This is a genomic window from Streptomyces silvae (assembly GCF_016745505.1).
Classification (GTDB): Bacteria; Actinomycetota; Actinomycetes; order Streptomycetales; family Streptomycetaceae; genus Streptomyces; species Streptomyces silvae.
The window spans coordinates 1-43,422 of the sequence record NZ_JAERUC010000146.1 but is presented as its reverse complement, the minus strand read 5'-3'; the positions used below and the strand labels follow the sequence as shown (position 1 = coordinate 43,422).

36 protein-coding genes and 3 pseudogenes are annotated in these 43,422 nt (G+C 71.5%); 17 read left to right on the top strand and 22 right to left on the bottom strand.

The window, feature by feature from the left end:
• The first annotated feature begins 133 nt into the window (after nt 1-133).
• Both JKV81_RS22740 and JKV81_RS22735 read left to right on the top strand, forming a co-directional pair.
• Entirely contained in the window at nt 134-2,056 is a 1,923-nt protein-coding gene (locus JKV81_RS22740) for an AMP-dependent synthetase/ligase (RefSeq protein ID WP_202077509.1), read from the top strand.
• Between the two features lie 229 nt (nt 2,057-2,285).
• On the top strand, nt 2,286-3,854 hold the full coding sequence (locus JKV81_RS22735; protein WP_129264104.1) for an APC family permease: 1,569 nt from the start codon (nt 2,286-2,288) through the stop codon (nt 3,852-3,854).
• A gap of 10 nt (nt 3,855-3,864) precedes the next feature.
• Here JKV81_RS22735 and JKV81_RS22730 read toward each other — a convergent pair whose 3' ends face one another.
• Entirely contained in the window at nt 3,865-4,623 is a 759-nt protein-coding gene (locus JKV81_RS22730; protein WP_202077507.1) for a siderophore-interacting protein, read from the bottom strand.
• Nucleotides 4,624-4,801: 178 nt separating this feature from the next.
• Between JKV81_RS22730 and JKV81_RS22725 the strand changes: the two genes are divergently transcribed.
• Together JKV81_RS22725 and JKV81_RS22720 are read left to right on the top strand one after the other, a co-directional pair.
• The gene (locus tag JKV81_RS22725; protein ID WP_129264100.1) at nt 4,802-5,647 is read left to right on the top strand and encodes an LLM class F420-dependent oxidoreductase; all 846 of its coding nucleotides are present in this window, start codon (nt 4,802-4,804) and stop codon (nt 5,645-5,647) included.
• Nucleotides 5,648-5,783: 136 nt separating this feature from the next.
• Complete coding sequence (locus JKV81_RS22720) at nt 5,784-7,268, top strand: peptidoglycan D,D-transpeptidase FtsI family protein (protein ID WP_202077505.1); 1,485 nt, start codon at nt 5,784-5,786, stop codon at nt 7,266-7,268.
• Between the two features lie 64 nt (nt 7,269-7,332).
• Here the strand turns inward: JKV81_RS22720 and JKV81_RS22715 are convergent, their stop codons facing one another.
• Together JKV81_RS22715 and JKV81_RS22710 are read right to left on the bottom strand one after the other, a co-directional pair.
• Nucleotides 7,333-8,499 (bottom strand): hypothetical protein, encoded by a 1,167-nt coding sequence (locus JKV81_RS22715; RefSeq protein ID WP_202077503.1) that lies wholly within the window; start codon nt 8,497-8,499, stop codon nt 7,333-7,335.
• Between the two features lie 164 nt (nt 8,500-8,663).
• Entirely contained in the window at nt 8,664-9,323 is a 660-nt protein-coding gene (locus JKV81_RS22710; protein WP_202077501.1) for a TetR/AcrR family transcriptional regulator, read from the bottom strand.
• Nucleotides 9,324-9,459: 136 nt separating this feature from the next.
• Between JKV81_RS22710 and JKV81_RS22705 the strand changes: the two genes are divergently transcribed.
• Nucleotides 9,460-10,578: a serine hydrolase domain-containing protein gene (locus JKV81_RS22705; RefSeq protein ID WP_307820591.1), complete on the top strand. Its 1,119-nt coding sequence runs from the start codon at nt 9,460-9,462 to the stop codon at nt 10,576-10,578.
• Nucleotides 10,579-10,595: 17 nt separating this feature from the next.
• On the opposite strand, the gene JKV81_RS22700 is transcribed toward JKV81_RS22705, so the two are convergent.
• Entirely contained in the window at nt 10,596-12,056 is a 1,461-nt protein-coding gene (locus JKV81_RS22700) for an FAD-dependent monooxygenase (protein ID WP_202077497.1), read from the bottom strand.
• 91 nt (nt 12,057-12,147) lie between these two features.
• On the opposite strand from JKV81_RS22700, the gene JKV81_RS22695 reads away from it, so the two are divergent.
• A complete protein-coding gene (locus JKV81_RS22695) occupies nt 12,148-12,777 on the top strand; it encodes a TetR/AcrR family transcriptional regulator C-terminal domain-containing protein (RefSeq protein WP_129264090.1) in 630 nt (209 codons plus the stop codon).
• 134 nt (nt 12,778-12,911) lie between these two features.
• On the opposite strand, the gene JKV81_RS22690 is transcribed toward JKV81_RS22695, so the two are convergent.
• Genes JKV81_RS22690 through JKV81_RS22665 form a run of 6 tightly spaced genes read right to left on the bottom strand, consistent with a single transcriptional unit; the run spans nt 12,912 to nt 18,969 of the window.
• Complete coding sequence (locus JKV81_RS22690; RefSeq protein ID WP_202077495.1) at nt 12,912-13,781, bottom strand: phosphogluconate dehydrogenase C-terminal domain-containing protein; 870 nt, start codon at nt 13,779-13,781, stop codon at nt 12,912-12,914.
• Nucleotides 13,781-14,575, bottom strand: coding sequence for a sugar phosphate isomerase/epimerase family protein (locus JKV81_RS22685; RefSeq protein ID WP_129264086.1), 795 nt, complete (start codon nt 14,573-14,575; stop codon nt 13,781-13,783). The genes JKV81_RS22690 and JKV81_RS22685 overlap by 1 nt, the downstream gene beginning before the upstream one ends.
• Nucleotides 14,563-15,357, bottom strand: a complete 795-nt coding sequence (locus JKV81_RS22680) for a triose-phosphate isomerase family protein (RefSeq protein ID WP_202077493.1) — start codon at nt 15,355-15,357, stop codon at nt 14,563-14,565. The genes JKV81_RS22685 and JKV81_RS22680 overlap by 13 nt, the downstream gene beginning before the upstream one ends.
• A complete protein-coding gene (locus JKV81_RS22675; protein WP_202077491.1) occupies nt 15,357-15,872 on the bottom strand; it encodes a ribose-5-phosphate isomerase in 516 nt (171 codons plus the stop codon). Before JKV81_RS22675 ends, JKV81_RS22680 begins: the two co-directional genes overlap by 1 nt.
• Nucleotides 15,872-17,608: a dihydroxyacetone kinase family protein gene (locus JKV81_RS22670; protein ID WP_202077489.1), complete on the bottom strand. Its 1,737-nt coding sequence runs from the start codon at nt 17,606-17,608 to the stop codon at nt 15,872-15,874. The genes JKV81_RS22675 and JKV81_RS22670 overlap by 1 nt, the downstream gene beginning before the upstream one ends.
• A complete protein-coding gene (locus JKV81_RS22665; RefSeq protein WP_202077487.1) occupies nt 17,608-18,969 on the bottom strand; it encodes an MFS transporter in 1,362 nt (453 codons plus the stop codon). Before JKV81_RS22665 ends, JKV81_RS22670 begins: the two co-directional genes overlap by 1 nt.
• Before the next feature lie 244 nt (nt 18,970-19,213).
• Here JKV81_RS22665 and JKV81_RS22660 point away from each other — a divergent pair, with 244 nt between their 5' ends.
• Nucleotides 19,214-19,969, top strand: coding sequence for a FadR/GntR family transcriptional regulator (locus JKV81_RS22660; RefSeq protein WP_187281927.1), 756 nt, complete (start codon nt 19,214-19,216; stop codon nt 19,967-19,969).
• Between the two features lie 280 nt (nt 19,970-20,249).
• Here the strand turns inward: JKV81_RS22660 and JKV81_RS22655 are convergent.
• Nucleotides 20,250-20,894: pseudogene (locus JKV81_RS22655) on the bottom strand (HAD family hydrolase); the annotation flags it as partial.
• Nucleotides 20,895-21,014: 120 nt separating this feature from the next.
• On the opposite strand from JKV81_RS22655, the gene JKV81_RS22650 reads away from it, so the two are divergent.
• Both JKV81_RS22650 and JKV81_RS22645 read left to right on the top strand, forming a co-directional pair.
• Nucleotides 21,015-23,591 (top strand): bifunctional FO biosynthesis protein CofGH, encoded by a 2,577-nt coding sequence (locus tag JKV81_RS22650; protein WP_129264076.1) that lies wholly within the window; start codon nt 21,015-21,017, stop codon nt 23,589-23,591.
• Between the two features lie 54 nt (nt 23,592-23,645).
• Nucleotides 23,646-24,218: pseudogene (locus tag JKV81_RS22645) on the top strand (hypothetical protein); the annotation flags it as partial.
• Between the two features lie 32 nt (nt 24,219-24,250).
• Here the strand turns inward: JKV81_RS22645 and JKV81_RS22640 are convergent.
• Both JKV81_RS22640 and JKV81_RS22635 read right to left on the bottom strand, forming a co-directional pair.
• Nucleotides 24,251-25,177 (bottom strand): SDR family oxidoreductase, encoded by a 927-nt coding sequence (locus JKV81_RS22640; RefSeq protein ID WP_129264072.1) that lies wholly within the window; start codon nt 25,175-25,177, stop codon nt 24,251-24,253.
• A 179-nt stretch (nt 25,178-25,356) separates the two neighbouring features.
• Entirely contained in the window at nt 25,357-25,731 is a 375-nt protein-coding gene (locus JKV81_RS22635) for a MerR family transcriptional regulator (protein WP_124277490.1), read from the bottom strand.
• 59 nt (nt 25,732-25,790) lie between these two features.
• Between JKV81_RS22635 and JKV81_RS22630 the strand changes: the two genes are divergently transcribed.
• The gene (locus JKV81_RS22630; protein WP_202077485.1) at nt 25,791-26,897 is read left to right on the top strand and encodes an alkene reductase; all 1,107 of its coding nucleotides are present in this window, start codon (nt 25,791-25,793) and stop codon (nt 26,895-26,897) included.
• Here the strand turns inward: JKV81_RS22630 and JKV81_RS22625 are convergent.
• The gene (locus tag JKV81_RS22625; protein WP_129264068.1) at nt 26,870-27,088 is read right to left on the bottom strand and encodes a DUF397 domain-containing protein; all 219 of its coding nucleotides are present in this window, start codon (nt 27,086-27,088) and stop codon (nt 26,870-26,872) included. The genes JKV81_RS22630 and JKV81_RS22625 overlap by 28 nt on opposite strands.
• Nucleotides 27,085-27,912: a helix-turn-helix domain-containing protein gene (locus tag JKV81_RS22620; protein WP_202077483.1), complete on the bottom strand. Its 828-nt coding sequence runs from the start codon at nt 27,910-27,912 to the stop codon at nt 27,085-27,087. The genes JKV81_RS22625 and JKV81_RS22620 overlap by 4 nt, the downstream gene beginning before the upstream one ends.
• 130 nt (nt 27,913-28,042) lie before the next feature.
• On the opposite strand from JKV81_RS22620, the gene JKV81_RS22615 reads away from it, so the two are divergent.
• The 3 genes from JKV81_RS22615 (at nt 28,043) to JKV81_RS22605 (ending at nt 30,323) form a co-directional block, all read left to right on the top strand.
• Nucleotides 28,043-28,372, top strand: a complete 330-nt coding sequence (locus JKV81_RS22615; protein ID WP_202077481.1) for a hypothetical protein — start codon at nt 28,043-28,045, stop codon at nt 28,370-28,372.
• A gap of 145 nt (nt 28,373-28,517) precedes the next feature.
• Nucleotides 28,518-28,991 (top strand): carboxymuconolactone decarboxylase family protein, encoded by a 474-nt coding sequence (locus JKV81_RS22610; RefSeq protein WP_124277485.1) that lies wholly within the window; start codon nt 28,518-28,520, stop codon nt 28,989-28,991.
• Between the two features lie 216 nt (nt 28,992-29,207).
• Complete coding sequence (locus tag JKV81_RS22605; protein WP_124277484.1) at nt 29,208-30,323, top strand: ADP-ribosylglycohydrolase family protein; 1,116 nt, start codon at nt 29,208-29,210, stop codon at nt 30,321-30,323.
• Between the two features lie 100 nt (nt 30,324-30,423).
• Here JKV81_RS22605 and JKV81_RS22600 read toward each other — a convergent pair whose 3' ends face one another.
• From JKV81_RS22600 to JKV81_RS22585, 4 genes are all read right to left on the bottom strand, one after another.
• Nucleotides 30,424-32,007 carry a sodium:solute symporter family protein gene (locus JKV81_RS22600; RefSeq protein ID WP_202077479.1) on the bottom strand — a complete coding sequence of 528 codons (1,584 nt, stop codon included), beginning with the start codon at nt 32,005-32,007 and terminating at the stop codon, nt 30,424-30,426.
• Nucleotides 32,008-32,562: 555 nt separating this feature from the next.
• Nucleotides 32,563-32,769: a DUF397 domain-containing protein gene (locus JKV81_RS22595; RefSeq protein ID WP_014155679.1), complete on the bottom strand. Its 207-nt coding sequence runs from the start codon at nt 32,767-32,769 to the stop codon at nt 32,563-32,565.
• Between the two features lie 187 nt (nt 32,770-32,956).
• A complete protein-coding gene (locus tag JKV81_RS22590; RefSeq protein ID WP_099177735.1) occupies nt 32,957-33,814 on the bottom strand; it encodes a helix-turn-helix domain-containing protein in 858 nt (285 codons plus the stop codon).
• A 240-nt stretch (nt 33,815-34,054) separates the two neighbouring features.
• The gene (locus JKV81_RS22585; protein ID WP_099177736.1) at nt 34,055-34,774 is read right to left on the bottom strand and encodes a GOLPH3/VPS74 family protein; all 720 of its coding nucleotides are present in this window, start codon (nt 34,772-34,774) and stop codon (nt 34,055-34,057) included.
• A gap of 195 nt (nt 34,775-34,969) precedes the next feature.
• Here JKV81_RS22585 and JKV81_RS22580 point away from each other — a divergent pair, with 195 nt between their 5' ends.
• The 3 genes from JKV81_RS22580 (at nt 34,970) to JKV81_RS22570 (ending at nt 40,758) form a co-directional block, all read left to right on the top strand.
• Nucleotides 34,970-37,768 (top strand): D-alanyl-D-alanine carboxypeptidase family protein, encoded by a 2,799-nt coding sequence (locus JKV81_RS22580; RefSeq protein ID WP_202077477.1) that lies wholly within the window; start codon nt 34,970-34,972, stop codon nt 37,766-37,768.
• A 194-nt stretch (nt 37,769-37,962) separates the two neighbouring features.
• The gene (locus JKV81_RS22575) at nt 37,963-39,777 is read left to right on the top strand and encodes a DUF8823 domain-containing protein (protein ID WP_202077475.1); all 1,815 of its coding nucleotides are present in this window, start codon (nt 37,963-37,965) and stop codon (nt 39,775-39,777) included.
• Between the two features lie 96 nt (nt 39,778-39,873).
• Nucleotides 39,874-40,758 (top strand): adhesin, encoded by an 885-nt coding sequence (locus JKV81_RS22570; protein WP_202077511.1) that lies wholly within the window; start codon nt 39,874-39,876, stop codon nt 40,756-40,758.
• Nucleotides 40,759-40,788: 30 nt separating this feature from the next.
• On the opposite strand, the gene JKV81_RS22565 is transcribed toward JKV81_RS22570, so the two are convergent.
• Entirely contained in the window at nt 40,789-41,538 is a 750-nt protein-coding gene (locus tag JKV81_RS22565) for an ATP-grasp domain-containing protein (RefSeq protein ID WP_202077473.1), read from the bottom strand.
• Between the two features lie 76 nt (nt 41,539-41,614).
• Between JKV81_RS22565 and JKV81_RS22560 the strand changes: the two genes are divergently transcribed.
• Nucleotides 41,615-42,496, top strand: a complete 882-nt coding sequence (locus JKV81_RS22560; RefSeq protein ID WP_202077471.1) for an aminoglycoside phosphotransferase family protein — start codon at nt 41,615-41,617, stop codon at nt 42,494-42,496.
• A 114-nt stretch (nt 42,497-42,610) separates the two neighbouring features.
• Here JKV81_RS22560 and JKV81_RS22555 read toward each other — a convergent pair whose 3' ends face one another.
• Both JKV81_RS22555 and JKV81_RS22550 read right to left on the bottom strand, forming a co-directional pair.
• Nucleotides 42,611-43,075: an ArsI/CadI family heavy metal resistance metalloenzyme gene (locus JKV81_RS22555; protein ID WP_129264052.1), complete on the bottom strand. Its 465-nt coding sequence runs from the start codon at nt 43,073-43,075 to the stop codon at nt 42,611-42,613.
• A 60-nt stretch (nt 43,076-43,135) separates the two neighbouring features.
• Nucleotides 43,136-43,422 (bottom strand): annotated as a pseudogene (locus tag JKV81_RS22550) (flavoprotein); the annotation flags it as partial.

Here is a 43,422-nt window from a genome sequence, read left to right as displayed (position 1 = left end):
CGACCCGCGCCCGCCGCACCGCTGTACGTGAACGACCCGCAGTACGTGAACGACCCGCGCACCCAGCAGCCGCCTCGGCGCCGGAGCCCCAGGGACGGGGCCCGGCGCCGGACCCCATGTCGAGGAGCCGCTCGTGACCACGCCCGCCACCGCCGCCGCATCCGCCGCGCCCACCGTTCCCGTCCTGGTCGAGCCGACCAAGGTCAGGGCGGCCGACGGTTCCGTACGGGAGGTCTCCGTGCCGCCGTTCGCCCCGGCCGTCCGGCGGGGCTCGCTCGCCGAGATCCCCTTCGACAACGCCCGGGAAGCCCCGTCCGAGCCGGTCCTCAGCCGTAAGCAGGACGACGGCAGCTGGCAGGACGTGGCCGCCTCAGCGTTCGCCGCCGAGGTCCAGGCCGTCGCGAAGGGGCTGATCGCGGAGGGCCTCCGGGCCGGTGACCGGATCGCGATCATGGCCCGTACGACCTACGAGTGGACGCTCCTCGACTTCGCGTCCTGGGCGGCCGGGCTGGTCACCGTGCCCGTCTACCCCACCTCGTCGGCGTTCCAGACGCGCTGGATCCTCCAGGACTCCGGAGCCGCCGCCTGCGCGGTCGAGACCAAGGAGCAGGGCCGGCTGGTCAGCCAGGAGCGGCAGCAGCTCGGGGATCTCACGCATCTGTGGCAGTTCGACACCGGGGCGATAGGCCGGCTGAAGGCGGCCGGCAAGGACATACCCGACGCGGCGGTCGCCGAGCGGCGCGGCGCCCTGGAACCCGACAGCCCCGCCACCCTCATCTACACCTCCGGCACCACGGGCCGCCCCAAGGGCTGCGTCCTGACCCACGGGAACTTCTTCGCCGAGGTCGACAACGCCATCGAGCTGCTCCACCCGGTCTTCAAGTCGGTCTCGAAGGACCCCGCCTCCACGCTCCTCTTCCTCCCGCTCTCCCATGTCTTCGGCCGGATGGTGGCCATCGGCTGCATGCGCGCCCGGGTGCGGCTGGGACACGCGCCGTCCATCCGGACCGAGGACCTGCTCGCGGACCTGGCGGGCTTCAGGCCGACGTTCCTGCTGGCCATCCCGTACGTCCTGGAGAAGGTCTTCAACACCGGCCGGGCCACCGCCGAGAAGATGGGCCGCGCCTCCTCCTTCGACCGCGCCGCCCGTATCGCTCGGCGTTACGGCGAGGCCGTCGAGGCCTCCGAGCACGGCACGGGCCCCGGCCCCGGCCTGGGACTCCGCGCCGCCCGTGCCCTCTACGACCCGCTGGTCTACCGCCGCATCCGGGCGGCCCTGGGCGGCCGCGTCCGGTACGCGATCTGCGGCGGCTCCCCGCTCGGGCGCAGGCTCGCGGCCTTCTACGCGGGGGCCGGCATCCAGATCTTCGAGGGCTACGGCCTGACCGAGACCACGGCCGCCGCCACGGTCACCCCGCCCCTCAAGCCCCGCCTCGGCACGGTGGGCTGGCCGCTGCCGGGCACCGCCGTGCGGATCGCGGACGACGGCGAGGTGCTGCTCGGCGGGGGCCAGGTCTTCGGGGGCTACTGGGACACCGAGCGCGGCGCCGCCGTCCCGTATCTGGAGGACGGCTGGTTCCCGACGGGTGACCTGGGCGCCCTGGACGAGGACGGCTACCTCACGATCACCGGCCGCAAGAAGGACATCATCATCACGTCCGGCGGCAAGAACGTCACCCCGGCCCCGCTGGAGGACTGGCTGCGCGCCCACCCGCTGGTCAGCCAGTGCATGGTCGTGGGGGACAACCGGTCGTTCATCAGCGCCCTGATCACCCTGGAGCCGGACGGCCTCGCGCACTGGCGCCGGATGCGGAAGAAGGAGGACGTCCCCCTGCGCGACCTCGTCCACGACGAGGAGCTGCGCACCGCTCTCCAGCGCGCGGTCGACGAGGCCAACCGGCTGGTCTCGCGCGCCGAGTCGATCCGGAAGTTCACCGTCCTGCCCAAGGACTTCACCGAGGAGAGCGGTCACCTCACCCCGTCGCTGAAGCTCAAGCGGGACGCGATCACACGGGACTTCGACGCGGAGATCGAGGAGCTCTACCGCAAGCCGTGATCAGGGTCCGCCCAGGGGCGGCGGGAAATTTTTGAACCCGCACAAAGTGGACAGGGGTGCGATTCCCGTACGCTTCCCGGCCACATTCCGGTGCATTGATTGCAAGGCTGTGTTCACTTCATGCCTTCGATGCATTGACCCAACTGCCGTACGACCGTGGTGATTCAAGGGTGAGACATCGGAGTCTCACCCTCCGGATATGGAAACCGCAGCGCATAGCGTCCTCCCCATGACTCAGCTGGACGCACGGCCACGGGCCGGAGAGACGGCACGGGGAAGCGCCCCGGCCGACGGCGGCGTACGCGAGAAGGGGCTCGGCGGGAACTCCGTCGGCCTGATGGGCAGCGCCGTCCTCGGCATCTCCACCGTCGCCCCGGTGTACTGCCTGACCTCGACCCTCGGCTCCACCGCCGGTGAGGTCGGCGTGCAGATGCCCGCCGTGTTCCTGGCCGGGTTCCTCCCGATGCTGCTGGTCGCCTTCGCGTACCGGGAGCTCAACAAGGCCGTGCCGGACTGCGGCACCTCGTTCACCTGGACGGTGAAGGCCTTCGGGCCGCGGCTGGGCTGGATGTGCGGCTGGGGTCTGGTGATCGCCACGATCATCGTCCTGTCGAACCTCGCGGGCGTCGCCACCTCCTACTTCTGGCTGCTGGCCGGCGAGCTCTCCGGCAGCGACGCGGTCGCCTCCCTGGACGACAGCAAGCCGGTCCACATCCTCACGTGCCTCCTCCTGATCGCCGTCGCGACGGCGATCAGCTACCGGGGGATGACGGCCACCAAGGGGCTCCAGTACACCCTCGTGGCCCTCCAGCTCGTGGTCCTCGCGGTGTTCGTGGCGATGGCGGTGCAGAAGGCGGGCAGCGGCGACTTCGCCGCGACCTCGACGGACTTCTCCTGGTCCTGGCTGAACCCGTTCGCCGTCCGGTCCTTCGCCGCCTTCACGGCCGGGCTGTCCCTCTCGATCTTCATGTTCTGGGGCTGGGACACCTGTCTCACCGCCAACGAGGAGACCACCGGCGCCGAGAAGACGCCCGGCCGCGCCGCCCTCATCGCGATGGTGGTGCTGGTCGGCTCCTACCTCGCCACCGGCATCGCCGCCCAGATGGCCGTCGGCACCGGCGGCTCGGGGCTCGGCCTCGCCAACCCGGACACCTCCGACAACGTCTTCGCCGCACTGGCGGGACCGGTCATGGGCCCCGGCCTCGGCATCCTGCTCTTCGTGGCGGTGCTGGCCTCCGCGGCCGCGAGCCTCCAGACCACCTTCATCCCGGTGGCGCGCACGGTCCTGGCGATGGCCGCGTACGAGGCGCTGCCCGCCTCCTACGCCAAGGTCCACCCGAAGTTCCGTACGCCCGGAAGGGCCACGGCCGTCGCGGGCGTCGCGACCGGCGTGTTCTACACGGTGATGACCCTGGTCAGCGAACACGTCCTGGTGGACACCATCTACGCGCTCGGGCTGATGATCTGCTTCTACTACGCGCTGACGGCCTTCGCCTGCGCCTGGTACTTCCGCGCGGAACTCACCCGGTCCGTCCGCGACCTCGTCTTCAAGGGCCTGTTCCCCGTGGTGGGCGGCATCCTGCTCACGGCGGTCTTCGGCAAGACCCTGTACGACATGTGGGACCCGGCGTACGGCTCCGGGTCGTCCGTCCTCGGCGTCGGCTCCGTCTTCGTCATCGGTGTCGGGCTGCTGCTGCTCGGCGTGGTGCTGATGGAGGCCATGCGCCGCCGCGGCCCGGCGTTCTTCCGCGGTGAGGTGCTGACGAAGGAGACCCCGGCGTTCGTGGTGGACGACTGAGGACCGCCGGTCAGCCGGCGCGCCAGTAACCCAGCGCGTTCACCCGCTCCTTGGGGACGGCCAGCTCCTTGCGGGCGTACGAGGCGAGGGTCCGGGTCGTCGCCGTGTCGCAGGCGATCCAGACGTACGCGTCCGAGGCGTCCTCGCCGAGCAGGCCGGGCAGGGCGGCCTTCACCTCGGAGACCAGGTGCGCGCCCGCGTCCCGGCGCGGGACGGTGTGCAGGGTGTGGTGGTCCGCGTCCAGCCGGAACGGCGGCTTCCCGTCCGGGGCGTGCGACGGGCCTGAGGCCGGCGCGGCGTCCGCGGTCTCGTACCAGATCGTCGCCGGGGTGCCGGGGAGTGCGTCCAGCAGCGAGTTGACCGCGGGCAGCGACGCCGCGTCCCCCACCAGGAAGAGCCGTGCGGGCCGTGGTTCGGGCAGGGTGAAGCGGGTGCCCTGGAGCGTCGCGTCGATCGTGTCGCCCGGCCGCGCGGTGCGGGCCCAGTCGCTCGCGGTCCCGTCGTGGAGGGCGAATTCCAGGGCGAAGGTCCCGGTGTCCGGGTCGGGGTCGACCAGGGTGTAGCCCCGCTGGTGCGGCTTGCCGTCCCGCTCGAACCAGAGCCTGACCCACATGGTCGGATGCGCGCCGCCCGTGGCCGCGAGCAGGCCGTCGTCGGTGACCGTCACCCGCCGGAAGTCCTCGGTGACCTGTTCCGCTCCGGTGACGGTGAACGTGAAGTCCCGCCCCCGGAAGAGCTTGAGGACGACGCCCTCCCAGCCGTGACCCATGAAGGCCTCCCGTGTGCTCCGGAGTGGAATGAAACTTAGGCTAACCTAACTTTTGCCTTCCGGGTGGTGCAGCAAGGGAGTTACGGCGGAAACGTGCGACGGTCGCCGGTGAGTGGGCCCGGTGGCGCGGTCCACCGCATACCGTGGGCCCTCACGGACGACGACGGAGGTGCCTCGCATGCGGATCGCCACAACGATCTTCCTCACCGACCGGACGATCACACCGGTCAGGCTCGCGCGGGAGCTGGAGCAGCGGGGGTTCGCCGGGCTGTATCTGCCCGAGCACACCCACATCCCCGTGAGCCGGGAGTCCCCGTACCCGGCGGGCGGTGAGCTGCCGGACGAGTACGGCCGCACCCTCGACCCGTTCGTCGCCCTGGGGCAGGCCGCCGCCGTCACCGAGCGGCTGGCCCTCGGCACCGGCATCACGCTGATCGCCCAGCACGACCCCATCGACCTGGCGAAGCAGGCCGCCACGCTCGACCACCTCTCCGGCGGCCGGTTCACGCTCGGCATCGGCTACGGCTGGAATGTGGAGGAGGCCGCCGACCACGGGGTGGAGTGGTCGACCCGGCGCGCGCTGGGCAGTGAGCGGCTGGCGCTGATGCGCGCCCTGTGGGCCGACGAACCGACAGCGTACGACGGTGAGTTCGCCTCCGTCCGGGCGAGCCACGCCTACCCGAAGCCGGTGCAGCGGCCGCGCGGCCCGGTGATCGGCCCGCGCACCCTGATCGGCGGGGCGGCGGGGCCGAAGCTGTTCGCGCGGATCGCGCGTGAGGCGGACGGCTGGCTCCCGATCGGCGGGCGGGGCCTCTCGGAGTCCGTGCCGAAGCTGCGTGCCGCCTGGGAGGAGGCGGGCCGCGACCCGGAGCAGCTCCATGTGGTGCCGTACGCCGTCCAGCCCTCCCCGGGGAAGCTGGCGCACTTCGCGGAGCTGGGCATCGAGGAAGTCGTCGCGCAACTGCCCCCGGCCGGTGAGGCGGAGGTGCTGCGCGCGCTGGACGCGTACGCCGCGTTTTTGTGAGGGAACCGTGTCCGGTCACCCGCCGGAGGTGATCCTTCGATGCAACCATCAACGCTAAAATCGCATCTATCACCTCCGGACATCGATGGTGCGGCCCGTGTGCGTGTGTGCTCGGCTGCCTGGGAGCGGGAGCACGATGAACAGGCCGTTGCGGCACATAGCCGTCTTCTGTGGGCTGCTGATGCTGGCCCTGCTGATCCGGACCAACTGGCTCCAGTACGCCAAGAGCCAGGAGCTGGCCACCCATGAGCACAACCGGCGGGTGAAGATAACCCAGTTCGCCACCCCGCGCGGTGACATCATCGTGGGCGGCAAGGCGATCACGGGGTCGAAGGAGGTCGAGGGGACCGACTTCAAGTACCAGCGCACCTTCAAGCAGGGCCCGATGTACGCGCCCGTCACCGGGTACGCCTCCCAGGCGCAGGGCATGTCCCTCCTGGAGAAGACGTACGACAGCGTCCTCAGCGGTCAGGACGAGCGCTTCGCCTTCCAGAACGCCAAGGGCATCCTCACCGGTGAGGAGCGGCGCGGCGGCGATGTGATCACCACGATCGACCCGAAGGCGCAGGAGGCGGGGTACAAGGGCCTGACCGACCTCGACGCGCGGGGTGCGGTCGTCGCCCTCGAACCGACGACGGGCAAGGTCCTCGCCCTGGTCTCGACGCCCTCGTACGACCCCTCGGTCTTCGCCGGCAACTCCTTCAAGGAGGGCGACAAGTTCCAGGCGCTGGTCGACGAGAAGGGCAAGCCGCTGGCCAACCGCCCGCTGCGCGAGACCTTCCCGCCCGGTTCCACCTTCAAGATCCTCACGGCCGCCGCGGCGCTGGAGCACGGTGTCGTCACGGACGTCGACGCCCACACCGACGCGATCTCCCCCTACCAGCTGCCGCAGTCGTCCAGCACGATCAGCAGCGAGGCCGGCGACGCGACGTGCAGCAAGGCGTCGATGAAGACGGCCATGCAGTACTCCTGCAACAACGTCTTCCTGGACGCCGCCCTGAAGGTGGGCGACAAGGGGATGCGGGAGACGGCCGAGAAGTTCGGCTTCAACGAGGACGTCTACTCGGAGGCGTTCGGCGACATGCTCGCCACCAAGAGCCTCTACCCCCAGGAGCTCGACAAGCCCGGCACCGCCCTCACCGGCATGGGCCAGGGCAGCCTCACGAGCACCCCGATGCAGATGGCGATGGTCACCGCAGCCCTCGCCAACGACGGCAAGCTGATGCAGCCGTACATCGTCGACGAGCTGAGGGGCCCGGACCTGTCGACCCTGGAGAAGCACGAGCCGCAGCTCAAGAGCCAGGCCGTCTCGGAGGAGACGGCGAAGAAGGTCCAGGAGATGATGGAGTTCACCGCCAGGGAGGGCAGCGCGAAGCGCGCCCTGATCGACGGTGTGACGGTGGGCGGCAAGACGGGTACGGCTCAGCGCGGCAACGACGTGAGCAAGGAAGTCCCGTACGGCTGGTTCGTCTCGTACGGCAAGAAGGCCGACGGCCGGTCGGTGGCGGTCGCGGTGTTCATCGACCCGACGGCCATGGACATCTCCCGCTCGGACATCTCGGGTGGTGGCCTGGGCGGCCCGATCGCCAGGGAAGTCATGAAGGCGGTGCTCGGCAAGTAGGCCGGGCTCCGGACGCAGCACGGCCCCCGCCCGGGGCGAATCGCCGGGCGGGGGCCGTGGTGCGTCACGCCGGGGCGGTGATCTCCGCCGGCGCGGGCCCGGTGCTCTCCGCGCGGCCTCCGGCCAGGCGCAGGGTCACGACGGTGGTGAGGCCCGCCAGCAGGCCCCAGGTCAGGGCCGCCGGGACGTGGCCGCCCAGGGCACCGGTGAGGTACTGCCAGCCCCACCGCAGGCCCGCGTCGGCTCCGGTCACCGCGAACTGGAACAGCTGGGAGGCCAGGAGTCCGACGACGGTCGCGCAGACCCCGCCGACCGCCATCGCCGGCACGGTGGCCCGGGTCAGCAGGACGGGCAGCAGCCGCAGGGCCCACCACACGACGGCGAGCAGCAGCGCGTCGGCGAGGCGGTACAGGAGCCAGTGGCCGAGGAAGCCGTCCGTCGGCGCGTTCCAGCCGCCGAGCAGCAGCCATGCGCGCAGCAGGTCGCCCGGCTCGGAGAGCAGCCGGCCGGACAGGGAGACCGTCTGGATGGACGCGGCCACGGACTGGTAGGAGAGGACCACCAGGGACACCGCGACCACGGCGGTCCCGGCGGTCGCCGCCAGGCGGGCGGCCCGTACGGGAACGGCCCCCAGCGGCAGCGGGCCCGCACCCTTGGCGGTGATCCGGGCGGCGAGCACGGTGACCACCGCCGCGACGAGCGCGGCCACCGCGACGATCTGCTGCCCGGAGGACGCCATGCCGGCCAGCTGCGGCAGGAACCGGTGACTGCCCTGCCCGGTCGAGGCGATCAGCCACGGCGCGGAGACGGCCGACGCCAGCATGCCGGCCACCATGCCCCAGGCCCACACCGCCGCCAGCGCCACCGGCATCCGGCGGTTCACCGGAGGCAGTCTGCGGACCAGGAGCAGCGCGCCCGGCACGAAGAAGGCGAAGACCGCGGCGAACCGGATCTGCATGCCCGTCCGGTGCAGCGAGAGATAGCGGCCGGGGTCGGCCGAGGCCGGGTCCCCGATGTCCCCCAGCGCCCCGGTGCCGAACCGCACGGAGTCCGGGGGATCGTACGACCACGGCGAGAGCCAGCTCTGGAGGTCGGCGACCAGCCGGCCCCCGAGCGTGTTCGCCGCGCCCTGGAGGTGCAGCGCGTCCACGCTCGCCCCCGCCCACCACAGCAGCGCCGTGAGCAGCAGTCCTCCGGCCAGTGCCGGTATCGCCGCGCGTCTGTATGTCATGTGCCGCCCCGCCCCCATGTGATCGCACCCCGCGATTCCCCTGATCGGAGGGAGATTACGGGCTGTCGATCACATGGAGATCACGGTGGCGGTCACGGCCGCCCGGAAGTCGCGGTCCGTACGCGGGCGTTGTGCCTCTTCGGCTCCCGCCGCCCGCGCGGGATTCACGCCCGGGGGAGCGCGGCCTCGATCCGGTCCAGGTGTGCGGCCAGGAGCTCTTCGAACGCGGCAGGGCGGTCCGCGCCGAGAGGGTGGATGTCGCGGCCGAAACGGGCCAGCGCCGGGAAGCGGTCGGGGTCGGCGCCCAGCACCGCCACCCGGAAGAGCTCCATGCCCTGTTCGTACTCCTCGGGGGTGACGGTGCTGATCCCGGCCTCGGAGGCGATCAGGGCCGCGATGAGGACCGCGATCCGGTGGTAGCGCGTCGGGATCTCGTCGTCGGGGAGCCCCGACGAGCGCAGGGCCTGCAGGACCTCTTCCATGAGCAGCCGGGAGCCGGTGCCGCTCGACGCGTAGCGCCCCCAGGTCGCTGCGAGCTGGGGGTGCCGGCCGAACGCCTCTCTCAGGTTCAGCGCCAGGGCCGTGATGCGCTGCTTCCAGTCGCCCTCGGGACGGTAGCCGTCCATGGCCTCCAGGAGGATCCGGTCGGCGACCGCGCGCAGCAGCTCCGTCTTGCTGCGGAAGTGCCGGTAGAGGCTGGAGGAATCGGTGCCGAGCACCGCCGCGAGCTTGCGCACGCTGAACGAATCGGCGTCGCTCGTGCGCAGCAACTCCGCGGCCGCGTCCAGGATCTCCTCGGTCGACCAGCGCCTTCTGCCTGCCATGTTCACCCCTCGCGTCGGCATCAGCCTAACGTATGCACTTGGTGTTGCACGCACCGCGTGCATAATGGGTGCAAGAGCGCCGGGCGGCCTGGCAGTGGGCCGTCGGTGGGCCGTGCAACACGAGAGGACGCATGTCGTGAGGAACGCGCTGGACACCGCAGAGCTCAACGCCGCCATCGAGAACGTCATCCACGCCGGGATGCCGGGCCTCTTCGCCGAGGTGCGCCACGGTGACCAGGTCTGGCGGGGCGCCGCCGGGGTCGCCGACGTCGCCACGGGCCGTCCCGTCACCGCCGGCCTGAGGCACCGCGTCGGCAGCGTCACCAAGACCTTCACCGCGGCAGCGGTCCTGCGGCAGGCCGAGAGCGGCCGGGTCGACCTCGACGCGCCGGTCGGCCGCTACCTCCCCGAGCTGGTTCCCGGGGAGAGAGGGGAGGCGATCACGGTGCGGATGCTGCTCGACCACACCAGCGGCCTCGCCGAGTACCTCCCGTACGCCTACCCCTCCCTCAAGGGGTTCCCCGTCGTCGCGGACACCCGGCCCCAGAGCCTGGACGACCACCGGTTCACCCGGTTCCACTCCGCCGACCTGATCGGGATGGGGGTCACCGCACCCGCCGTCGGCACCCCGGGCGGCACTCCCGGGGTGTACTCCAACACCAACTACCTGCTCCTCGGTGAACTGCTGGAGCGGGTGAGCGGCACCACGGCCGAGCAGTGCATCACCCGGGACGTCATCGAGCGCGCCGGGCTCCGGGACACCGGCTTCCCCACCGGCACCCAGGTCGACGGGCCCCACGCGAAGATCTACGAGGCGTGGTTCGGCATGATCGACCCGCCCCGCGACTACAGCGTCTACGACATGTCGTTCGTGGGGCCGACGGCCTCGCTCATATCGACCGTCGCGGACCTCAACCGCTTCTACCGCCTGTTGCTCGCCGGGCAGATCGTCGGCCCGTCGTCGCTGGAGCAGATGCGGCGCACCGGCCCGGTCGTCTCCCAGGAGGGGCGGATCATCGAGTACGGCCTCGGCCTGCACCCGATGGAGGGCCCCGGCCAGGGCGCCTTCTGGGGGCATGGCGGGACGGTCTGGGGCGGTGGAACGCTGGCCATGACCTCCGAGGGCGGCGAGCGGCAGATGGCCGTCGCGGTGAACTTGCAGAGGTGGAACAGGCTCGATTCCTCGGGCCGTCCGCAGCCCCATCCCCTCGACGGCGCGCTCGCGGACCTCTACCGCGTGGCGCTGTACGGCTGACCGGACCGAGCCGTGGGTCAGCGGTGGGTGGCGGACACCGCCGCGTGCGCCTCGGCCCGCAGGGCCTCGGCCTCGCGCTGCTCGCTCGCCCAGGCGACATGCCCGTCGGGGCGGACGAGCGCGGCACGCACGGTCGACCAGGCGGGGCGCGGGTCGGGCTCGGACACGGCGTGCGTGACGAGGTGCGGGGCGGGAGACGGTGCCTGGGTACCGGTGAAGTGCAGGAGGACATGGCGGCCGGAGCGGAGCAGGGTGAAGAGGGTGCTTCCGTCCGTGAGCCGGAGGTCGGGAGCGCGGTCGCCGGTCAGGGGGTGGAGGGGAGCCGGGGGCGCGTAGGTGACGGCCAGCCCGGAGAGGCGTTCGGCCAGGCTGCGGGAGAACTCGGGCACGGTGGCGATGAGTTGGCCGAGCAGGGTGCGCAGGTCCTGGCCCTCCGCCGCGTGGGCGTTCATCAGCGCCGTCTGGGCCCGGGTGCTGAGCAGCAGGTCGGCGCCGACCGGGTGGCGTTCGTCGTGATAGCTGTCCAGGAGTCCCCCGGGGGCCGTACCCGCCACCGCCCGGGCCAGCTTCCAGCCGAGGTTGGTGGCGTCCTGGAAGCTGACGTTGAGGCCGACGCCACCGGCGGGGTAGTGCATGTGCGCGGCGTCACCCGCGAGCAGGACACGGCCCTTGCGGTACGCGGCGGCCTGCCGGGTGGCGTTGCCGAAGCGGGAGAGCCAGCTCGGGTCGCGCATGCCGAAGTCGGTGCTGGCGATCCGGGTCACCTTGGCGCGCAGCGCGTCGAGGGTCAGCTCGCCGGGGTGGTCGGCGCCGTTGCTGTCGGGGTCGCCGCCGACGATCCGGTGCACGCCGCCCGGCATCGGGACGACCATGACACCGCCCGCCGGGCCCGACGCGGCGTACACCGCGCCCTCGGGCGGGGCGTCCAGGACGACATCGCCGAGCCAGCCCCAGGTCGTGGCGTCGGTGCCGGGGAACGCGATGCCGGCGGCCTCGCGCACGGTGCTCCGGGTGCCGTCGCAGCCGACGAGGTACGCGGCGCGCAGGGTGTACGGGCCCTCGGGGCCGGCCGCTTCCACGGTCACCCCGTCCTCGTCCTGGACGAGACCGGTGACCCGGTGCCCGCGCCGCAGGTCGGCGCCCGACGCCACCGCGTGCGCCTCCAGCAGCTCCTCGGTACGGACCTGGGGCAGGGCGAGCGTGAAGGGGTACGGGGTGTCGAGGGCACCGAAGTCCATCCGCTCGTCCAGCCCGCCGAAGTGACCGCTGGGGATGCGCCTCCCCTCGGCGAGGAAGGGCTCCGCCATGCCCCGGAAGGCCAGGATCTCCAGCGTGCGGGGGTGCAGGGTGAGGGCCTTCGAGTGGGGGTCGCGCTCCTCGCGCACCTCCAGGACGGTGACGGGGGTCCCGGCCAGACGCAGCTCGGCGGCCAGCCACAGGCCGGTCGGCCCGCCTCCCGCGATGACGACGTGTTCCATGAACGCTGCTCCTCTGACTCTTGGCCGACATCTCTTGGCCGACATCTCTTGGTCGGTGACCAAGAGCGGTGGGGTTCAGTAGACTAGGTCGGTGACCAAGAAGCAAGTGCGGGCGGAGGCGTCCGCGCCGGGACAGACGCGGCTCGGCCCCGACGCCGTGGTGCGCGCGGGGCTGGAGCTGCTGGACGAGAAGGGCGCGGACGGGCTCTCGATCCGGGGCATCGCCGACCGTCTCGGCGTACGGATGAACACCGTGCTCTGGCACGCCAAGACCAAGGCGCGCCTGCTGGAGCTGATGGCCGACGCGATCCTGGCCGAGGTCCCGGTGGACGGGCTGCCCGAGCCGTGGGAGCCACGCGTCCGCGAGCTGTTCCACCGCTACCGCCGCGCCCTGCTCGCCCACCGCGACGGGGCCAGGATCGTGGCCGGCACGTACGCCGCCGAGCCCGCCACCCTCCGCTTCGCCGAGCTGCTGGTCGAGGCGCTGCTGGCCGGCGGGCTGCCGGAGCGCGAGGCGGTCTGGACGTGCTGGGCCCTGGTCTACTTCACCCTCGGGCTGGCCCAGGAGGAGCAGGCGCTGCCGGACGCGCGGGGCCCGGCGTTCGCCCGGCGGCTGGGGGCGGGGGACTACCCGTCACTCTCCCGGGCCGCCGAGCACTTCGAGGACACCTCCTTCGACGAGCGCTTCGACTACGGGATCTCCCGCATCCTCGGCCCGTGAGGGACGGCCGGGCATGCAAAGGGCCGGGCATGCGAAAGGCCGGGCATGCGAAGGGCCGGGCTCTCCACCCCTGATGGAGAACCCGGCCCGTCCCGCGGGAGACCCGAGCGGCTGTGCCGGTGGTCAGGACCGGGTCAGCGCCTGATCTCCTTGATCTTGAGCATCCGCGTGATGACCTTGTCGAGCTCGTCGTCCTCGAAGACGTTCTTCCAGTCGTCGCGGACGATCGACTCGCGGCCGTAGTCCATCGCGATCAGGCACGCGTCGGAGAACGGGTTCGACCCCTTGAGGGTGTTGGCCAGCGCGACCTGGGTGTGGCCGAGCAGCATGGCGCGGGCCGCCTTCTCCGGGACACCCACCGTGTGGACGGTCTCGTGGAGGGCCTCGGTCAGCAGGGCGCCGACCATGCAGGCGATCGTCTCGACGAGCGTCGGCTCCAGGACCGCGAGCTGCTTGACGGTCACCCAGTGCACCTCGACGACCGGGGCGTACATGGTGGAGATGACGGCCTCGGCCAGCTCCTGGGCGGCCGGGTCGGGGGAATCGGAACCGGGCTCGAAGGAGGCGACGACCTCCTGCGGAGCCGCGATACCGCCGAAGGTGTCCGCCCACTCCTCCTTCGTGGTGCGCTCCAGGAACACCGACGGGTGGCAGGGGTGCGCGACCGCGTTGTGCACGTCCGCGCGGCGGGTCAGCAGACCGGCGTACGCGGCTGCCGGATCCAGGGTCAGCAGGATCGCGCCGGGCTTCATGACCGGGACGAGCTGCTCGGAGACCGTGCCCAGGACGACGTCCGGGACGGCGAGGATCACGACGTCGGCCTGTGCGGCGGCCGCGGCGCTGTCGGTCAGTTCGCGGCCGAGTTCGCGGATCAGCTCCTGGCCCTTGGGCGAGTTCTCGGAGAAGAGCGTGGTGAAGTCGCTCCTGACCAGGTTGTTCGAGACGCGCTGCCCCATCTTGCCCGCGGCCCCGATGACGGCGACTGTCTTGTTCCCGGTGGCCATTACGTGCTCCTCAGAAGGGTGTTGATGCTGTGCCGGGTCCACCGGTCCTCCAGGAGGGCGGTCTCCTCGAAACCGCCCTGCCAGGGGAGCCAGTGCTCCACGATCTGGTTGATGCCACGCTCGCCGGGACCGACCTTGCGGATCATGTCGTCGTAGTCGAGCAGGCCCTCGCCGAGAAGGCAGCCGGCGAAGGTGAAGCCGACCCAGCCGTCACGGCGGGAGAACGAGAAGTCCTTGACGTGGATGTTCACCACGTAGGGGGCGGTGGCGTCGACGACGTCCACCGGGCGCTCCAGCCGGGCGACGCTGTTGCCCGGGTCCAGGACCACGCCGAGGTGCGGGCTGTCCACACCGCGTACGACGGCCAGTAGGTCGTCGGTGGAGACCTGTTCGTAGGTCTCCAGGCCGAGCGTGACACCCGCCGCCGCGTACGCGGGGACGGTGTCGCGCAGGAGCGCCGTGGCCTCCGCGACGGACGGCCGGTGGTCCGCCGTGTTCAGCATCGAGCGGACCAGCGTCACGCCCAGACGCCGCGCGATGCGCAGGTAGGCGGCCAGGTGCTCCGTGCGTACGCCCCGGGTGCCCAGCTCCAGCGTGATGCCGTGTCCGGCCGCCGTGGCGCGCAGGGCGTCGAGCCGGCCGTCGTCGTACGTCTCGATGAGCGGGTAGTCGCAGATCTGGAAGACCTCGCCGCCCATCTCCCGGGTCCGCGCCAGCATCTCGTCGAGCGTGAGGGGGCGCGGGGCCCGGTCGGAGATGCGCCAGAAGAAGGCGTAGGTGCTCAGGCCGTACACGCGGCGGCCCCTTCCCGCGCCTCGTCGAGGACGCGTTCCACCGCTGCCGGGTCGTGGGCGAAGCGGCCGAGGAACAGTCCGTCGACGCTCGCGCCCAGCTCGGTCAGCAGGCCGGGGCCCGCGCTGCCGCCGTAGATCACGCGGCTGCCGGAGAGGGCCGGCCGGGTGGCGAGCCAGCCCGTCAGGGCCTCGCAGACCGCCCGGATGTGGGCGGGCGAGGCGGGGCGCGGGGCGCCGATGGCCCACTGCGGTTCGTAGGCGAGGACGACCGGGCCGAGGGGGCCTTCGTGGGCCGCCGTGGCCAGGACGCGTTCCGCCTCGGCGACCGTACGGGCGGCGGCCTCGGCAGGCGCCACCCGGTCGAGCTCGCCGACACAGAGCACGGGGGTCAGCCCGTTGCGCAGGGCGGCGGCCGTCTTGGCGGCGACGACCGTGTCGCCCTCGCCGAAGAGCCGGCGGCGCTCGGCGTGGCCGACCTCGGCGTAACGGGCACCGATCTCGTGCAGGTGCGCGCCGCTGACCTCGCCGGTGTACGGACCGGAGTCCTCGGTCGCCAGGTCCTGCGCCCCGGTCCGCACCTCCGTACCGGCGAGGATGCCGGTCACCGGGACGAGCGCGGGGAACGCGGGCAGCACGAACAGCTCGGCGGTGCCGCCGGTGACGGCCGGGTGCCGGGCGGCCAGATCCGCGATGCCGCGGGCCCAGTTGAGGGTCTCGTGGTGGCCGAAGTACATCTTCAGGCTCACCCCGACGGTGACCCGGGGGCGGTTCTGCGCGGGCATCAGGCTGCGGCTTCCTGCTGGTTCGCGTCGTTCTGGTTCTCGTAGTCGTCCATCAGCGCGACCTTGGCCGCGGACGCCGACGCCTCGTCGAAGCGGTACGTCAGCCACTCGGCGGCCAGCCGGCGGGCCAGCTCCAGGCCGACGACGCGCTGGCCGAAGGTGAGGACCTGGGCGTTGTTGGAGAGGACCGCGCGCTCGACGGAGAAGGAGTCATGGGCGGTGACGGCCCGGATCCCCTTGACCTTGTTCGCGGCGATGGCCATCCCGAGGCCCGTGCCGCAGACCAGCAGGGCGCGGTCGGCCTCGCCGCGGGCGACCATCTCGGCGGCGGCGATGGCGACCTTCGGGTAGGCCGTGTGCCCGTCCGCGTCGACCCCCACATCGGTGACGGCGGCGACGAGGCCGCTGGCCTCCAGGTCCTGCTTGAGGGCTTCCTTGTACGCGTGGCCGGCGTCGTCGGAGCCGACGACGACGCGGAGCTTCTGGGACGGCTTCTCGGACCGCTTCTCGGACATCAGTGGTTCTCCAGGGTGGGTACGAACACGCCGTGCACCGCACGGACGATCAGGGCGAGCGAGTGGGCTCCGGCGTCCGGGGTGCCGAGGCTCTTCTCCGCGTGCGGGCGGGCGCGGCCCATCCGGGGGAGCAGGTCCGCGGTGGCCTCGGCGGCGGCGGACGCGGAGTGCGCCGCCGTGTCCCAGGCGGTGGCCAGGGGCTGGCCCGCCTCGGTGGCGGACATGAGGGCGTACGAGAACGGGACGAGGACGTCGACCATCGTCTTGTCGCCGACCTCCGCCTTCCCCAGCTCCCTCACGTCCGCCGCGGCCTGGGCGACCCCTGCGGCGACCGCCGGGGCGGTGGGCCGCTCCGTGTCGCCGAGGGCGGTGCCGACCGCGCGGAGCATGACGCCCCACAGGGCGCCCGACGTGCCGCCGGCCCGGTCGGCCCAGGCGTCGGCGGCCCGGTGCAGAAGCGTTTCTGCACCGGCGCCGAGCGTCTCGGCGCGGACCGCGGCCTCGTACGCCCCGGTGGAGCCCCGCTGCATGCCGATGCCGTGGTCGCCGTCCCCGGCGACCGCGTCGATCCGGCCCAGCTCCTCGGCGTGGACATCGACGGTGTCCTTGAGGACGCGCAGGGCGGCGAGGACCGTGCGGGCCGCCGCACGGGATTCGTCGGTGGCGGGCGGGGCGGTCTCCTCGGCGGCCTCCGCCGACGGGTCCGGCACGAACAGGTCGGCCGCCTCCACCGTGCCCTTGCGGTACGCGGGGGCGTCGGCGGGGGCCGTCCACAGCGGCTCCAGCTCGTCGGTGAGCCAGCACAGGGTGAGCGAGACGCCCGCCATGTCGAAACTGGTGACCAGCTCGCCGACCTCGGGGTCGACGGCCTCCACCCCGGCCTCGGCGAGCAGTTGGGCGACCCGGCGGTAGACGACGAACAGCTCCTCGTACTTCACCGAGCCGAGGCCGTTGAGGATCACCGCGGCCCGCTGTCCGCGCGGGGAGACCACCCCTTCGGGAAGCTCGCCGAGGACGGTGGCGACCAGGAGTTCGGCCGCCTCGTCGGCGGTCGGTACGGGCCGTTCGCCCATGCCGGGCTCACCGTGGATGCCCAGACCGACGGCCATCCGGCCCTCGGGGACGCTGAACAGGGGGTGGTCGGCGCCCGGCAGGGTGCAGCCGGAGAACGCGACGCCGAAGGAGCGCGTACGGACGTTCGCCAGCTCGGCGATCCTGGTCACCTCGTCCAGCGGCTGCCCGGTCTCGGCCGCCGCCGCGGCCGTCTTGAAGACGACCAGGTCACCGGCGACACCACGGCGCTTGTGGGCCTCGTCGGGTGAGGCGCTGGACATGTCGTCCGTGACACCGAGCGTGCGGGTGGGTATGCCCTCGGCGGCCAGCAGGGAGGCCGCCTGCCCGAAGTGCAGGACGTCGCCGGCGTAGTTCCCGTACGCGAGGAGGACACCGCCACCGGTCTCGGCGGCCCGCGCCACCTGGCGCACCTGGTGGGCGGAGGGCGAGGCGAAGACGTTGCCGACCGCCGCGCCGTGGGCGAGGCCCTGGCCGACCAGCCCGGAGAAGGCCGGGTAGTGGCCGGAGCCCCCGCCGACGACCACGGCGACCTGGCCGGGGGTGGTGCGGGTGGCCCGGACCACACCGCCGGGGACCTGGCGGACCCTGCGGGGGTGGGCGGCGGCGAAGCCTTCGAGCGCTTCGTCGGCGAAGGCGGCGGGGTCGTTGGACAGGCGGGTCATCAGCGGACCTCTGCGAGGGGCCGGCCGTGGTCCGCGCCCCGGCTGTTCGACCGGTCGGCGAGCCACAGCATCAGCGCGGCGGACATGAGCATGAAGGCCCCGACGAGGAACAGCGGCAGGTAGTAGGCACCGCTGAAGTCCTTCAGCCAGCCGGTGACGTAACCGGCGGCGAAGCCGGCCACGTTGCCCGCCGTGTTGATCAGGGCGATACCGGCGGCGGCTGTCGCGCCGGTCAGGAACTGCGAGGGGACGGACCAGAAGACCGGCAGTGCGGCGAAGATCGCACAGGCGGTGACGGTGATGACGGCGACCGTGGCGGCCGGCGACCCCATGTAGAGGGCGACCGGGATGGAGATCCCGCCGACGACGGCCGGCCCCGCGATGTGCCAGGTGCGGACGCCGTGCCGGGTGGCGTGGCGGGACCAGAAGAAGAGGACGATCGCGGCCGGCAGATACGGGATGGCCGTGATCAGGGCCTTGTCCATCACGCTGAACGTCGTGCCGAACTGCTCCTGGAAGCCGTTGATGATCGTCGGCAGGAAGAACGCCAGGGCGTACAGGCCGTAGATGAAGCCGAAGTAGATGAGGGCGAGCGTCCAGACACGGCTGTTGGTGAAGGCGGCCTTCAGCGCGGCCTTGCCGTGGCCGGTCTTCTCGTCGGCGCCGGCCTTCCCCGCGTTCTCGGCGGCCAGCTCCTCGGTCAGCCAGTCCCGCTCCTCGGGGGTCAGCCACTTCGCGTCGGCCGGCTTGTCGATCAGGTAGAACCAGGCGACGACGCCCAGCAGGATCGCCGGGATGGACACCCCGAGGAACATCACGCGCCAGCCCTCGAGGCCGAAGAGCCCGTGCTGGTTGATGAACCAGCCGGCCAGCGGGGCGCCGATCACGGTGGTCAGCGGCTGCGCCAGGTAGAAGAGGCCGAGGACCTTCGTACGGTGCCGGGAGGGCACCCACTGGCTGAGGAAGAGGATCGCGCCGGGGAAGAAGCCCGCCTCGGCGACACCGAGCAGGAAGCGGAGCGTGTACAGCTGCTCGCTGTTCTGCACCCAGGTGAAGAGGAGCGCGACGACGCCCCAGCTCACCATGATCCTGGCCAGCCAGCGCCGGGCGCCGAACTTGTGCAGCGCCATGTTGCTGGGCACTTCGAGAATGATGTAGCCGATGAAGAAGACGCCCGAGGCGAAGCCGAACTGCGCCGCCGTGAGGGCGAGGTCCTGCCCCATGCCGTTGGGCTCCGCGAAGGAGACGGCCGTGCGGTCCAGATAGTTCACGAAGAACATCAGGGCCACGAAGGGGACGAGCCGGACCGAGACCTTCCTGATCGCTGATCTCTCGATCACTGAATGCGCGGTGGCGCCCATGGAGACTCCTCGCTCGCGGACCGCTCTGTCCGGGTTCCGTGTCTGCTCCGGCAGGCGAAGGCGAACCGTGGAAGGTCGTGTTTCCGGCCGGTGAACAACTCCAAGCTAGCCCTGGATCCTAAATTGGTCACCAATTTACCAAAGTGACGTAGGTCGCTCCCCTGAGCTCTTCTCCTGGACCGATGAGCGCGTTATCGTCCGCCCGCTCCGGGGATCCGCCGCCCCGTCTGATGTACTGGTCAGCGTGTCCACGCAGCCCGAAGCGCCCGATTTCACGTCACTTCTGCGCCCCGTCGTACGGGAGTCCTCGGTCAGTGAGGTGGCCAAGCGGCTCCTTGATCACCTGTCCGAGGGCAACCTGAAGCCGGGCACGCGCCTGCCCGCCGAGCGCCAGCTCGCCGACGCCCTCGGCGTCGCGCGCTCCAGCGTGCGCGGGGCGCTGTCCGCGCTGGACGTCCTGGGCATCATCGAGATCAGGCCGGGCTCGGGCTCGTACGTCCGGGAGGGGACCTCGGAGTTCCTGCCGCGCGCCATCAACTGGGGCCTGATGCTCGGTCAGCGGCGTACGCAGGACCTGGTCGAGGTCCGCACCTTCATGGAGGGCATGTCGGCGCGGCTCGCCGCGGACCGGGCCTCGCGGGAGGACGTCGAGCGGCTGGAGCAGCACCTGGAGCGGATGCGGGAGGCGGGGACGGACGTCAAGGCGTTCATCGAGGCCGATATCGCCTTCCACCTGGAGACGGCGCACATCGCCCGCAACACGGTGCTCAGCGACATCCTCCACTCCATCCGGGCGCTGCTCCAGGTGTGGATGGAGCGGGCGGGAGACATCGAGGGCACGGTCAGCGGGACGCTGCACGAGCACGGGGCCGTGCTCGACGCGATCCGGGCGGGCGACCCGGAGGGGGCGGACGCGGCGATGGCCGAACACATGCGACTGGCGAGCGACCGGCTCCGGCTCTCGCTGAGCGGGACCGACGAACAGGGCGCGGGGGAGTAGGGACTCAGGCCCGCGCCTGCTCGGACGGGGCGGTGTCGTCCTGGGGCGGTGTCTCCTCCTGGGGCGGTGCGGACTGCTCCTGCGGGGCCGTGTCCCGCTGGGACGGTGCGGCCGCTTCCCGCGATGGTGCGGCCGCTTCCTGCGGTGCGGCGGTCTCCTCCCGCGACGCTGCGGTCTCCTCCCGCGACGCTGCGGCCTCCTCCCGCGACGGTGCCGCCGGGCCCGTCTGCTCGGGTACGTCCGCCCGCTCCGGCGGCGCCGCGAGTGCCATCCGCCGCTTCGTCTTCGTTCCGCCCAGCAGCGCCGGCAGCTCGGTCAGGGCGCTGACGCGCCAGTCCGCCGTCTCCAGGACGTCGGGGTGGTCGGCCCACCAATGCCCGTACGGGCCACGGCGGATGTGGGCCGCCCGTAGCCCGCAGGACTTCGCCGGGAACAGGTCGTCGGCGGGGTGGTCCCCCACGTACAGGGTGGAATCCGGCGACGCGCCCGACACCTCCAGGACGCGGGCGAAGAACTCCCGGCCCGGTTTGGCGACGCCCCACTCCTCCGAGGTGACGACCAGGTCGGCCGGCAGGTCCAGCGCCCGCAGCAGCTCTCCCGCCCGCGCCGTCCGGTCACCCGCGACGACGACCCGAAGGCCCAGTGCCCGCAGTTCGGCCAGGGCGGGGCGCACGTCGGGGTAGAGGTCCGTCTCGTCCAGGTGCTCCCCGCGCCCGGCTGCCGCCCGTGCCTGGTACGCCTCGCCGACGTCCATGCCGGGCCGCAGGACGCGCAGCGCGTCGGTGGCGTCGCGGCCCTGCGCGACGGCGGCGCCGACCAGCGCGCTGACCGTGTGCGGCGGGACCCCGAGCCAGTCGGCCCACGAGGCCCAGAGGCGGTCGTCGCGGACGAGGGTTTCTCCGATGTCGAAGACGATCGTTTTCATCACCCCTCCGAGCCTACGGGGCAAGCGGGACATAACGGCCAAGGCGCCAGTGCCGGACCGGCGGTTACGCGCGGAAGAGGCCCTGGTCCGGAAGGAGGGACGCGCTCGTATGCTCGGATCATGACCGTTCCTCAGCGCCCCACGACCAACGCCATGCGGCGCGCCCTCCGGCGGGCCCGCGACGGTGTCGCCCTCGACGTGGCCGAGGCCGCCGTCCTGCTCCAGGCGCGGGGGGATGACCTGACCGACCTCGCCGCGTCCGCCGCCCGGGTCCGGGACGCGGGCCTCGACGCCGCGGGCCGGCCGGGAGTGATCACGTACTCCCGCAAGGTCTTCATCCCGCTGACCCGGCTCTGCCGCGACACCTGCCACTACTGCACCTTCGTCACCGTGCCCGGGAAGCTCAGGCGCGAGGGCCACGGCATGTTCCTGTCGCCGGACGAGGTCCTCGACATCGCCCGCAAGGGCGCCGAAATGGGCTGCAAGGAAGCCCTGTTCACGCTCGGCGACCGGCCCGAGGACCGATGGCCCGAGGCGCGGGAGTGGCTGGAGGCCGAAGGCTACGACGACACCCTGGCGTACGTACGGGCCATGGCGGTGCGGGTGCTGGAGGAGACGGGACTGCTGCCCCACCTGAACCCCGGTGTGATGACCTGGACGGACCTGCAGCGGCTGAAGCCCGTCGCCCCGTCCATGGGCATGATGCTGGAGACGACCGCGACCCGCCTCTGGTCCGAGAAGGGCGGCCCGCACTACGGCTCCCCCGACAAGGAGCCCGCGGTCAGGCTGCGCGTGCTGGAGGACGCCGGCCGGTCCAACGTGCCGTTCACCACGGGCATCCTGATCGGGATCGGCGAGTCGTACGAGGAGCGCGCCGACTCCCTCTTCGAGCTGCGCAAGACGGCCCGTGCCTACCACGGCATCCAGGAAGTCATCGTCCAGAACTTCCGCGCCAAGCCGGACACCGCGATGCGCGGGATGCCGGACGCGGAGCTGGAGGAGCTGGCGGCTGCCATCGCGGTCGCCCGCCACATCCTGGGCCCCTCGGCCCGCATCCAGGCCCCGCCGAACCTCGTCGACGCGGAGTACGCCCTGCTGATCGGCGCGGGCATCGACGACTGGGGCGGCGTCTCACCCCTCACCCCGGACCATGTGAACCCCGAGCGCCCCTGGCCGCACATCGAGGAACTGGCCGCCCGCACCGCCGAGTCCGGCTTCCAGCTGCGCGAACGGCTCACCATCTACCCGGAGTTCATCCAGCGCGGCGAGCCCTGGCTCGACCCGCGCCTCCTGCCGCACGTGCGGGCGCTCGCCGACCCGGAGACCGGCCTCGCCAAGGAGGGCGCGATCCCCGCCGGGCTGCCCTGGCAGGAACCCGACGAGGGCTTCAACGCCTCCGGCCGCACCGACCTGCACCGCACCATCGACACCGAGGGCCGCACCGGCGACCGGCGGAACGACTTCGACGAGGTGTACGGCGACTGGGAGGCCCTGCGCGAGGCCGCGGCCCCCGGCATGGTCCCGTCCCGTATCGACGCCGACGTACGCCAGGCGCTGAGCCAGGCCGCCGACGACCCGACGAAGCTCACCGACGACCAGGCCCTCGCCCTGCTCCACGCCGACGGGCCGGCGCTGGACGAGCTGTGCCGCATCGCGGACACCCTGCGCCGGGACGTGGTCGGTGACGAGGTCACCTACATCGTCACCAGGAACATCAACTTCACCAACGTCTGCTACACCGGCTGCCGCTTCTGCGCCTTCGCCCAGCGGCGTACGGACGCCGACGCCTACACCCTCTCCCTGGACCAGGTCGCCGACCGTGCGGCGCAGGCCTGGGACGTCGGCGCGGTCGAGGTCTGCATGCAGGGCGGCATCCACCCGGACCTGCCCGGCACCGCGTACTTCGACATCGCGCGGGCCGTGAAGGAACGCGTCCCCGGCATGCACGTCCACGCCTTCTCGCCGATGGAGGTCGTCAACGGCGCGTCCCGCACCGGCATGTCCGTCCGCGACTGGCTGACCGCCGCCAAGGACGCCGGACTCGACTCGATCCCGGGCACGGCGGCGGAGATCCTCGACGACGAGGTCCGCTGGATCCTCACCAAGGGCAAGCTCCCGACGGCCGACTGGCTGAACGTCATCAGGACGGCACACGAGACGGGCCTGCGCTCCTCGTCCACGATGATGTACGGCCATGTCGACCAGCCCCGCCACTGGCTCGGCCACTTCCGGACGCTGTCCCGGCTCCAGCAGGAGACCGGCGGCTTCACCGAGTTCGTCACGCTCCCCTTCATCCACACCAACGCCCCGGTCTACCTGGCGGGCATCGCCCGCCCCGGCCCCACCGACCGCGACAACCGGGCGGTCACCGCGATGGCCCGCCTCCTGCTGCACCCGCACATCACCAACATCCAGACCAGCTGGGTGAAGCTCGGCGCGGAAGGCGCCGCCGAGATGCTGCGCTCGGGCGCCAACGACCTGGGCGGGACGCTGATGGAGGAGACCATCTCCCGTATGGCGGGCTCCAGTTACGGCTCGTACCGCTCGATCCAGGACCTGGTCGCCATCGCCGACCTGGCGGGCCGCCCGGCGAAGCCGCGTACGACGCTGTACGGCGAGGTGCCCGAGGAGCGCATCACGGCCGCCACGGCCTCGGACGGCCACCTGCCGGAGCTGCTGCCGGTGCTGGAGGCCTGAGCGGGGTACGGACCGCTTCCGGAGCCGCGCGTCCGGGCTCCGGAAGCAGCCGCTCGCAACCGTGCAACTGCGGAGTGGGCCTCCCGTCGGGTCCGGATCGGCCCCCGCCAGTGGCCCGCGCTCACCCTGCACCCGCTCGTCGCGGGCCCGCACATCATGCCGGTGATCACCGATGTCGCCGAGGCCCGCAAGGACCTGGCGCTCACCACACTGGCGGCGATCACACATGCCGCCGATCCGGACATCGGTGCCATACTGAAAACGCTGTCCACCGCTCTACGGGACGTACCGGAAAGCATCGCCGATCCCCTTGTCGAACTCACCGCACAAGGCCTGGGCAACCGCCCGGCCGCACAACAGTGGAGGAACCTGGTGGCCGTGGACCTCTCTTTCCACAAGTCCTTCATGGCAGAGGAAATCCGGGACGAGGGCCGGACGGAAGGCATTGCGCAGGGCATCCTGCTCTTCCTCGCGCAGGCGGGTGTCGACGTGTCGGACGAGGCGCGTGAACGGATCACCACCTGTGGCGACCTCGACACCCTGAACCGCTGGCTTCTGCGGGCCCCCACCGCCCGGTCGGCCGAGGACGTCTTCGCCGAGGAGCAGGCGGCTCCTCAGCCGAAGTGACCTTCTCCCCCGGGCACGGCGCCCGGGGGTTCTCACCGGTACCCCGTCGCGTCGGCCGGCTTGCCTGCGCCCTCGACCTCGTCCAGGTAGCGCCAGCAGTCGGGGCGGGAGCCGTCGAGGTCGGTGAAGCCGTACTCCTGGGCGAGCTGTCCGCTGGACAGCGACCCGCCGTTCCGGAGCGAGACGCCGGGGTCGCCGGCCAGGGCGGCGACCGCTCGGCCCACGTACGCCGGGCTCTCCGAGATGCAGAAGTGCGGCACCTCGGTGAGCGCGTCGCGCCAGTTCTCCTCGGTCACCCCGAAGGCGTCGAGCATCATCTCCGAACGCATCCAGCCCGGGGTGAGCGCCACAGCCGTCCCGCCGTGCGGCTCCAGTTCGTGGGCGAGGACGAACGCCATGCGCAGCACGCTGTTCTTGACCAGGTCGTAGAAGTAGGAGTTGCGGTAGTTCGCCGTGTTGTACGCAGCCGTCCCGTCGGTCATCTCGACCACGAGCCCGCCCGGCCGCCGGACCAGCAGGGGCAGCAGGAAGTGGCTGGTGATCGCGTGGGTCTCCACGCCCAGCCGGAGCAGCCGCAGCCCGTCGTCGAGGTCGTGCTCCCACACCGGCTTGTCGAACGCGAACAGCCGCTCGCCGCCCCAGACATCGTTGACGAGTACGTCGAGCCGCCCCTGCTCGGCATCGATGCGCCCGGCCAGCGCACGGACCTGCTCGGGCACCAGGTGATCGGTGGGCACCGCGATGCCCGTCCCGCCCGCGGCGGTGACCAGCTCCGCGGTCTCCTCGATCGTCTCGGGCCTGTCGTACTCCGAACGCCGCTCCCGCGTGGTGCGGCCGGTGACGTAGACGGTCGCCCCCGCCGCCCCCAGCTGCACCGCGATGCCGCGCCCGGCACCCCGGGTGGCGCCCGCGACCAGGGCGATCCTTCCGTCGAGTGCCGGTGTCGATGTGTCGGGCATGAATCTCCTCGAGTCCTGTCCGGCTGTGTGACCCGGTCCATGAATGTCATCGCCGGCGACCGGTGAAACCATGCTCGACGCAATACCCGACAGCTTGTGTCGTGTTTCTTCACCGACCTCGACTGCGGCACGGCCCCGACCGCCTCGCCGCACGTGAGGCCGCTGCCCCGACGTCTGGTTCAGCTGCCGTCCGTGCCCTCGCCCGCCGCCGTCGCGATCACGTCGTCCAGCACCTCGCGGGAGCGGCGCAGCTCGTCGATCTTCCGGTCGATGCGGTCACGCTCGACCGACAGGTCGTCGACCAGGCGCGGGGTGGCGATCTCGGAGGGGCCGCCGTCCACGTCCCGTACGCAGGGCAGCAGTTCGGCGATCTTCGGGCTGCTGATCCCGGCCGCGTAGAACTCCTGGATGCGGATCACGCGGTCGATCGCGCCCTCCGCGTAGTCGCGGTGACCGCCGGGGGTGCGGTCGGACGTCAGGAGGCCTTGGGCCTCGTAGTAACGAAGGGAGCGTTCGCTCACACCCGTACGCCTGGCCAGCTCGCCGATCCGCATGGAATTCCTCGCCTCCGGGACTTGAACCTGACACCGGTGTCAATTCTTACCGTTCCGGCATGACGAACGCAGCCACTTCCCCCCGGGCGCTCTTCGAGCCCGTCGCACTCGGCCCCCTCACCCTCCCCCACCGCCTCGTGATGGCCCCGCTCACCCGGAACCGCGCCACGCCCGAGGGCGTACCCACCCCGCTCATGGCCACGTACTACGCGCAGCGCGCCTCGGCGGGGCTGATCATCGCAGAGGCCTCCACGCCGAACCCCGTGGGCCAGACGTACCCGAACATCACGGCGATCCACAGCCCGGCCCAGGTCGAGGGCTGGCGCCGGGTCACCGAGGCCGTACGGGCGGAGGGCGGGCAGATGTTCCTCCAGATCCAGCACGGCGGGCGCGCCGGCCATCCCGACACCAGCGGGCTGACGCCCGTCGCCCCCTCGCCGATCGCGCTGCCGGAGACGATCCACACCCCGGCAGGACGCGTGCCCTCGGTCGTGCCCCGCGAGATGACCACGGAGGACATCCGCACCACCGTGGCGGACTTCGCCTCCGCGGCCCGCAACGCCATCGACGCGGGCTTCGAGGGCGTCGAGGTGCACAGTGCCAACGGCCACCTGCTCCACCAGTTCCTGGGCCAGGGGACCAACCGGCGTACCGACGCCTACGGCGGGCCCGTGGCCCACCGCATCCGTTTCGTCGTGGAGGTGACCGAGGCCGTGGCGGCGGAGATCGGACCCGAGCGGGTGGGCCTGCGCATCTCGCCGTGGAGCACGGTCAACGGCATGGTGGAGGGCGACACCGAGGAGATCTACCCGGCGCTCCTGGCAGCCCTGGCCGGCACCGGCCTGGCCTATCTGCACGTGGGGTACGCCGACCCGGAGGACCCCGTCTTCCAGCGGATCCGGAAGGACTGGGCGGGCACACTGATCGCCAACCCCGTACTGCCGAAGGACCGCATCCCGGAGGACGGCGGCATCGCACAGGCCGAACGGCTGCTGGCCGCCGGAGCCGAGGTGATCGCGCTCGGCCGCCCCTTCCTCGCCAACCCGGACCTGATCCGCCGGATGCGTACGGGCGCCCCGGTCAACCAGGTCCGGGACGCGTACATGATGTACGTGGGCGGGGAGACGGGCTACACGGACTACCCGACGCTGGACGCCGTGGGGTGAGCCACGTGGGCGACGAAGGCGGTCCACGCGGGGGCGGTGACGATGAGGGTGGGGCCGGTGGGGATCTTGCTGTCGCGGACGGGGACGAGACCGGGGTAGCCGTCGGCGACCTCGAGGCAGTTGTTCGCACCGCCGTCGCTGTAGCTGGACTTGCGCCACATCGCGATTTCGAGGTCGGGGATACGGCTCATGATCTCTGCTCCTTCAGGACGCCCCTGATGAACTCGATGGACTCCGGCGGGGGCAACGCCCGGTCCCGCAGCCGATCGTAGGACAGCCGGTAACGCGTCACCGCTGCCGGATCTTCGATGAGCTCGGCGCAGCCGTTGCCTTCCGTGTAGGCAACCGAGGACCCGTCCTCCTGCCAGAGCAGGGTAAGTGAGCCGTCCATGAGGTGGTGGTGCCCCACGGAGAACGGCAGCACCTGGAGCACGATCGAGGGCAGTTGCGCCGAGTCGATGAGGTGGTTCAGCTGCTCTTTCCACATCTTGGTCTCCGGGACCGCTCGACGCAGTGCGTACTCATCGATGATCATCCGGACCGATGGAGCCGGCTTGCGGTGCAGGAGTTGTTGACGGCCCATCCGCGCCACCACCTGCTCCTCCACCAACTCGGCGTCCTCCTGCGTTTCCTGTGTGCCGGACAACGACTCGCGAGCGATGTCCTCCGTCTGCAACAGGCCAGGAATGCCAAGGGTGAAGGTGTGCATGATCCGCGCCGTCGGCTCCAGCCGCATGAACTCCTTGTACCGGTCCTTGAACACCTCCCGGCGGGCCACCTTCCACAGCTGCACCAGCAGCCCGCCCGACTCGTAGTGCCGGTCCAGGTCCTCCATCACCGCCAGTTTGGAGAGCCGCTGGCCGACCTCCAGCCGGTACAGGTAGCTCTTGTCGTACCGCGTCTCCCCGGCGAGCTCGCTGAGCGACTTCCCCGACCGCTCCCGGAGATACCGCAGGGCCCGCCCGAGCGCGGCGCGTCCCGATTCCTCGTCCACGTCGGCCGATGGGTCGGTCATCGTGGCCTCCCGTTGTCCTGTGCGCCGGCAATCGGGCGCCCCTTCCGAGGCTACGGGCGGACGGTGATCATCGGAGTACGAACGGTGAGCATCACCCGATGGAAGACACCCCACACTGCGAGGCGCCCCCATGGCCGATTCCTCCCTCCGCCTGCTGCCCTGGAACTCCCCCGAGGGGAAACCCTGTTACCTGAGTACGGACGATCCCGGCAGCAGGCTGTCGCGTCTGGCCGACGAGGTGGAGGCCGAGCTGATCGCCTGCGGCGAGGAGGTGCTCGGCGGGGCCGAGTCCGTGCTCGCCGACCGGGCCGCGGGGGAGCGGGCCGTGCGGTTCGCGCTCGTACGGACGACCGAGTCCCTGCGGGATGTGCTGCGGGTCGCGGAGTGCCGGCAGGGGCGGGCGCCCCGGGGCGCGGAAGGCCTGTCCGTACGGGAGGACTCCGGCACCCCGGGCGGGTGATGTGCGGCAGAGAGCCTTGACCGTTCCGCCGTCGATGACGAAGTCGGCACCGGTGATATCCAGGTCACACGGGGGCGTGTCACATCCGGGCGGGGCCCATCCGTCGAGGGGGTGTAAGCATCGCGCGACAACGCAGGAGCTGATCATGAACGCTCGACTCGACCTCTTCGGCAACAAGGCTGCCGCCACCTTCCTGAAGCACATCAACATGGCGGGGAAGGTGGTCACCGACCTGGGGCTGCCCGCCGCGACCCAGGAGCTGGTCAAGATCCGGGCCAGCCAGATCAACGGGTGCGGCTTCTGCACCGACATGCACACCAAGGAGGCCACGGAGGCGGGCGAGACGGCCCTCCGGCTCAACCTGATCGCGGTGTGGCGTGAGGCAACCGTCTTCACCGACGCCGAGCGCGCCGCCCTGGAGCTGGCGGAACAGGGGACCCGGATCGCGGACGCGGCCGGCGGGGTGCCGGACGACGTGTGGGCGAACGCCGCCAAGTACTACGACGAGGACCAGCTCATCGCCCTGGTGGCGCTGATCGCCGTCATCAACGCGTACAACCGGCTGAACGTCCTCGTACAGCAGCCGGCGGGCGACTACCGGCCCGGCATGTTCGGCTGACCTCGGCGCGGGCCGGGGGCCGGTTCGGCCCCTCGTGCCGGTGCGATCCGACCCGGGAACCCGCCCCGGAGGGCCGGGCCGGAAACCATGAGGAAAGCCGCGCACACGGGCTCTCGCGTACCAGTCCGTACATTCCGTTCCGCCCCTGAACCGCTCCTTCCGTTCGATTACAGTGCTTGCGCAGTCGCACACGGTAAGACGGACGGAAGGGGCACGGTGAGCACAGGGACCACAGCTGTCTGGGGCCGTGCCCAGCAGCAGGACTTCCGTGGGCGGGTACGGGGCTCGCTGCTCGGCGGCGCCATCGGGGACGCGCTCGGGGCGGGCGTCTCGGGGCTCACGCTGGAGGCGATACGCGCCGCCCACGGGGTGGACGGGGTGGCCGACTTCGTCCCCGTGCACGGCAGGCGGGGCGCGGTCACCGCCGTCACCCAGCTCACCCTCTTCACCGTCGACGGGCTGATCAGGGCCCAGGTCCGCCGGGACACCGGCGCCTGGCACCCGCCGACCGACGTGCACCGTGCCCATCTGCGCTGGGCGGCCACCCAGAGCGCCTGGGGGCCCGACGAACGCCGCAAGGACAACGGCTGGCTGGCCAGGGAGGAGTGGCTGTACACCCGCCGCGCCCCCACCCGGGAGTGCCTCGTCGGCTTCGGCGACGCCACGATGGGCACCCTCGCCGTGCCCAAGAACCCGGCGGCGCGGGACTCGGCCGCGCTCACCCGCTCCGCGCCCTTCGGGCTGCTCGTCGGCTGGGAGCCCCAGCTCGTCCTGCAACTGGCCGTCGAGTGCGCCGCGCACACCCACGGCCATGCGACCGCGCAGCTCGCGGCCGGAGCCCTCGCCGTCATGGTGCACGGGCTGGCCCGCGGCGAGACCCTGGACGGCTCGGTCCAGCGCACCCTGGCCCTGCTCGCCGAACGCCCGGGCAACGAGCAGGTCTCCGAGGCGCTCCGGCAGGCCCTCGGCTCCGTACGCCAGGGGATTCCCGGGCCGGCCCTCATCGAGGCGCTCGGGGACACCGACTCCGCGGAGGAGGTCCTCGCCGTGGCGCTGTACTGCGCGCTGGTCGGTGAGGACATACGTCACGGCCTGCGGCTCGCGGTGAACCACTCCGGGCCGTCCGCGGCCACCGGGGCCGTCTGCGGGGCCCTTCTCGGCGCGCTGCACGGGGAGACGGCGCTGCCGCCGGCCTGGCTGGCGGAGCTGGAGGGGCGCTCGACGCTCCTCGAACTCTCCGACGACTTCGCGATGGAGATGACCCAGGGCCCCGCCCTGCACAGCCCGACCGCCGTCGCCCCGGGCTGGCTGGCCCGCTACCCGAGGGACTAGGGCTCTCCCTCGGGCCTGTCCGGATACGGAGACAGAGACGGAGATGGGCGGGCGCCGCCGCGCCCGCCCACCGTTCATGTGTCCCCTCCGTGAGGGGCGGTCAGTCCTTCACGCCCTCCGGAACTCCCGTGTTCTCGGGGCCGGGCTTCTGCGCCGGGACGGACGCGGCCGCCGCTCCGCCCGCGGGGCTCCCGTCGTCGGAGTTGATCCGGTCGATCAGGGCGTCGCGCTCCGGGGTGTCCTCGGGCTTGATGTAGCCGATGACGACGTAGAGGACCAGCGAGATCGCGAGCGGCAGCGCCACCTGGTACTGCAGGGCGACATCCGTCTTCACCGAACCGTCGAAGTTGTAGTTGGTGAAGTAGAAGGCGAGCAGCCCCGCCGCCCAGCTGGTGAGGGCCGCCGTCGGGCCGGACCGGCGGAACCGGCGCAGCAGGCCGAGCATGAACGGGATCGCGATCGGGCCCATCAGGCCGGCCACCCACTTGATGACGACCGAGATGATGTCCTTGAACGTCGGCGAGTTGATCTGGGTCGCCAGCGCCATCGACAGTCCGAGGAAGGCGAGCGTGGAGAGCCGCGCGGCCAGCAGACCGCTGCGGTTGCTCCAGTTCCGGGCGGCCTTGGAGAAGACCGGTGCGATGTCCCGGGTGAAGACCGCCGAGATCGCGTTGGCGTCGGAGGAGCACATGGCCATCGTGTGCGAGAAGAAGCCGACGACGACCAGGCCGAGCAGACCGTGCGGGAGCAGCTGCTCGGTCATCAGGGCGTAACTGTCCGAGGCGTCGGGCTTCTTGGCCTCGACGAGCAGCGGGGCGACCCACATCGGGAAGAAGAGCACCGTCGGCCAGACCAGCCACAGCACGGCGGAGAGCCGGGCCGAACGGGTGGCGGAGCGCGCGGAGTCCGTGGCCATGTAGCGCTGGGCCTGGTTCCACATGCCGCCGTTGTACTCGAAGGTCTTGATGAAGAGGTACGCGAGCAGGAACGTCACCGTGTACGGGCCGGCCGTCGGGCTGGTGTGCCCCTCGGGCAGCTTGTCCCAGACCGTCCACAGCGAGCTGAAGCCGCCCAGCTTGCTCGTGGCGATGAACAGCATGGCCAGACCGGCGAAGAGCTGGATGATGAACTGCCCCAGCTCGGTCAGCGCGTCGGCCCACAGCCCCCCGACCGTGCAGTAGACGGCGGTGATGGCGCCCGTGATGAAGATGCCCTGGGTCAGGGTGATGCCTGTGAAGACGGAGAGCAGTGTGGCGATGGCGGCCCACTTGGCGCCGACGTCCACGATCTTCAGCAGCAGCCCGGACCAGGCCAGGGCCTGCTGGGTCTGGATGTTGTAGCGGTTCTTCAGGTATTCGAGCGGCGAGGCGACGTGCAGCCGCGACCGCAGCCGGTTGAGCCGGGGCGCGAAGAGCTTCGCACCGATGCCGATACCGATCGCGATCGGCAGCGACCAGGTGACGAAGGACGTGACGCCGTACTGGTACGCGATACCCGCGTAACCGGTGAACATCACCGCGCTGTAGCCGGACATGTGGTGCGAGATGCCCGACAGCCACCACGGCATCTTGCCGCCGGCGGTGAAGAAGTCGCTGACGTTGTCCACGCGCTTGTGCGACCAGAGTCCGATCGCGACCATCACACCGAAGTAGCCGATGAGCACGGCCCAGTCGAGACTGTTCATGTGCCCCCTCCAGGGGTCCGCCTTGTGAACGGGAACGCACTTCGCCAGTACGGCCGTTCAGCGGGGCCCCCGTGCGGGAACGGGGACTTCGGGGATTGAACCGCTTGTCCGGGTCCTCGGTCAAGGTTTTCTCGGTCAGGGATGTGAACGCGGATCAGTAAGCCGAACGATTTTGCTCGTTCTTGACCTTGCGGGGCGTTGTCGCCGACGTGACCACGGCCACACGATGAGCGGGCACTTCGTCAGGCTGTGCAGAGACCGACGCAATCAGGAACGCCCGAGAACGCAGAACGACCGCACGGGATGCGGGTCCCGTGCGGCCGGAGAAAGGGGAAAAGCTGTACGACGTGATGCACGCGCGCTGCCGGCGTCGATTCCGGTACGCGAATGGCGACGCACGATTCCGGTGTGCGATTTCCGGTGCGCTGATTCCGATGGCGGGCCGAGCCCCCTCGGCCAGGACGGCGGACCAGTCGAGAGGGCTCCTGGCGGTCGTGTGCAGTGACCGGCCACGGTGCGGTGCGTGAGGACCGGCGAACCGGTCGGGCGAACCGGTCAGGCGTTGATGGAACCGGACGCCACGTCGCGCACGAAGGTGTTCCACGCTCCCGACACGAAGGAGAGCGAAGGGCCTTCGGGGGCCTTCGAGTCACGCACGGCGATGGCCTGTGTGACGGGCGACTTCACCTCGACGCATGCGCCGTTGCCGCCGGAGTACGACGACTTCGTCCAGTTTTCCGTAGCACCCTGAAGAATGGCCATGTTCACTCCGGTTCAGAGAGTTGATGTGAGAGGCACCAACTTCGATCTGTTGGCGTGATCGACGCTACTCGCCAACATCGCCCGGTGGTGGGGCCGTTCACTCGACCGGATGGCTTATTCCATGCGGGTCTTCCGCTGCGAGGTGGTGGCGGTGTATCTTCCCGCCCCCACCTGGCTCACGGGGCTTTCAGCGCGTGTAGCTCTTGGCGATGTCGCCGATGAACTGACGGGTCTGGTCCACGTTCAGCGCCTGCGCCCGCAGATGCTCGTACATGACGCTGTAGCGCTGCACGTCGTTCGCCTTCTCCAGGTAGAGGTCGCTGGTGACCCCTTCGATGTACACCACGCTGGAGTCCGCGGCGTCGGGGAACTCCAGGATGGCGTACTGGCCGTTGATGCCGGGGTGCGCCCCCATGTCGAAAGGCAGCACCTGCACGGTCACGTGGGGCAGCTGGGACTGCTCGATGAGGTGCTCCAGCTGTTCGATCATGACCTGCTTGCCGCCGACCAGCCGGCGCAGGGCGGACTCGTCGATGACGGCCCAGAGGCGCAGGGGGTGCTCCGGGGCGTTGACCCGGTCCTGGCGGCGGGCCCGGACGTTCACCCGCTTCTCGATGTCGGACGGCGGCGTCTCGGGGAGAGCGCCGTTGATCAGTGCCTCCGCGTACCCCCGGGTCTGCAGCAGGCCGGGGACGACCTGGGGCTCGTACACCCGGAGGGATTCGGCGTCGGTCTCCAGGCCGATGTACACGCTGTAGGGGATGTCGCCGAAGGCGTGCCACCAGCCCTGCTGGCGGGAGTCCTTCGCCATCTGCATCAGGGAGTCGACGACGCGGTGGTCCTCGACCTCGTACACCCCGCAGAGATCGCGTACGTCGCGCTGGCTGATCGAGCGGCGGCCGTTCTCCAGGCGGCTGATCTTCGACTGGGAGACCAGCAGTCGCTCGGCCACCTCCTCCGCCGTCATGCCCTTGATCTCGCGGAGGCGGCGCAGTTCCTGGCCCAGCCGGCGTCGCCTGACAGTGGGATTGACGTTGGTCGGCACGGGAACGGCACCTCCGGCTATGCAGCTGTTGTAGCTGTGCGTATCTGCTTGCTCAGCAGATTGCCACCCGGGGCCCCGGCCGCGCTGGGAAATGGCCACACCGAAATGACCACGCGCAAGAGCGCGGGGCAGCCGGTGGATCCGGCTGCCCCGCGCCTGGTGCGGCTCCCGAACCGGGTCATGGGGACGTCGGTGCGGCGGTATTCGGTACTCCGCGCAACTGTCCGCGCGGTCGTGCTGTCAGTGGACGGAGGTGTGCGCCATGCTGCCTCGGCGCGCTTGCGCTTGCGGCTGCAACGGCACGCTCGCCGTCTGCTGATTACGGCGTGGCTGGACGGCCACGCCGTTCTGGACGTCCATCACGGCATGCGCCACGAGACCGCCCATCGGGTCGTGTCTGATCAGGTCCCGGAGCCGGGAGCGCGACGAGCGCCCCTCGTTCCCGGGGTACAGGTGCTTGCCGAGTCCGACCGCGTGGGCCAGTGCGGCGAGCGCCGCGGTCCGCGGGTCCGGCGGTACGCCGGTGCGGATCGCGTTGTCCAGCCGGGCCTTGATGTCCCGGCTGATTGCCGTGTCCGTCGCCTGGTAGCGAGTCGTCGGCAGCACTCCGCACATCTGGCCCGCCACGGCGTGAACCATGCCGCACCGCTCCAGATGAGCGAGGTAGATCTGGCGAAGTCCCAGTCGGGGTCCGCCGATCCAGTGGACGGCCCGGACCGGACTGCCACGACGGCGCAGCAGTTCCAGTGCGGAGTCCAGAGTCGGATCTCCTGTCGGCCGTGGCATCACCACGGCGATACGATCCCCGTCAGGGGCTATCCGTCCTGCCAGAGCCAGCTCCACTAGCTGTGCCCCGGCCAGGCCGAGGTCGAGCGACTGCGGCTGCGCTGTGGTACCCGTGGTCGGGTCCAGAGCGAGCAGCAGAAGCTCCTCCGGAATTGTTCTGCGGCTCCTGCCCATCCATGCCTCCCCGCGTGGATGTCTGACAGGGTGACCCCTCTCACATTGGTCTGTCGAGGGTGCCTGGGTGCTTTGTGAGGGAACCGTTAGGTATGTCGTTCTCGTCTAGCGGCTCGGTCAAGGGTTCACACAGGACACTGGTAGATGGTTCGGACACAGTGCGGGCATGTCCCCGCGGCGCACAAGGAGGTATCGGTGGCGGGCGAGTCCCCCGACAAGTCGGAGCAGCGGAAGTCGTCGGGGTCGGCTGAGGAGCGCGATCCGCGTCTCGCCGTGTTCCGTGAACCGGTCGCTGCGGCGGGCGGGAACACAGCGGGCGGGACGGCGGGAGCCGCGAAGGACAGCAAGACGGCTGTCTTCCGTCTGCCGCGTTCCGCGGACGCCGACGCGTCCGCGGGCCGCGAGAGCACGGATGCCCCTGCGGGTGCCGGGGGCCCGGCGGGCTCGGAGGGCCCCGAGGAGGCCTCCACGCCTCGCGGTGGGGCCGGGGAGCCCGCGGAGGCGGAGGGCGCTGCCGGGGAGGCCACGAAGGCGCCTGAGGCGCCTGTGGACGCTACCGGGCCCGTTCCGGGCGGCACGGGGGCCCGTTCGGGCTCCGAGGGCGAGGACGGGGCTGAGGACGAGGACAGGGCCGAGGTCGAGTCCGAGGCTGCCGAGGGCCCTGGCGCCGACGAGCGGGCCGAGGCCGCTTCCGGGGACGCCGCTGCGGACGCTGTCGGGGATGCCTCCGACGTCGGTGAGGATGCCGACGCCGGTACGGGCGATGACGCCGAGGCCGGCGAGCAGCCCGAGGCCGCTTCCGGCTCCGCGGCCGGGTCCGGGTCGGAGTCCGGCTCCGGCTCCGGCGATGAGCCGACGCCGACCGACGCCCGCCTCCGCGCCGCCGTAGCAGCCTGGGTGGCGACCGGTCCCGACGAGGAAGCCGCAGCTCAGGGCGGTACCACCGCCGACGACAAGGCGTCCGGGGACGACGACAAGCCGTCCGGGGACAGTGGCGAGGCGGCCGGTGGGAGCGCTGCCGTTTCCGCCGACCCCAAGGCCACCACCCCCACCGACCGGAAGGCCGCGGCCCCCGCCGGCGAGAAGCCCGCGGACACCGACGAGCCCCCGGCCGACGCCGACGCCGACGCCGACGCCGACGCCGACGCCGACACGGACGACGCCAAGGCCCCTGCGGCCGACGCTGACGACGACGCCAAGGCCCCCGCAGCGGATGCCGACGCCGACTCCGACGCGGACGCCGAGGCCCCCGCAGCCGACGCGGACAAGGCCTCCGCCGACGCCCCCCGCGTCCCGAAGACCCGCGCGGAGGCCGACCCCGCGAAGGACGCCGACCCCGCTTCCGACGGGCGAGGAATCGATCATCCGACCGCCGTCTTCAAGGCCCCCCGCGCCGAACGCGTCGACCAGCCGACGACCGCGCTGAAGCTCCCGTCCAAGGAGAAGGAGGCCGCGCGCAAGCCCGCCTCCTGGGCTGCCAAGGCATCCGGAGCCGCCGGAGCCGCCGGGTCCGCCGGGGCTCCCGAGGCCCCGGAGTCCCCCGCCGAGCGGACCAGCAAGTTCGTGCCGCTGCGCTCGGACGACGTACGCCCCGCGCCCGTCGTCGGTCCGACCATCACCCCGGACGTCGCGGCCGGCCCCGGCACCCCCGCGAGCCCCGGGGCGGGTATCCCCGAGGCCGAGCGGACCAGGCAGCAGCCCATGCCGCCCCGGCCGCCGCTCGACCTGCTCGCCGAGCTGACGAACACCCCGCCGCCCCCGGAGACCCCGGTCCGCACCGCGGTCCGGCGGGTCAAGATCTGGACCCCGCTCCTCCTGCTCGTACTGATCATCTTTGCGATCGCGCAGGCGGTGCGTCCGCTGCCCGACCCCACGCTGACCCTCTCCGCCGCACCCACGTACACCTTCGGCGGCGAGAAGCTGGACATGCCGTGGCCGGAGGACGGACAGGGCGCCGTCGAGGTCGAGGGCGTCGGCAGCATCGGCACGTACGGCGAGGAGAAGTCCGCCCCGATCGCGAGCGTCGCGAAGATCATGACCGCGTACGTGATCCTCCAGGGCCACCCGATCACCGGCAAGCAGGCGGGCGACCAGATCGTGGTCGACGCGAAGGCCGGTGAGGAGGCGAACCGCCCCGACGAGTCGACGGCGCCGATCAAGGAGGGCCAGAAGTACACGGAGCGTCAGATGCTCCAGCTCCTCATGATCCCGTCCGGCAACAACGTGGCGCGGCTGCTGGCCCGCTGGGACGCCACCACCGAGAAGGCGTTCGTCGAGAAGATGAACGCGGCCGCGAAGGACCTCGGGATGACGAACTCGGTCTACACGGACCCGAGCGGTCTGGAGGCCACCACCCGGTCCACCCCCGCGGACCAGCTCAAGCTGGCCAAGGCGGTCACGCAGAACGACGTCTTCCGCGAGATCGTGAACATGCCCCAGGCCGAGATCCCGGGCATCGGCAAGACGATCTACAACAACAACAACATCCTGCTGGAGCCCGGCGTCAGCGGCATCAAGACCGGTTCGTCGACCCCAGCGGGCGGCAACCTGATCTGGACGGCCGAGACGGTCATCGACGGCAAGACCCGGCGGATCATCGGCGCCGTGATGGGTGCCGACACCGACGGGACCCTGGACGCCAAGCTGCAGCGTGCCCTGCAGAGCAGCCTGGCGCTGATCCAGACCGCCCAGGAGGGCGTCGACTCCGCGGCCGTGGTCAAGAAGGGCCAGGTCGTCGGGTACGTCGACAACGGCTTCGGCACGCGGACGCCCGTGGTCGCCACCAAGGACCTCAAGGCCGTCGGCTGGGGCGGGCTCCAGGTCGACCTCAAGCTGACGGACGGCGGGAAGACTCCCGCCCACGTGGCGAAGGCGGGCACCGTCGTCGGTGAGGTCTCCGTCGGCACCGGCACGGGCAAGGTGTCGGTCCCCGTCGCCCTGCAGAGCGGGATGACGGAAGCCGGCTTCGGCGACAAGCTCACCCGCATCACCTGACGGGCCGGCCCCCCGCCCCCGCTCCGGCGGGGACGGGGGGCCCGTCCGCCGATGGGGCAGCGCGGTGAAAATGCCGCATGCTAGCGTCCCGAAAGCAACGGACGGGCGCCGGGACGCGTCTGTCCGCATACGGATGAGGCCCGTGCGGTACTAGGACGGTTCGGCAGGCCCGGGCAAGGACGGGGAGAGTCGCAGTGACCACCGCTGAGCCGACACGGGCCGACGCCGACAGGCCGGCCGAGGATGTACCCGTCCGGATCCCGGCCGGAGACCTCGACGGCGCCGACAGCTCGATACGGAGCCGTCTGCGGCGCCACCCGGTGCTGCTGACGACCGCGGTGGCCGCGGCCGTGCACCTCCTCTGGTTCTTCTTCTTCGCCAACAGCGGCGGCGACATCGCCGCCCAGGACGCCTGGGCCGAGTTCGTCGGCCGCCACCCCGGGACCGCGTACAACCTCGCCTGGTACGGGGGCATGCACCCGGTCTCGTACAGCGTGGTGTCGCCGTACCTGATGTCCCTGCTCGGCGTCCGGTCCACGATGATGGTCGTCGGCACCGTGTCCTCGGCGCTCACCGCCCTGATCCTGGTGCGGGTGCCCGCGGTCCGTAACCCCCTCGCGTGCGCGCTCGCCGGGGTCTTCGCCTACCTGTGCAACGCCCTGTCGGGCCGGGTGACGTTCGGGCTCGGCATGATGTTCGCGCTCGGCGCCGTCGCCGCCGTCTTCTGCTGGCCCCACCGCTGGCGCTACAAGCGCTGGGCGAAGGCCGGTGTCGCCGCGCCGCTGGCCGGGCTCGCGACGGCGGGCAGCCCCGTCGCCGGGCTCTTCCTGGGCGTGGTCGCGGCGGCGCTGTTCCTGAACAAACGGCGCCCCGGGGCGTACGCGCTGGGCGTGGCCCCCGTCGTGGTGGTGGTCCTGTCCGCGTGGCTGTTCCCGTTCTCGGGCACCCAGCCGATGGCCCTGGGCACCCTGTCGCTGCCCTTCCTGTACTCGGTGTTCGTCTTCTTCCTGGTGCCCCGGGACTGGCACACCGTGCGGACGGCCGCCGCGGTCTACGGCGCCGGGACGCTGCTGACCTACGTGGTCGACTCGCAGATCGGCTCGAACGTGTCGCGCATGGCGATGCTGTTCGCCGGTGTCGTCCTGCTCGCCGCGCTCCCGTACACCGCGCCACGCACCCGGCGCTGGTACGCGCTGGTCATCGTCTTCGCCGGGCTGAACTTCTGGATCGGCTTCAAGGGCGTCGACGACATCGTCCGTACCGCCCCGACCGCGTCCTGGAACCGTTCGCTGGCCCCGCTGGTCAACCAGCTCCAGCGGGTCGGCGCGGAGCGCGGCCGGGTCGAGGTCGTGCCCCCGAGCAGCCACCGCGAGGCCTCGGCGCTCCTGCCGCACGTGAATCTGGCCCGCGGCTGGAACCGCCAGGCCGACATGAAGCGCAACCCGCTCTTCTACGACGACACCCTCAACGCGGTGAACTACCGCGAGTGGCTGGACCGCTGGGCCGTGCACTACGTGGTGCTGCCGACGGGGAAGCCGGACTCGGGAGCCCTTCAGGAGACGGCGCTCGTCGAGAAGGGACTGCCGTATCTGAAGGCGGTCTGGCGCGACGCCAACTGGAAGCTGTTCCGGGTCGTCGACCCGGTGCCGCTCGCCGACCCGCCCGCGACCGTGGAGCGCGCCGGTGAGGACACGCTGACGATCCGCGTGCAGTCGGCCGGCCGGGTGCTGATCCGGATCCCGTACTCCCGGTGGCTGGCCGTCGTCGACGACGAGGGCAAGGGCGTGGAACGGCCGCAGGAGACCGAGGAGTCCAAGAAGCGTTCGGCGGAGGACGGGGACGCCCCGAAGGAGTTCACCAACGACCACGGCTGCCTCATCAAGGTGGAGGAGGACGGGGACGGCGACGAGTGGACCGAACTCCTCGCACCGCGTCCGGGGGTCTACCGTCTGGCGGGGCCGTACCAGTTCCAGCCGGGCACCCCGTGTCCCGAGGAACTGCGCCAATAGTGCGGGAACTCTCCCTCAGGGCGGGCAGCACTGGCATGGTGTGCTGCCATGAGGTGCCAACATTGCGGCGGCGAACACATCGGTCCGCTGCCGGGCATGGTCTGCCCCCGGTGCGGTTCCGTGGCGCGCTCCCCTCGCGGGGGCGGTTCCTGGATCGCCCAGGAGACGCTGATGGGCCGGGTCTCGACGCTGCCCCGACGGCGGAAGGCGCTGCTGGCGGCGGGGGTCGTGGTCGCCGCGGGCAGTCTGGCCACCGCGGTGTCGCTGCTCGCCACCGGGTCGGGCAGCGCACGCCCGGAGCCCGCGGGCCGGGCCGGCGCCGTACCGGCCCCGATCGGCGGCGGGGTCCCGACCCGGATCGGACCGACGGGGCCCGGGGGCATCGGAGCGCCGTCCGGTGACGTGACCTCCGACCCCACCGACCCCACCGACCCCTCCGAACTCCCCGAACCCTCCGACGGTACGGACCGCTACCGCTACTCCGCGTGGGCCGGCCCCGGCTGCACGACGGGCGAGTACGCGGAGTACGGGCGCTTCGAGCGCGGCGACGCGGGCTGGTACACCGTCGACTCGGGTGGCTTCACGGGAGGCTCCTGCGACGGCCGGTTCAGCGCGGTCCCGATGTCGGGGAGCCCGGTCCAGGACCGGGGGAGCAGCGCCGTCTGGTCCTGGCACCTGGGGGCGGGCTTCCGCGAGTGCGCGCTGACGGTGTTCGTACCGAGAAGCGTCCGCGACCGCGACGTGGCGGGCGACCCGACGGTCTACCGGGTCCTGTCCGACCCGCGTGACACGGACTCGGCCTATACGGGCTTCGCCGTGCACCAGCCGGAGCACCGGGGCACCGCGGTCGACGTACGGAGCTACCCGGTCAAGGGGGACACCTTCGCCGTGCAGCTGGTCGACCGGGGCCGGGACTGGGGCGACGCGGCGCTGGTGGGCGCGCACCACGGGGCGGCGCAGCTGAGGGCCTCCTGCCGCTGACGCGCCGCGGGGGGAGGCAGCACCGTGGCATCACCGTACGTACGCCCTGTCCCGTTCCGTCACCAGCCCGGCAGGACCGGCGGACCTGAGCACCACGTCCAGCGCACGGTCCGGGTCGGAGGCGTAACACCCGCTGGCCCAGGCGGCATTGGCCTCGACGACGGCCCACTGTCCGGCATCGGTGCGGCCGACGTCGACGACGATCGCGGACGGCAGCGTGTGCCCGGCGGCGGCCAGCAGGTCCGAGCCGAACGCGCGTGCCTCGGCGGACAGCGGAGCCAGGCCCAGCTGCCCCGAGACGGCGTACCGACTGCCGGTGTGGACCTGCCCGTCGAGCAGATACAGCCGGTACTCCGCGTCGAACACCACGACATCGCTCACCAGCACCACCGTCTCCGGGCCGACCGCGTCCGGCCCGGGCAGCCGGGACCCGTCCGCGTAGACCAGCGCCGGAATGCCCTTGTCGTTCGGCGACTTGACGAAGACCGGGCGGCGCAGACCGTACGCCTCATGGATCGGGACGGCGCGGATCTCACGCCGGACGAACGCGGCGGGCAGCCGGGCCAGCCAGTCGGCGGGAGCTTCGAGCGGTGCGACGCCCAGCGCGGGCGCCACGGCGTCGGCGAAGGAGGGACCGGCGTGCAGATACGCGTCCCCGCCGCGCAGCCCCTCGGGCACCTCCTGGTCCGGCAGCTGCACGGTGTGCAGATCTCGCCGCCGGGCGCTGTCGCGGATCATCCGGGCGGACGCGGTGAGACGGGGTGGAAGTACGAGGGGCATGGGCATGGATCCTGCCGCAGCGGCGCCGCGCCGCCCACCCGATTTCGGTCGACAACGCCCGCCCGGTTCGGCTTGCATGGGCCGGGTGCACGCCAACGAGACGAAGACCGACGCGGCACTCGTACGACGCCTGCTCGCCGCGCAGTTCCCCGCCTGGGCGGATCTCCCGGTCGAGCCGGTCCGCTCGTCCGGCACGGTCAACGCCATCTACCGGCTGGGCACGGACCTGACCGTGCGGCTGCCCCGCGTCGAGGGCGGCTCGCGGGACGTGGCGACGGAACACCGCTGGCTGCCCCACCTCGCCCCGCACCTCCCTCACGCCATCCCCGCTCCGCTGGCCCAGGGCGTGCCCGGTGAGGGCTACCCGTGGTCCTGGTCGGTGTGCCGCTGGCTCGACGGCGCCAACCCGGGCGCCGGAGCGGGCGGCGCAGAACTCGCTTGCGACATCGCGGAGTTCGTCCTCGCGCTACGCCACGTGGACGCAACCGACGGCCCACCGGCCTTCCGCAGCGAACCACTGGCCGCACGGGACACGGCCACCCGGGGTGCTCTGGACGCACTGCACGGCGTGATCGACACGGGGGCCGCAGCCGACGCCTGGGCGGCCGCGCTGCGGGCCCCTGCCCCCGAGGGCCCGGCCGTATGGGTCCACGGGGACCTCCAGCCGGGCAACGTCCTGGTCACGGGCGACGGGCGGCTGAGCGCGGTCATCGACTTCGGCTGCATGGGCCTGGCCGACCCCGCGGTCGACCTGATCCCGGCCTGGTACCTGCTCCGGGCCGAGGCGAGGCCGACCTTCCGTACGCGGGTGGGGGCGGACCCGGCGACGTGGGAGCGGGCGCGGGGCTGGGCGCTGTCGATCGCGCTCATGGAGCTCTCGTACTACCGGACGTCGAACCCGGTGATGGCGGGGACGGCACGGCGGGTGATCGGGGAGGTCGTGGGGGAGAGGGGCTGACGGAGCGAAGGCCGTCAGGGGGTGTCATCCGTCCGCGCTCCCGGCCCTTGCCGGTGGCGCGGGGCCGCGATCGGTCCCCTGTTCCGGTCGCGGCCCCGTGGGCGTCGAGCTTGGTCACGGGCAGCAGCCACCAGTCTCGACGGGCGCTGGCGGGCCTGCTTCGGTGACGGGGCCCGCGCAGCAGGTGCTGTTCTTCTGCTTGGCCATTGAGTCGGCGTCTGCCTTGACGACGTAGACCTCCCACGGTTCCTTGCCGGGGCCGTGGACCCAGACCTTGTCCTGGAGGGCGTAGCAGCAGGTGGTGTCGTTCTCGATGTCGGTCGCCAGCCCTTGGTCCTGGAGACGGGTCGTGGCGGAGTGGACCTCTTCGGTGGTGGCGACTTCGACGCCGAGGTGGTCCATGCGTGTGTCTGCGTCCGGTGTGCCCTGTACAAGGACCAGCTTGAGCGGTGGGTCGGCGATGGCGAAGTTGGCGTACCCGTCGCGCAGTTTGGCCGGCTCGGTGTCGAAGAGCTTGCTGTAGAAGGCGATTGATGATTGGAGGTCGGGGACGCGCAAGGCGAGTTGTATGCGTGACATGACGTTCCTCCAGACTCGGAGTGGTAGCGCCCAGGCCGGGAGTGGCCTGGGTGCGGTGTTTCAGGACCCGCAGCACCCACCGGACGCTGTGTCCTCGGCGACTGCGACCGGCACGGAGATGCCGGTGCCGATCTGTACGAGGGCGGGTGCCGGAGCGCAGCAGCCGCCTTCGGCCTGGCCGACGGCGGGGTCGTCGAAGAGTCCGGCGCCGCCGCAGACTCCGGTTTCGGGGAGGGTGAGTTCGACGCGGTCGGCGGACTCCGTGTCACCGGCGAGCGCGGCGGTGACAGAGCGGACCTGTTCGTAGCCGGTCATGGCGAGGAAGGTGGGGGCGCGGCCGTAGGACT

Coding starts and splice junctions, on each gene's coding strand:
- JKV81_RS22630 (WP_202077485.1), top strand. CDS start 25,791: ATGACGAACGCAGCCACTTCCCCCCGGGCGCTCTTCGAGCCCGTCGCA.
- JKV81_RS22700 (WP_202077497.1), bottom strand. CDS start 12,056: ATGGAACACGTCGTCATCGCGGGAGGCGGGCCGACCGGCCTGTGGCTG.
- JKV81_RS22620 (WP_202077483.1), bottom strand. CDS start 27,912: ATGACCGACCCATCGGCCGACGTGGACGAGGAATCGGGACGCGCCGCG.
- JKV81_RS22595 (WP_014155679.1), bottom strand. CDS start 32,769: ATGGCCATTCTTCAGGGTGCTACGGAAAACTGGACGAAGTCGTCGTAC.
- JKV81_RS22725 (WP_129264100.1), top strand. CDS start 4,802: ATGCGGATCGCCACAACGATCTTCCTCACCGACCGGACGATCACACCG.
- JKV81_RS22615 (WP_202077481.1), top strand. CDS start 28,043: ATGGCCGATTCCTCCCTCCGCCTGCTGCCCTGGAACTCCCCCGAGGGG.
- JKV81_RS22665 (WP_202077487.1), bottom strand. CDS start 18,969: ATGGGCGCCACCGCGCATTCAGTGATCGAGAGATCAGCGATCAGGAAG.
- JKV81_RS22565 (WP_202077473.1), bottom strand. CDS start 41,538: ATGCCCCTCGTACTTCCACCCCGTCTCACCGCGTCCGCCCGGATGATC.
- JKV81_RS22610 (WP_124277485.1), top strand. CDS start 28,518: ATGAACGCTCGACTCGACCTCTTCGGCAACAAGGCTGCCGCCACCTTC.
- JKV81_RS22625 (WP_129264068.1), bottom strand. CDS start 27,088: ATGAGCCGTATCCCCGACCTCGAAATCGCGATGTGGCGCAAGTCCAGC.
- JKV81_RS22715 (WP_202077503.1), bottom strand. CDS start 8,499: ATGACATACAGACGCGCGGCGATACCGGCACTGGCCGGAGGACTGCTG.
- JKV81_RS22675 (WP_202077491.1), bottom strand. CDS start 15,872: ATGTCCGAGAAGCGGTCCGAGAAGCCGTCCCAGAAGCTCCGCGTCGTC.
- JKV81_RS22680 (WP_202077493.1), bottom strand. CDS start 15,357: ATGCCCGCGCAGAACCGCCCCCGGGTCACCGTCGGGGTGAGCCTGAAG.
- JKV81_RS22720 (WP_202077505.1), top strand. CDS start 5,784: ATGAACAGGCCGTTGCGGCACATAGCCGTCTTCTGTGGGCTGCTGATG.
- JKV81_RS22710 (WP_202077501.1), bottom strand. CDS start 9,323: ATGGCAGGCAGAAGGCGCTGGTCGACCGAGGAGATCCTGGACGCGGCC.
- JKV81_RS22635 (WP_124277490.1), bottom strand. CDS start 25,731: ATGCGGATCGGCGAGCTGGCCAGGCGTACGGGTGTGAGCGAACGCTCC.
- JKV81_RS22690 (WP_202077495.1), bottom strand. CDS start 13,781: ATGGCCACCGGGAACAAGACAGTCGCCGTCATCGGGGCCGCGGGCAAG.
- JKV81_RS22555 (WP_129264052.1), bottom strand. CDS start 43,075: ATGTCACGCATACAACTCGCCTTGCGCGTCCCCGACCTCCAATCATCA.
- JKV81_RS22735 (WP_129264104.1), top strand. CDS start 2,286: ATGACTCAGCTGGACGCACGGCCACGGGCCGGAGAGACGGCACGGGGA.
- JKV81_RS22600 (WP_202077479.1), bottom strand. CDS start 32,007: ATGAACAGTCTCGACTGGGCCGTGCTCATCGGCTACTTCGGTGTGATG.
- JKV81_RS22670 (WP_202077489.1), bottom strand. CDS start 17,608: ATGACCCGCCTGTCCAACGACCCCGCCGCCTTCGCCGACGAAGCGCTC.
- JKV81_RS22640 (WP_129264072.1), bottom strand. CDS start 25,177: ATGCCCGACACATCGACACCGGCACTCGACGGAAGGATCGCCCTGGTC.
- JKV81_RS22730 (WP_202077507.1), bottom strand. CDS start 4,623: ATGGGTCACGGCTGGGAGGGCGTCGTCCTCAAGCTCTTCCGGGGGCGG.
- JKV81_RS22585 (WP_099177736.1), bottom strand. CDS start 34,774: ATGGGCAGGAGCCGCAGAACAATTCCGGAGGAGCTTCTGCTGCTCGCT.
- JKV81_RS22570 (WP_202077511.1), top strand. CDS start 39,874: ATGGTCTGCCCCCGGTGCGGTTCCGTGGCGCGCTCCCCTCGCGGGGGC.
- JKV81_RS22650 (WP_129264076.1), top strand. CDS start 21,015: ATGACCGTTCCTCAGCGCCCCACGACCAACGCCATGCGGCGCGCCCTC.
- JKV81_RS22560 (WP_202077471.1), top strand. CDS start 41,615: ATGGGCCGGGTGCACGCCAACGAGACGAAGACCGACGCGGCACTCGTA.